Source organism: Lichenibacterium minor (assembly GCF_004137685.1).
GTDB lineage: Bacteria > Pseudomonadota > Alphaproteobacteria > Rhizobiales > Beijerinckiaceae > Lichenihabitans > Lichenihabitans minor.
Genome location: NZ_QYBB01000028.1, coordinates 1 through 56,436 on the forward strand (window position 1 = coordinate 1; position 56,436 = coordinate 56,436).

The 56,436-nt window shown below is 65.1% G+C and carries 43 protein-coding genes and 2 pseudogenes; 19 read left to right on the forward strand and 26 right to left on the reverse strand.

All coding sequences use genetic code 11. The features are described 5' to 3' along the window. Positions 1–311: 311 nt before the first annotated feature. The 4 genes from D3273_RS19510 to D3273_RS19525 all read right to left on the reverse strand — a co-directional run bounded on the left by D3273_RS19510 (position 312) and on the right by D3273_RS19525 (position 4,754). On the reverse strand, positions 312–1,262 hold the full coding sequence (locus tag D3273_RS19510; protein ID WP_129228606.1) for an ABC transporter permease: 951 nt from the start codon (positions 1,260–1,262) through the stop codon (positions 312–314). Further along, on the reverse strand, positions 1,259–2,230 hold the full coding sequence (locus tag D3273_RS19515; protein ID WP_129228571.1) for an ABC transporter permease: 972 nt from the start codon (positions 2,228–2,230) through the stop codon (positions 1,259–1,261). Before D3273_RS19515 ends, D3273_RS19510 begins: the two co-directional genes overlap by 4 nt. Continuing rightward, a complete protein-coding gene (locus D3273_RS19520; RefSeq protein ID WP_129228572.1) occupies positions 2,227–3,696 on the reverse strand; it encodes a sugar ABC transporter ATP-binding protein in 1,470 nt (489 codons plus the stop codon). Before D3273_RS19520 ends, D3273_RS19515 begins: the two co-directional genes overlap by 4 nt. A gap of 80 nt (positions 3,697–3,776) precedes the next feature. Further along, entirely contained in the window at positions 3,777–4,754 is a 978-nt protein-coding gene (locus D3273_RS19525; protein WP_245501286.1) for an ABC transporter substrate-binding protein, read from the reverse strand. A 273-nt stretch (positions 4,755–5,027) separates the two neighbouring features. Here D3273_RS19525 and D3273_RS19530 point away from each other — a divergent pair, with 273 nt between their 5' ends. Then, positions 5,028–5,786, forward strand: coding sequence for an SDR family NAD(P)-dependent oxidoreductase (locus tag D3273_RS19530; protein ID WP_129228574.1), 759 nt, complete (start codon positions 5,028–5,030; stop codon positions 5,784–5,786). 206 nt (positions 5,787–5,992) lie between these two features. Here the strand turns inward: D3273_RS19530 and D3273_RS19535 are convergent, their stop codons facing one another. Next, the gene (locus tag D3273_RS19535; protein ID WP_129228575.1) at positions 5,993–6,322 is read right to left on the reverse strand and encodes a transposase; all 330 of its coding nucleotides are present in this window, start codon (positions 6,320–6,322) and stop codon (positions 5,993–5,995) included. Positions 6,323–6,823: 501 nt separating this feature from the next. Here D3273_RS19535 and D3273_RS19540 point away from each other — a divergent pair. The 3 genes from D3273_RS19540 (at position 6,824) to D3273_RS19550 (ending at position 10,937) form a co-directional block, all read left to right on the forward strand. Further along, positions 6,824–9,109 (forward strand): putative bifunctional diguanylate cyclase/phosphodiesterase, encoded by a 2,286-nt coding sequence (locus tag D3273_RS19540; RefSeq protein WP_129228576.1) that lies wholly within the window; start codon positions 6,824–6,826, stop codon positions 9,107–9,109. 158 nt (positions 9,110–9,267) lie between these two features. Further along, entirely contained in the window at positions 9,268–9,936 is a 669-nt protein-coding gene (locus D3273_RS19545) for an N-acyl amino acid synthase FeeM domain-containing protein (protein ID WP_129228577.1), read from the forward strand. Between the two features lie 248 nt (positions 9,937–10,184). Next, positions 10,185–10,937, forward strand: a complete 753-nt coding sequence (locus tag D3273_RS19550) for an alpha/beta fold hydrolase (protein WP_165359572.1) — start codon at positions 10,185–10,187, stop codon at positions 10,935–10,937. Between the two features lie 376 nt (positions 10,938–11,313). Here the strand turns inward: D3273_RS19550 and D3273_RS19555 are convergent, their stop codons facing one another. From D3273_RS19555 to D3273_RS19590, 8 genes are read right to left on the reverse strand one after another with little or no spacing between them, the layout of a single operon-like run. Continuing rightward, complete coding sequence (locus D3273_RS19555) at positions 11,314–12,618, reverse strand: MFS transporter (protein ID WP_129228579.1); 1,305 nt, start codon at positions 12,616–12,618, stop codon at positions 11,314–11,316. Continuing rightward, positions 12,615–13,517: an amidohydrolase family protein gene (locus D3273_RS19560; protein WP_129228580.1), complete on the reverse strand. Its 903-nt coding sequence runs from the start codon at positions 13,515–13,517 to the stop codon at positions 12,615–12,617. The genes D3273_RS19555 and D3273_RS19560 overlap by 4 nt, the downstream gene beginning before the upstream one ends. Further along, the gene (locus tag D3273_RS19565) at positions 13,517–14,317 is read right to left on the reverse strand and encodes an SDR family NAD(P)-dependent oxidoreductase (RefSeq protein WP_129228581.1); all 801 of its coding nucleotides are present in this window, start codon (positions 14,315–14,317) and stop codon (positions 13,517–13,519) included. The genes D3273_RS19560 and D3273_RS19565 overlap by 1 nt, the downstream gene beginning before the upstream one ends. A 5-nt stretch (positions 14,318–14,322) precedes the next feature. Next, positions 14,323–15,177, reverse strand: coding sequence for an alpha/beta fold hydrolase (locus D3273_RS19570; protein WP_207210841.1), 855 nt, complete (start codon positions 15,175–15,177; stop codon positions 14,323–14,325). After that, the gene (locus tag D3273_RS19575; RefSeq protein WP_129228582.1) at positions 15,174–15,722 is read right to left on the reverse strand and encodes a carboxymuconolactone decarboxylase family protein; all 549 of its coding nucleotides are present in this window, start codon (positions 15,720–15,722) and stop codon (positions 15,174–15,176) included. The genes D3273_RS19570 and D3273_RS19575 overlap by 4 nt, the downstream gene beginning before the upstream one ends. Then, complete coding sequence (locus tag D3273_RS19580) at positions 15,722–16,546, reverse strand: alpha/beta fold hydrolase (protein ID WP_129228583.1); 825 nt, start codon at positions 16,544–16,546, stop codon at positions 15,722–15,724. Before D3273_RS19580 ends, D3273_RS19575 begins: the two co-directional genes overlap by 1 nt. Continuing rightward, a complete protein-coding gene (locus D3273_RS19585) occupies positions 16,543–17,148 on the reverse strand; it encodes a DUF4286 family protein (protein WP_129228584.1) in 606 nt (201 codons plus the stop codon). Before D3273_RS19585 ends, D3273_RS19580 begins: the two co-directional genes overlap by 4 nt. Beyond that, positions 17,148–17,963: an alpha/beta fold hydrolase gene (locus D3273_RS19590; RefSeq protein WP_129228585.1), complete on the reverse strand. Its 816-nt coding sequence runs from the start codon at positions 17,961–17,963 to the stop codon at positions 17,148–17,150. Before D3273_RS19590 ends, D3273_RS19585 begins: the two co-directional genes overlap by 1 nt. Before the next feature lie 20 nt (positions 17,964–17,983). Here D3273_RS19590 and D3273_RS19595 point away from each other — a divergent pair, with 20 nt between their 5' ends. Then, complete coding sequence (locus D3273_RS19595; protein ID WP_245501288.1) at positions 17,984–18,979, forward strand: LysR family transcriptional regulator; 996 nt, start codon at positions 17,984–17,986, stop codon at positions 18,977–18,979. 5 nt (positions 18,980–18,984) lie between these two features. On the opposite strand, the gene D3273_RS19600 is transcribed toward D3273_RS19595, so the two are convergent. Beyond that, positions 18,985–20,319, reverse strand: coding sequence for a cation:dicarboxylate symporter family transporter (locus tag D3273_RS19600; protein WP_129228586.1), 1,335 nt, complete (start codon positions 20,317–20,319; stop codon positions 18,985–18,987). A 404-nt stretch (positions 20,320–20,723) separates the two neighbouring features. Here D3273_RS19600 and D3273_RS19605 point away from each other — a divergent pair, with 404 nt between their 5' ends. The 6 genes and pseudogenes from D3273_RS19605 to D3273_RS19630 all read left to right on the forward strand — a co-directional run bounded on the left by D3273_RS19605 (position 20,724) and on the right by D3273_RS19630 (position 25,823). After that, on the forward strand, positions 20,724–21,005 hold the full coding sequence (locus D3273_RS19605; RefSeq protein WP_129228587.1) for a hypothetical protein: 282 nt from the start codon (positions 20,724–20,726) through the stop codon (positions 21,003–21,005). Beyond that, the gene (gene mobF, locus D3273_RS19610) at positions 21,002–23,872 is read left to right on the forward strand and encodes a MobF family relaxase (protein WP_129228588.1); all 2,871 of its coding nucleotides are present in this window, start codon (positions 21,002–21,004) and stop codon (positions 23,870–23,872) included. Before D3273_RS19605 ends, mobF begins: the two co-directional genes overlap by 4 nt. 232 nt (positions 23,873–24,104) lie before the next feature. Then, the gene (locus D3273_RS29825) at positions 24,105–24,422 is read left to right on the forward strand and encodes a hypothetical protein (protein ID WP_342634278.1); all 318 of its coding nucleotides are present in this window, start codon (positions 24,105–24,107) and stop codon (positions 24,420–24,422) included. Beyond that, positions 24,410–25,009: pseudogene (tnpC, locus tag D3273_RS19620) on the forward strand (IS66 family transposase); the annotation flags it as partial. The gene D3273_RS29825 and the pseudogene tnpC (D3273_RS19620), both read left to right, overlap by 13 nt. 351 nt (positions 25,010–25,360) lie before the next feature. After that, positions 25,361–25,498 (forward strand): IS66 family insertion sequence element accessory protein TnpB, encoded by a 138-nt coding sequence (gene tnpB, locus D3273_RS29695; protein WP_207210843.1) that lies wholly within the window; start codon positions 25,361–25,363, stop codon positions 25,496–25,498. A gap of 43 nt (positions 25,499–25,541) precedes the next feature. Continuing rightward, entirely contained in the window at positions 25,542–25,823 is a 282-nt protein-coding gene (locus D3273_RS19630; protein WP_129228589.1) for an IS66 family transposase, read from the forward strand. Positions 25,824–26,012: 189 nt separating this feature from the next. Here D3273_RS19630 and D3273_RS29310 read toward each other — a convergent pair whose 3' ends face one another. Together D3273_RS29310 and D3273_RS29315 are read right to left on the reverse strand one after the other, a co-directional pair. Then, the gene (locus D3273_RS29310) at positions 26,013–26,279 is read right to left on the reverse strand and encodes a hypothetical protein (RefSeq protein ID WP_487343517.1); all 267 of its coding nucleotides are present in this window, start codon (positions 26,277–26,279) and stop codon (positions 26,013–26,015) included. Positions 26,280–26,350: 71 nt separating this feature from the next. Beyond that, a complete protein-coding gene (locus D3273_RS29315; protein WP_245501290.1) occupies positions 26,351–26,950 on the reverse strand; it encodes a toll/interleukin-1 receptor domain-containing protein in 600 nt (199 codons plus the stop codon). A gap of 208 nt (positions 26,951–27,158) precedes the next feature. Between D3273_RS29315 and tnpA the strand changes: the two genes are divergently transcribed. The 3 genes from tnpA (at position 27,159) to tnpC (D3273_RS19650) (ending at position 29,691) form a co-directional block, all read left to right on the forward strand. Continuing rightward, complete coding sequence (gene tnpA / locus D3273_RS19640) at positions 27,159–27,575, forward strand: IS66-like element accessory protein TnpA (RefSeq protein WP_129228590.1); 417 nt, start codon at positions 27,159–27,161, stop codon at positions 27,573–27,575. Continuing rightward, a complete protein-coding gene (gene tnpB / locus D3273_RS19645; RefSeq protein ID WP_129228591.1) occupies positions 27,572–27,919 on the forward strand; it encodes an IS66 family insertion sequence element accessory protein TnpB in 348 nt (115 codons plus the stop codon). The genes tnpA and tnpB (D3273_RS19645) overlap by 4 nt, the downstream gene beginning before the upstream one ends. Positions 27,920–27,993: 74 nt before the next feature. Next, positions 27,994–29,691: an IS66 family transposase gene (gene tnpC, locus D3273_RS19650; protein ID WP_129228592.1), complete on the forward strand. Its 1,698-nt coding sequence runs from the start codon at positions 27,994–27,996 to the stop codon at positions 29,689–29,691. Between the two features lie 402 nt (positions 29,692–30,093). Here the strand turns inward: tnpC (D3273_RS19650) and D3273_RS19655 are convergent, their stop codons facing one another. The 9 genes from D3273_RS19655 to D3273_RS19695 form a co-directional block, all read right to left on the reverse strand. Further along, positions 30,094–30,654 carry a very short patch repair endonuclease gene (locus tag D3273_RS19655; protein ID WP_129228593.1) on the reverse strand — a complete coding sequence of 187 codons (561 nt, stop codon included), beginning with the start codon at positions 30,652–30,654 and terminating at the stop codon, positions 30,094–30,096. Continuing rightward, the gene (locus tag D3273_RS19660; RefSeq protein ID WP_129228594.1) at positions 30,647–32,332 is read right to left on the reverse strand and encodes a DUF2357 domain-containing protein; all 1,686 of its coding nucleotides are present in this window, start codon (positions 32,330–32,332) and stop codon (positions 30,647–30,649) included. Before D3273_RS19660 ends, D3273_RS19655 begins: the two co-directional genes overlap by 8 nt. A gap of 9 nt (positions 32,333–32,341) precedes the next feature. Beyond that, positions 32,342–34,021 carry an McrB family protein gene (locus tag D3273_RS19665; RefSeq protein ID WP_129228595.1) on the reverse strand — a complete coding sequence of 560 codons (1,680 nt, stop codon included), beginning with the start codon at positions 34,019–34,021 and terminating at the stop codon, positions 32,342–32,344. After that, a complete protein-coding gene (locus D3273_RS19670; protein ID WP_129228596.1) occupies positions 33,990–35,489 on the reverse strand; it encodes a DNA cytosine methyltransferase in 1,500 nt (499 codons plus the stop codon). The genes D3273_RS19665 and D3273_RS19670 overlap by 32 nt, the downstream gene beginning before the upstream one ends. Further along, positions 35,486–35,707 carry a ribbon-helix-helix domain-containing protein gene (locus D3273_RS19675; protein ID WP_207210842.1) on the reverse strand — a complete coding sequence of 74 codons (222 nt, stop codon included), beginning with the start codon at positions 35,705–35,707 and terminating at the stop codon, positions 35,486–35,488. Before D3273_RS19675 ends, D3273_RS19670 begins: the two co-directional genes overlap by 4 nt. Before the next feature lie 99 nt (positions 35,708–35,806). Next, a complete protein-coding gene (locus tag D3273_RS19680) occupies positions 35,807–37,426 on the reverse strand; it encodes an NERD domain-containing protein (protein WP_129228597.1) in 1,620 nt (539 codons plus the stop codon). Continuing rightward, the gene (gene drmB / locus D3273_RS19685; protein ID WP_129228598.1) at positions 37,423–39,258 is read right to left on the reverse strand and encodes a DUF1998 domain-containing protein; all 1,836 of its coding nucleotides are present in this window, start codon (positions 39,256–39,258) and stop codon (positions 37,423–37,425) included. Before drmB ends, D3273_RS19680 begins: the two co-directional genes overlap by 4 nt. Continuing rightward, positions 39,248–42,370, reverse strand: a complete 3,123-nt coding sequence (locus D3273_RS19690; protein WP_129228599.1) for a helicase-related protein — start codon at positions 42,368–42,370, stop codon at positions 39,248–39,250. Before D3273_RS19690 ends, drmB begins: the two co-directional genes overlap by 11 nt. Further along, the gene (locus D3273_RS19695) at positions 42,363–44,363 is read right to left on the reverse strand and encodes a UvrD-helicase domain-containing protein (RefSeq protein WP_165359574.1); all 2,001 of its coding nucleotides are present in this window, start codon (positions 44,361–44,363) and stop codon (positions 42,363–42,365) included. The genes D3273_RS19690 and D3273_RS19695 overlap by 8 nt, the downstream gene beginning before the upstream one ends. Between D3273_RS19695 and D3273_RS19700 the strand changes: the two genes are divergently transcribed. The 3 genes from D3273_RS19700 (at position 44,353) to tnpC (D3273_RS19710) (ending at position 50,823) form a co-directional block, all read left to right on the forward strand. After that, the gene (locus D3273_RS19700) at positions 44,353–49,221 is read left to right on the forward strand and encodes a DEAD/DEAH box helicase (RefSeq protein ID WP_245501292.1); all 4,869 of its coding nucleotides are present in this window, start codon (positions 44,353–44,355) and stop codon (positions 49,219–49,221) included. The two genes, D3273_RS19695 and D3273_RS19700, sit on opposite strands and share 11 nt — an antisense overlap. Before the next feature lie 363 nt (positions 49,222–49,584). Beyond that, complete coding sequence (locus tag D3273_RS19705; protein ID WP_129228602.1) at positions 49,585–49,743, forward strand: ArdC-like ssDNA-binding domain-containing protein; 159 nt, start codon at positions 49,585–49,587, stop codon at positions 49,741–49,743. 30 nt (positions 49,744–49,773) lie between these two features. Next, a complete protein-coding gene (tnpC, locus tag D3273_RS19710) occupies positions 49,774–50,823 on the forward strand; it encodes an IS66 family transposase (protein WP_129228603.1) in 1,050 nt (349 codons plus the stop codon). A 362-nt stretch (positions 50,824–51,185) separates the two neighbouring features. On the opposite strand, the gene D3273_RS19715 is transcribed toward tnpC (D3273_RS19710), so the two are convergent. Then, positions 51,186–53,099: a site-specific integrase gene (locus D3273_RS19715; RefSeq protein ID WP_165359577.1), complete on the reverse strand. Its 1,914-nt coding sequence runs from the start codon at positions 53,097–53,099 to the stop codon at positions 51,186–51,188. Positions 53,100–53,342: 243 nt separating this feature from the next. Here D3273_RS19715 and D3273_RS19720 point away from each other — a divergent pair, with 243 nt between their 5' ends. Both D3273_RS19720 and D3273_RS29320 read left to right on the forward strand, forming a co-directional pair. Beyond that, positions 53,343–55,313 (forward strand): DUF6538 domain-containing protein, encoded by a 1,971-nt coding sequence (locus D3273_RS19720; RefSeq protein WP_129228605.1) that lies wholly within the window; start codon positions 53,343–53,345, stop codon positions 55,311–55,313. A gap of 715 nt (positions 55,314–56,028) precedes the next feature. Further along, positions 56,029–56,244, forward strand: a pseudogene (locus tag D3273_RS29320) (site-specific integrase); the annotation flags it as partial. Between the last annotated feature and the right edge of the window lie 192 nt (positions 56,245–56,436).

Consider the following 56,436-nt stretch of genomic DNA (forward strand, 5'->3'; position numbering starts at 1 on the left):
CCCTCATGCTCGGAGGCTGGCGGAACCCGCTCAAGCGCTCGCGCTGATCTTCAGTTGTGCCCTACCTCTCCGGAAGCACTCCCGCGAGAGCGGGTTCGTCCCTGGGTCGAATCCGGCCATCCCTGGGCATGGCTGCTATCGACCCAGAAAAGCCGGAGGAGGCCTCAGGTACGGTTCTCAACTGCGGACGTTCCGGTCAACGAGCAACCGAGAGCGCCAAGCCCACCCGGGATCGCCGCGTAGCAGCAAGGCTTCGGGCCGCGCCGCCTGAAGGTAACGGGCCGCCCCTGAGCGAGATCTGAAGTTCGGGCTCACCGTGCGACACGGGGGCCGCCTGCGATGACGATCACGCCGATGATCACCAGGCCGGTGGTCAGGAGGCGGATGCCGGCGCTGACGCCGTAGGTGTTGAGCATAGTGAGCAGCATGACGAGAAAGAGCGACGCGCCCCACAGGCCTGTGACATTGGCTTTGCCGCCCGCGACGGAGGTCCCACCGATCACCACCACGGCGATGGATGTCAGGAGGTATTCGTTGCCGATGTCGAGCGATGAACCTTCAAAGTAGCCTGCGAGCAGTGCGCCGCTCAGCCCGCCCAAGGCACCGCTGAGGACGTAGGTCGCGAGGCGGATGCGTTCGACCGGCACATTGGCGAGGCGTGCCGCCCGAGCATTCTGGCCGATCGCCGCGACGGATCGCCCGAAGACCGTGCGATGGAGGAGCAGCGCGATCAGCACGCTGAAGCCGGCCGCGGTGAGCGCGAGCAGCGACACGCCTGCGACCTGCGCGCTTGTGGCGGCCGCAAAGCCCGGCGGTGGCTTGATCTGCAGCCCGCGGCCGTAACTGATGCCGATCGATTGGATGACGAAGCTCGCCGACAGCGTGGCGATGATGGGCGGTATCCGCAGCGACCGGATCAGCACGTAGTTGGCGAACCCGATCGCCATGCCCACAGCCACAGCGGACGCGAGACCCCCCAAAATCCAGGCGTTGCTGCCGCCCATCACCTTCATGGCGACGGCACTGGCGAGCCCGATGTTGGCGGGCAGCGACAGGTCGACGTTGCCGGGCCCGAGCGTCACCACGAACATCTGCGCCGTGCCGACGATCGCCGCAAAGGCCGCGAGGGCTATCCCTGCCGACACCATGCCGCCGGCACCACGGCCACCCGTGTAGGCGACGGCCGCGATCCAGACCGCAAAAGCGCCGAGGAAGGAGAAGAGCCAGGGTTGGGCCAGGAGGCCGCCTATGCGTGCTCTCATGAGGTCGCCCCGCCGCGATTGATAAGCACTCGCGCGGCCAGAACCGCGATCAGGATGCCGCCCTGCGCAGCGACCTGCCAATCGGGCGAGATGTGCATGAAGTTGAGCAGCGACCCCGCCAGAGTCAGCGTGAAAGCCCCGATGACGGATCCGATCGGCGACACCCGGCCGCCCACGAACTCGCCGCCGCCGAGGATCGCGCCTGCGATCGACAGCAGCGTGTAGCCGTTGCCGAGGTTGGCGTCCGCGGAGGTGGTCAGCCCGATCAGTGCCAATCCGGCGAGCACGCCGCAGAAGCCGGTGAGCCCGTAGAGCAACATCTTGACCTTGAGCAACGACCAGCCGGCTCGCTTGACCGCCTGCGCGTTGCCGCCAGCGCCTCGAAGGATCGCGCCATAGGAGGTCTGCATCAGACCCACATAGGCCACCGCCGCAATAACCACCGCGGCGACGATGGGAAAGGGTACGTAGGGGGTCTTGCTGTTCATCAAAGCCTTGAGCCAATCCGGCGCATGGCCACCGGGCTTGGGCAGCAGCAGGATCGCGAGGCCCTGCCAGACGAAGAACATGCCAAGCGTCATGACGATCGAGGGCAGGTTCCGCAGGTAGATCACCGCTCCGAGGAGGACGTAGACGCCGATGCATCCGGCGAGGATTGCGGTGCCGAGCACGGGATCATCGTGCAGAACGGTCGCGGTCACGCAGCCGACGAAGCCCACGAATGTGCCGATCGACAGGTCGAGATCGTTGGTCGCCATGACAAACATCTGGCCGATCGTCGCCAGCGTCACCGGCACGGCCAGGTTCAGCATCAGGGTCAGGCCGAAATAGCTGATGGCGCGCGGGTTCAGCCACGCGATGCCGAGCACGATGATCGCCAAGGACAACGCCGGAAGCGCCGCCCGGAGGATGCGTCTGGCCTGTCGCAACTGCCGGCGCTCCGGCAGGGCCGCGATGGACTGCGTCACGCCGCGGCCGACTCGAGGAACGAGGCGCCGATGATGGCCTCCTCGCTCACGTCTGCCCGCGCGAACTCCGCCACGATGGCGCCGTTGCGGAACACGTAGACGCGGTCGCAATGGTAGAGCTCGTCCATCTCTGTGGTATACCACAGGAAGGTGCGACCGGCCGCTGCCTCCTCCCGCACGAGGTCGTAGACGTCGAGCTTGGTGGCGACGTCGACGCCGCGCATCGGATCGTCCATCAGCACGATCGTCGCGTCCGATCCGAGAGCCCGCGCGAAGAGCGCCTTCTGCTGGTTGCCGCCCGAGAGCGACAGGATCGGATCGCGCATGTCGGGCGTGCGGATCTTGATGCGTTGCCGCCAGCGCTCGGCCAGCGAGGTTTCAGCCTGGCTCGACAGCAATGGCCCTCTGCGGAAGCTTTTGAGCGAGCGAACGCCGATGTTTTGGGCGATCGACCAGAGCGGAAAGATGCCGTCGGTCTGCCGGTCTCCGGCGACCAGCGCCACGCGGCCCGAGACTGCGGCCTTTCGGCTGCGGTGGCCGGCTCCATCGAAAACCGACAAGAGAAGATCGGTCTGGCCATGCCCGGCCAGGCCAGCGAGGCCGACGATCTCGCCCTTTTGAGCCACGAGGTCCCGCCCGTCCGGTTGGCGTTCAGGCCGGATGCGCACGATGACCGGTGCCGAAGACGGCAGCCTCACAGGTGCCGCCGCCGCCGCATGCGTCTCCGCCCCACCCATGGCGAGCACGAGCTTCTCGCGGTCGAACGTCGCTGTCGGCCCGCCGATCACGACCGCGCCGTCCCGCATCACGACGACGCGATCCGACGTCGAAAGGATCTCCCCCAACATGTGCGAGATCAGGACGCAGCTCAACCCGCCCGCGACGGCCTGCCTGATGTAGGAGAAGAGCTGGCCCGCCGTGTGGCCGTCCAGCGACGAGGTCGGCTCGTCCAAGATCACGAGACGGACGGGCGCGGTCGTCACCGTGAAAGCTCTCGCGATTTCGATCATCTGGCGCTTGCCGATCGAAAGATCGCCGACTGCGGCATCCTCCGGGATGCCGTGATCGGGAAAGATCTCATCGAGCTTGGCCCTGATGAGCGCGCCGGCTCGACTCCGCCACCCAAATCCCCGAAGAGCCGGATGCAAAACCCGGGCGTTCTCCGCCACCGTCAGGTTCGGGCAGAGCGACAGTTCCTGGAACACGCAGCGGATGCCGAGCCGATGCGCCGACGCCACGCCGTAGCCGTCCTGTGGTTCACCGCCGACCGAGATGTCCGCTTCGTCAGGCGTCAGAGTTCCAGCAAGGACATGCATCAGGGTCGATTTCCCGGCGCCGTTGTGGCCGATGAGGCCGACGCATTCGTGCGGCGCGATCGCCAGGTCGACGCCGGCCAGCGCCTTTACGGCGCCGAAGGCTTTCCGGGCCCCTCTCAAGGAGATCACGCTCGAGGATCTGGCATCCATCGCTTCAGACAACTCCACCCCTGCCCCGTCAGGCCGAAAGACCGTCCCGGCACCGCGGCATCGGGACGGTCGGCGAACCGTCACTTCTTCACACTGTCCGCGATGATCTTCTTTGAATCGTCGAGACTGTACTCGATCGTGGCGACACCTCCCACCGGTATTTTGGGGAGGGCGGCTTCGACGGTCTCTTGCGTGAAGGCCAGGTAGGGATCGACGATGTCGTGGGGGATGTCCTTGCGACCATCCAGAACCTGCTGGGCCACCCAGAACGCGAGGGTAGCGACGCCTGGCGCACTCGAAGCCGACCAGGTCTCATAGCCATTCGCCTTCTTCTGATCGACCCACCAAGCCAACTCGTCCTGCCGGTTGCCCATGATGATGATGGGGAACGGCCGCCCGGCCGTTTTGAACGCCTGCGCGGCCCCGTAGCCGTCGCCCCCCTGGTCGACGACGCCGACCACGGGGGGCAGCGATGGCAGCACCGTCGCGACGGCCTTCTGAGCGGTAGTTTCGTCCCAGTCGCCTTCGACCGAATTGACGACCTTAAAGTCGGGGTGCTTCTTCAGGCCGTCCTGGATGCCGTTGTGGAAGTCGTCGTCGATCGAGGTCCCTGCAACGCCGCGGATCTCGAGGAGGCTACCGCCTTTCGGCAGGCGAGTCGCGAGGTAGTCGATTTCGGCGGCCGCGAGGGCGCGGTAGTCGACCGTCACGCGGTAGGCGCAAGGCTCGGTAACTATGCCGTCGAACGACACCACGACAATGCCTGCGTCGCAGGCCTGTTTGACGGCACCGTTGAGCGCATTCGGCGACGCCGCGTTTATCACGATCGCGTTGTAGCCCTGCAGGATGAGGTTCTGGATCTGAGCCGCCTGAGTCGGGACCTCCTTGTCGGCCGTTGTGAAGACATCGGAACCGGCGATAATCTTGTCATCCACTGCCTTTTGCGCGACGGCACCGTAACTTTTGAGCATGGCCTGCCGCCAAGAATTACCGGCGTAGTTGTTGGAGAAGGCGATCCTCATATCCTTGGTTTCGGCTCGAACCGCCGCGGTCGACATCAATATGGCTGTCAGAGCCAACGCTGAAGTGCCGTTCCGACGCATAGGCATCCTCCCCTTTGATCCCACTTTGTCGTCCTCTCAGCACGAGAATGCTGGAAGATCTAGGAGCATAAGACGGCAGCCGCCGACAAAGATCCAGGCCGTGAGACCATGATTCGTACCGCGCCTGAGGCCCCGGATGCGGCTGACAGGCGTCGTCATTGGGGGCAGGATGACACTCCGGAAGTCGTGCACGGTCCCTCGGGGGTCGAAACAGGGGGGGGAAGTAGAATGGTATCCGGTTTGCGGGACAGGAAAGCGCTCGTCACGGGCGGAGGCACGGGGATCGGGGCGGAGCTCTCGATGGCGTTGGCGCGGGAAGGCGTCCGCCTCGCGCTCACTTATCGGACGCATGCGCCGAGCGACGCCGCCATCGAGGCGATCACGGCTTGCGGTCATTCTCCGCTGGTCGTGAAGCTCGACGCCACCCTCGAAAACAGCGTCGTGGATCTGATCCGGCAGGTGACAGAACAGTTGGGCACGATCGACATTCTGGTCAACAACGTCGGTGGCCTCGTCCAGCGCGCGACGATCGAGGATATGCCCTTCGCGCTCTGGCGCGACGTCATGAGCGTCAATCTCGACAGCACCTTCCTGGTGACGCACTACGCCCTGCCGCACTTGGCACAGGGGCACGGCAGGATCATCAACGTCGCGTCGCTGGCGGCCCGTAACGGGGGACATGCCGGAGCGACCGCTTACGCGGCCTCCAAGGCCGCGCTCTTCGGTTTCACCCGCGGTCTCGCGAAGGAGGTCGCGCCCCGCGGCATCACGGTCAATGCGCTGGCACCGGGCTTCATCGAAGCGACGCCCTTCCACGACACGTTCACGAGCGAGGCTTCGAAGACGGCCACGATTGCAACCATCCCGGTCGGGCGTGCCGGCCGACCGTCGGACATCGTCGGAGCGGCGCTCTGGCTCGCCTCCGACACGGCAGCATTCATCACCGGTACGGTGATTGACATCAACGGCGGCCAACACTTCGGCTGAAGCGGCCTCGGACGGGAAAACGACGGCTCGGGTTGGAACTGACGACCGCGCGCGGCGGAAACGCGAGGTCTGGGCGGACTTCGCTATTGATCCGAGGCACCTCGATGGTCGTGGTCCGAAACATCTTGGTGACAGTGGGCGAGGCTCCGGCGCTTCGCGGACGGTCCACACTGCCGCGCTCATGAAGTGCTACCATTTCCGCGAGATCAGCTCGGGGCACGATTTTTGGGCCACCAGGCGGAGTTGGTGCGCGAGCTGATGTCGATCTGGCGTTCGGTGAGATCGCAACATCGCGCCCCGATGGTGTTTGCGGGCTCGTCCAGCGTGGGGATGAGCCTATTGACGAGGGGCTCATCCACCAAGGTCCATAGCGTTTCGGCGGGCTGCAGTTCGGGGCTGTAAGGCAGCAGGTAGACCAGCCTGAGGCCGTCGGGGATGGCGAGGCCCGGCCGGGTGTGGAAGCCGGCGTTGTCGAGCAGCAGCACGACGCGCTTGAAGTGGCCCGCCCCGACTTCGCGCGCAAAGGCGGCGAGCAGGCCGGCAAGGAGTGGCTTGGATACGTGTGCGTGCGTCCGCTTCGGAGTAAGCCACCCTTACCCTCCTATGCACAGCTTGGGTCGACTCCGGCCGGATAACGGAAGTGGGTGGAGAGCGGTCCATCTGCTTAAGGCTGATCAGGAATGAAAGCGGACCTTCGAGTAACGTGGTCTCGCTCAAAAGTCGCGAACGGGCTCGAAATGCCGTGGCCTAAGCGCTTCATCGATCATATCTGGGCTCTACTATGCAACAATGGAATCAGCCGTGCTCCGCTCTTGGCTTGAGCCTGTGCCCTCTTATGCTGACCGACGGGCGAGCACGTTTAGCCGACCACCGCATCACCATTGAATGGCTCGATCTCGCTAGCGAGGCGCTCCCCCGGATCGGTCACCCATCTCCGCCGTCGGGGGAGGTCACATCTCGTTCAAGACTCATGGATCGTTGATAACTCGCGCCTATCCCTGGTCTCGTCGGCACATAAGGAGGTCGCGTAGCGGACCATGTCCTCGAACGATGGCCAAACCGGCCGATATGATCCGCAGCTTCCACCGGCCGCGTACGCCTCGAACGTCGAGGCTCTGTTCAGCGACAAAACCTCGCTGCTCATCGGCGCCGCCGCCGCCACTTGCATGACGGCGGTGACAGCGGTCGAAACTGGGCGATTGAGCATCCTCGCCATATCACTGGCGCTTTGCATGGTCGGCTTCGTTCGCCTGAGGTCGATGGTCAGGTTCGCATCGCTCAAGGATCGGCTCGACGAGCCTGGTCTCAGACGTTGGGAGCGCTGGTACGTCGTCGGCGGCACGGCCCACGTCGGCCTCCTTGGCTGCTTCTGCCTTGCGGCGTTCGCCGAGGGCGATCCGTTCGCCCGCCTAGCGAGCGTGGCCGGGGTAATGGCCTACCTAGTGGGGATCCCAGGCCGGAGCTTCGCCAGCACTCTGCTCGTCAACACTCAGATCGCGGCCGCCGCGGTGCCGTTGCTGCTGGCCGTGCTCCTGGCCGACCACCAGTACCTTTGGATCTGGTTCCTCGTCTTCCTCCCGTTCCTGGTGGCGTTGAAGACGATCTCGAGCCGGCTGCGCGGGATCTTCCTTTCTGCGGTGGTCCGTGCGCACGAACTGAGCCGCCTCGCCGATCGGTTCGACACCGCTCTCAACAACATGCCGCATGGTCTGGCGATGTTCGCGGACGACGGGACGATAACCGTCACGAACCAACGCTTGGCGGAGTTGATGGGGATGTCGTCGCAGGACCTGGCCACTCGCACGTCGCTCGATCAACTGTGGGCGACCTGCACGAGTGGCGCGGCTGACCGGAGACTCACCCCCGAGGCGCTCAGGGCCGACTTCGACTCCAGCGCCGACCGGTCGACCGAGTTGGTGCTCCCCATGTCTGACGGAAGAACGATCGCGTTCAGACGGCAGAGGATCGGGGCGGGCGGGGGAGTCCTGATCGCCGAGGACGTCACTGAGCGCGTCCAGGCCCTCGAGGAGGTCGCCTACCTGGCCCGGCACGACGTTTTGACGGGGCTCTGCAACCGGCGCTCGTTCATGGACTGCGTCGGCGAGACGCTCGCGATCCAGCCGCCCGCACATTCGGCCTTGCTCTTCGTGGATCTCGACCACTTCAAGTCGGTCAACGACAGCCTGGGGCATGCCGTGGGCGACCGGCTCATCGTCGAGGTCGCGCGCCGCCTCGAAGCCGTCGTAGGTGAGACGAGCGTCCTCGCGCGCCTGGGTGGGGACGAGTTCGTAGTGTTCGGCACGTTCGCGGATGACCGCGACGGCCCCGCGTCGATGGCGTCCGCCGTGATCGCCCGCCTTTCGGAGCCCTTCGAGCTCGATGGTCACGAGGTGGTCATCGGCGCCAGCGTGGGGATCGCACCTGTCCAGGGACGGGCGGACGTCGACACGCTCCTCACCGACGCCGACCTCGCACTCTACAGCGCGAAGGTTGGGGGGCGCGGCTCGGTCCAATTTTTTCAACCCGCGATGCAGGCCGAGGCCCATGCTCGCCGTGAGTTGGAGGATGACCTTCGACCGGCCCTGGGCCGCGGCGAGTTCGAGGTGCACTATCAGCCGATCCGCAGCCTGAGGGAGGACGCGTTCGTCGTGTGCGAGGCGCTGGTTCGCTGGCGCCATCCTCGGCGAGGACTGGTCCCTCCCTCCGACTTCATCCCCATCGCGGAGGAGATCGGTCTCATCCATGAACTCGGGGCGTGGGTCCTCTCGACCGCCTGCAGGGAGTGCGCCTTGTGGCCGTCGAACATCGGGGTTGCTGTCAACGTATCCGCCGTGCAGTTCCGACATGGCGATGTCCTCGCCCAGGTCACCCAGGCCCTGCGCACGTCGGGCCTCGCGGCCGCTCGGCTGGAGGTCGAGGTCACCGAGTCGGCTCTCGTCGACGACGTCCAGGCGACCGGCAGCCTATTGCGCCTGCTGCGAGGCGCGGGGGTGGGCGTGTCGCTCGACGACTTCGGGACTGGCTACTCGAGCCTGAGCTACCTGAGAGCACTGCCCTTCAGCAAAGTGAAGATCGATCGGTCCTTTCTCGACGGGGCAGAGGTTGGGAACCGGGCCATGCTCCTTTTGGAAGGCATCGCGCGGCTGAGCGACGCTCTCGGGATGACTGTTGTCGTCGAAGGCGTGGAGACGCCGGAGCAGCTGAAACTCATCGCCTCCCTTGGCTGCATCGAGCAGGTACAGGGCTTTCTTTTCAGCCGCCCCATGACGGCAGACCTGATTCAGGCGGTGCTGAGTCCCATCACGCCCGCCAAGGTGGCCTGAGCCGCTCGACCGCCGACCAAATGCACCTCGTTGGCGGGCCCGCCCTCGTCGCTGGACGTTCGACGGGCCCCTAACAATCTGTTAAGCTTAAGACAGCCTTAACAGATCGATCGGTCCGCGACATGATCGCCGCTTCACCTCCCCTTTCGCAATTCGACATGGCGATCACGGACCTGGTGCGCAGGACGCAGTGTCGCCCGGTTGAGGGCCAGGAGTTCGAAGACGTCTGTCGCCTCCGCTACGATTCCTACCGGCGCGAGGGTGCCTTGCTTCAGGACGCGCCCAAGCGCTTCTCCGATCGGTTCGACGACGAGCCGAACACCCGGATCTTCGGCCTCTTCCTCGACGGTCGCCTCGCCAGTTCAATTAGGATTCACCACGTCAGTCGGGAGACACCCGACCATCCCAGCCTCCACGTCTTCCCAGAGTATCTCCGGCCTCTCCTCGACGAGGGACGCGTGCTGATCGACAACACGCGGTTCGTCGTGGACTTCGACGCCTCGCGATCCCATCCCAAGCTCCCATACGTGACCGTGAGACTGGTCTACATGGCGGGGGCCTGGTTCCAGGCCGACATCGTGCTGGCGGCGGTGCGGACCGAGCACCAAGCCTTCTACCGCCGCCTGAGCGGACACCGGGAGGTCTGCCCGGCGCGGCCCTACCCGATGCTCGCGAAGCCGATCAGTCTCATGGCCCTGAACTACAAGGAGGAGCGGGCGCGCCTCGAGCGGCGTCATGGCTTCATTGCTTCGAGCCACGAGGAACGCCGGGCCTTCTTCCAGGGTATGATTTCTCGGAACCCGATCGACGCGGGAATGGTCGCCTGACGGCGCATCGCGGCGACCTGCCGCGACAGCCGTGGGACACCCACGACCTCTCGGGAACGGTTAACCCTCCGATGATAGCGTGATGCCACGCGCCAGTAGGCGGGCAGCGTGGAGTAGGGAACATGGCGTGGCCAGCTTCGCGCCTCTCGGATGGGAGCCCATGGGAGACGGGGGCCGACTGGCGGGGCGGAGCCCATGCGCACGGCGGTGACGTAGCCGTCCGATCGATCCGGACCAGCCACGGCCGCATGGCCTTCTCAGCGACCGCGGGGATCGGCACGCCCCTGGTACTCCTGCACGGTCGCGCCCGTTGCAAGGCCGAGTTCCGACACCTGATGGCGTCCTCAATCGGCGAGGAACGGACGGTGATCGCGATCGACCTGCCCGGACACGGCGGGTCGGGCGCGGCGAGCGACCCGGATCACACCTATACGATCGAAGGATACTCAGACGCGGTGATCGAGGTGCTCGAACACCTCGGCATCGAGCGTGCGGGCGTGTTAGGCCGTTCGATCGGTGCGCACGTCGGACTTCAGATGGCGCGCGCCTTTCCCGGTTTCGCCGGGCTCTTCGTCGAGTCTGATGACGGCGCGGCCGACCCTTCCCACTTCGGCGCTCGTGTTGCCCCGACCCGCAACCTGCCAGGAGGGCGTAGAGGGTCGCGGCGTGCCCATCGTCGGAGGGATCGTCTCCCGACCAAGGACGAGGCGCTTGGGCCCGCGCTGCACCTCGTGTCCACGTCCGACGACCGCTACCGCCGACTCTCGCCGACCGATTCCGCACCGACGATGGCCGATCTCGCCGCGGTGCGCCACGCGATCGGCGCAGACAGACCGTTCATGCGGTCGTGCCGCACGCACACCTCCCTGCTAGCCGGCACTCGCGACGCAGGGAACGAAGCGCCGTTCGAAGTCTCGGGCGAGCCGCTGCTCTGTTTCCTGAGCCAAGTCGACCGCGTATCGCTGGACGTTTCGCTTCTCGGATTGTGCCTCTCCGGTTGACGGCCCTCGCACATGCCCGACGTGGATCGGCCCCGTCGAACCCGCGCGGCTCAAAGACCGAACATCTTCCCGATCGCGCAGTTTGTTCAGCGCTTTAGTCGGCACGCCGTGGCTGCCCGCGAGCCCGAGCCATCGTGTATCACCTTGGAGCGTCGCTCGACGCGGACTGATTGGACAGCCCTTGGCTTCAATTTGCGGCCATCATGGCGCACTGCTGCCGGACCAGCAGTCGAATGTAAGTCCGCTTTCGGAAGTCTCGAAGCCGCGGCTGTACGGCTTGGTTGGGTCGACTCAGGCCGTTCCGCGCCAGCGACGAGCCGAGGGCGAGAAGCGAAGGCGCTGCCCTGGGGCGGTCTGTGATGTCGAGGGCGGATGTTCAGGCGCTGCGTGTCAGCGCCCGAAGCGCCAGCGTCAGGGCTGCCGAGACGACCAGCATGCCGGCAAGGCCCAGCAGCCCGGCGTCGAACGAGCCCGTGGCATCCTTCAGCCGGCCGATGATCCAGGGCGAAACGTAGCCGCTGAGGCTTCCGACCGCGTTGATGAAGGCCATTCCGCCTGCCGCGGCCGCACCGGACAGATAGCGCGACGGTAGGGCATAGAATGCGGGTCGGGCGGAGCTGAGCCCGATGATGGCGAGCGTGATGCCGACCATGGCGGGCGCCAGCGAGCCCCAGAGGACCGAGACCACGAACCCCGCGGCGGCCAGTAGGCAGGTAGTGGCGAGATTGGCGAGATGCTGGCCCGTGCGGTTCATGTGCCGGGCCCAGGCGATCATGGCCACGGACGCAGCGAGGTAGGGCACCGCGGACAGCCACCCAACCGCCGTATCGCCGAGCCCATGGCCCTTCAGGATCAGCGGAAGCCAGATGCCTATGCCGTTGATGCCGAGCCAGTAGGAGAACAGGATGGCGGTGAGCAGCCAGACCCGCCAATCCTTCAGGGCGCCCCGCACGTCCTTGCGCGGCCGGCTCGTCCGCTCCAGCGTCAGCGCCTCGTCGAGCACCTCTGCCTCGGCGGGAGTGAGCCATGTGGCGTCGCGTGGGTCGTCGCGCAGGAACAGGAGCGTCAGCACGCCCATGACGCAGGCCGGCAGGCCTTCGGTCAGGAAGAGCCATTGCCAGCCGTGAAGGCCGAGCAGGCCGTCGAGCCCGAGCAGCGACACCGAAACCGGGCCGCCTACCACCGATGACAGCGGGATCGCCACCAGGAACCACGACAGCACGCGGACGCGTTGCTGAGCCGGAAACCAGGTCGAGAGGTAGTAGAGGACCCCGGGGAAGAAGCCGGCCTCGGCCGCGCCGGTCAGGATGCGCAGGGCGTAGAAGCCGTTCGGGCCCGTCACGAAGGCGGTGGCTGCCGACAGGATGCCCCAGGAGATCATGATCCGGGCGAGCCAACGACGTGCGCCGACCCGATACAGCACCATGTTGCTGGGCACCTCCAGCAGGCAGTAGCCGACGAAGAACATCCCTGCGGCGGCGCCGAACTCGGTGTTGCTGAGCCCGAGGTCGCGATTCATGTGGAGCGCCGCGAAGCCAACGTTGGTGCGGTCGATGTAGTTGAAGAAGTACGCGACCGCCACGATGGGCACGAGGCGGACGAGGTTCTTGCGCGTGGCGGAGGCCAGCAGGGCCTCCCGCGCTGAAACCCTTGCAGCCTGCGCGTCGACGGCGGCGGTCACAACGCCTCCTCCGGGGCGGATGGAACGTCGAAGCCAAAGAAGGCCTCGGGGTTGTCGACCAGCAGGCGGCGGCGCAGCGCCTCGGTGGGGGCGATCTCCGCCACGAGGTCGACGAGATCGCCGTCGTCCGGCATGGGGCCATGGATGTTCACGTGCGGCCAGTCGCTGCCCCATAGGACGCGCTCGGGCGCGTACCGGGCGAGGCCGGCGCCGAGGGGCACGACGTCCCGGTACGGCGCGCCGGCCTTCGACAGCCGGTCCGCACCGCTGAGCTTCACCCACACGTTCCCCGTGTCGAGGAGACGCTTCAGGGTGGCGGCCACGGGGCCGTCGGAACCTTCTTCGAGATCCGGGCGCGCCATGTGGTCGATCACGACGGGCGCCTCGATGCCCCGGACGAAGGGTTCGACGTCGACGAGTTGCGCGCCCCCGACGTGGATCGCGACGTGCCAGCCGTGCGGCCGGACGAGGAGCATGACGTCGCGCATGCTGTCGGGCTTGAGCCGCGCCGACAGGTGCGTCATGAAGTTGAAGCGGACGCCGCAGACCCCGGCGGCGGCGAAGCGAGCCACCTCGCCGGTCGACGTGTCGGGCCGCACCAGCGCCACGCCGCGATAGCGGCCCGCACCCGTCCGAAGCGCGTCCAGCAGCGGGCGATGGTCGAAGCCGTGCCCCTGGCTTTGCACGATGACGGCACGGTCGAATCCCATGCGATCGTGCAAGCGGCGAAGCGCCGTCTCGGGCGCCTCGTGGGGCGTGAAGCTGCGGTCGGGCGGCAGCGGGAAGCGGTCGAACGGCCCGTAGATGTGGCAATGGGCGTCGCAGGCGCCTGCGGGCGGAGTCCAGCGCGGCGCGTGCGGCGCCGGGTGCGGCGGGGGACCGGCGGGGGTTGGGGCCATCAGTCGCACCGCGCCGTCATGCCGCCGTCGACCACGATCTCGGTGCCGGTGACGAAGCGGGACTCATCGGAGGCGAGGAATAGGGCTGCGTTCGCCGTGTCGCGGCCGTCGCCCATGAAGCCGAGCGGGATGCGGGCGACGCGGGCCTTGAGCAGCGCCTCGACGTCGCCGCCGGCCCGCTGGCCGGCGAGCCTGGCTTCCACCATCGGGGTGTGCATCTGGCCCGGCACCACGGTGTTCACGCGGATGTTCTTTTTGGCGTACTCGACCGCCGTGACGCGCGAGAACTGGACGATGGCGGCCTTGGACGACGCGTAGGCGACCTGCGCGGCCCCGGTCCAGCGCAGGCCGGAGGTCGAGGCCGTGTTGACGATGGTGCCCCCGCCCTGACGCTCCATGACGGGGATGACGTGCTTGCAGGCGAGGAACACGCTCTTCAGGTTGATGTCCAGCTGCCGGTCCCAGCTTTCCTCGCTCAGCGCCACGGCGCCGCCCGGCGCCGAGCCGCCGACGTTGTTGACCAGGACGTCGATCCGCCCATAGGCGGCGACGCAGGCCGCCACCATTCCCGCCACGGCGTCGGCATCGGTCACGTCGCAGGCGTGGGTGCGGATCTCGCCCCCCGCCGCCTCGGCGCGCTCCACCGTCTCGGCCATGCTGTCCGGCCTGAGATCGGCGGCGAAGACGCGGGCGCCCTCGCCGGCGAAGATCACACAGGCGGCGCGACCGTTGCCCCAGCCCGGCCCCACGCAGCCCGCGCCCGTGATCAGCGCCACCTTGCCCTCGAGACGCTTGCCCATCCCGCTCACTCCTTCACCGTCTCAAGCCAGCCGACGATGGCCGCGGCCACCGCTCGCGGCTGCTCGGGCACGAGAGCGTGGCCGGCGTCCGGGATCAACGCAACAGCGACCCGGTCGCCGAACTCGGCTCTCAGCTCGCCCCGCTGGTCGGGCGTCTTGAAGGGGTCTTCGGCCGCCTGGATCTCCAGCAGCGGCGCCCGCCCCGCCGCCCACCAGTCAGACTGCTTCGTGCGTAGGGTCGCGGCGCGCTGGTAGGCGTCGACCGCCGGATACCAGCCGCCGAGCCACACGGCGGGATCGTGGCCGGGCGCGAAGAAGGTGCGCTGCAGGTCGGGCAGGCGCTCGGCATCGGGCCGGGACGTGTCGCTGCTGGCCGTCACGGCGGCGGCGAGCGCGTCCGGATAATGCCGGCCGGCCGCGGCCGCGATGACGACGCCGCGCACGAGGTCGGGCCGATCGCTCGCCACCGTGCGGGCGACGAAGTTGCCGAAAGCGTGGCCGACCACCACGGCCGGCCCGTCGTGGGCGGCCTCGATCACGGCTTCTACGTCGCCCCCGAGGTCGTGCAGGTTTAGGCCGGCGGTCGGCCCCGTGCTGCCGCCGACCCCACGCGGCTCGGGGCGCAGCACGCGATAGCCCGCCGCGGCGATCGGGCCCGCGATGGGGTTGAAGTCCTCGGCCGCGCGGCCGCGCGACGGCAGCAGCACGACAAGCGGGCCGGCCCCCTGCGCGAGCACATCGATCGAAGCGCCTCCGGGCGCTGGGACGGTGAGGTGTTCGACCGTTTCAGCAGCCTGAACGGTGCCGGCGGCGCCGAAGACGGCCGCCAGCGCCAGGGCGAGCGGGAAGGCGGCCTTCACGGCCGGAGTTCCGTCGTCTCGCCGTCCGGCAGGCCGATGCCGAAGGCGTTCAGCGTCATGGCGACGAGCGTGTAGTAGCCGAGCAGCCCCACCAGCTCGACCGTGCCGGCCTCGCCCAGCGCCGCCACGGCGGCGGCGTGGACCTGGTCCGAGACGCCGTGGTCGCGGTGCAGCATGATCGCATAGTCGTAGACGGCGCGCGACGCCGCGTCGGAGAGGTCCGGCGGGCGGCGTTCCGCGATGGCGGCGATGACGGCGGGGTCGATGCCGGCTTTCAGCGCCTCGCGCTTGTGGGCGAACCACTCGTAATGGGAGGTCCACGCCCGCGCGGTGACGAGGATCGCCAGCTCGGACAGCCGGGGCCCGAGGCTCGTGTCGTAGCGGAGGAACTCGCCGAGGCGCTGGGCGCGGTCGCCGAGTTCCGGGCTGTGCAGCCAGGCGCGCAGCGGGGCCGGCACGCGACCGCGCTTGCCCGAAGCGGCAGCCTCGGCGACGCGGCGCTGAGCCTCGCTCATCTCGTCGGGTAAAAGATCGCGGATGCGCATCAGGGGGCTCCCTCGGGGTAGGCGCGGGCGAGCAGGGCGGCCAGCGCCGCGTCGAAGGCTGCGGGCCTTTCCACGTTGGGCAGGTGGCCGGCGTCCGGCACGGCGGTGAAGACGGCGTCGGGCGCCGCCCCGGCCATGGCGCGCAGCGCGTCCGGCAGCGCGCCGTCCTCGGCACCCGCCAGGAACAGCGCCGGGCAGCGCAGCGCCGCGGGACGGTCGCGGAAATCGTAGTCCTGGAGGGCGCGGGCGCCCCGCACGAAGCCGTCCAGCGGCGTCGCACCGATCATCCGGCGCACGGCGTCGATGTCCGCGCCGCCGGCCGCGACCGAGGCGGGCGTGAACCAGCGCCGTATCGTGGGCTCGACCAACGCCGCCATGCCGCCGGCGCGGGCCACGGCGATGCGCTCGTTCCAGGCGCCGCCGCCCGCCGCGCTGGAGCCGCCCTGGCAATCGCAGACCGCCACGCCGGCGACCCGCTGCGGATAGCGCGCCGCGAAGCCGAGCGCCGTCACGCCGCCCATCGACACGCCGCACACGGCGGCGCGGGCAATGCCGAAGTGATCGAACAGCGCTTCGAGGTCGTCGACGAGGCACGCGAAACGGCAGTCCGCGTCGGGGACGGCCGAGCCGCCGTGGCCGCGCTGATCGTAGCGCAGCACGCGATACCGCTCGGACAAGGATGCTGCTTGGCACTCCCACAAGGACAGGTCGGTCATCAGCGAGTTCGAGAAGGCAATCCAGGGGGCGCCCTCCGGCCCCTGGACGCGGCAGCGCAGCGCGATGCCGCTGACCATCACGGTCGTGTCGTGGGGCGAGGCCCTCATGCGGCTGGGCCCCTGCGATAGCGGGCGTAGAGGTTGAGCGTCGTAGCGCCGCTGTCGCCCAGCGCCGCGAAGGCCTCGACGGCGCGGTCCTGCGGCAGGGCCCGCGCATATTCGGCCAGCACCCAGGTCTCGAGCGCCCCGAGCGTCGCGAAGGCGCGGAGCTGGAGCAACCCCGGCAGCGCCCCGGCCCGCTCCGCCAGAGCCGTGACGGCACCGGGGCCGGGCTGCCCCGGGTAGCGCGCCGCCACGAGACGCGCCACCTCGGACGCCGGGCGCGCGATGGCGGAGCCGGGAGCGAGTTGGCGCGCCACCACCCGCTCCCGCCCCACCGTGCGCGGCAGGATACGGCGGCTCCAGGGCGTGCCGTTGGGGCCCGACACGGCGGCGTATTCCGGCGTCTCGACGGCGGCAGGCGAGCTCATGTCGTAGAGCGCCAGCCAGCGGGGCCAGCCGGCGAGGCACACCCAGCGGGACGCGCTCTCGAAGCCAGGCAGCGCGCGGCGCTGGGGCGCGTGCTCGGTATCGTACCAGTCGTTGAACTCGTCCTCCAGCGAGGCGGGCGGCTCCATGGTGACGAGGAGCAGGCCTTTGGGATCGGGCATCAGGTCCTGGCCTCCGCGGCCGGGGACAGGCGACGCGCCCCGGCGATGTGGTCGAGCAGGGCCGCCGCCATCGCGTCGGGGGCCTGCACGGGCATGATGTGGCCGCTGTCGAGCACGGCAAAGCGGGCGCCCGGGATGCGATCGGCCACGGTCTCCACCTCGGACGGCGGCCGCAGGAGGTCGTGCCGGCCTGCCAGCACGAGGCAGGGGTGGGCGATGGCGCCGAGCCTCTCGACCACGCGGGATCCGGCGAGCGCCAGGTTGGCGTGGGCGTAGGTCACGGGGTCGTTGGCGAGGAACCGCGCCCGGTAGGGCGAGAAAGTTTCCGCTCTGAGGTGCTCAGGGAACGACCGGGCCAGCGTGGCTTCGGCGATGCTCCGCATGCCGTCCCGCACCGCGCGTTCGGAGCGCTCGACCAAGTAGGCACGCCGATCCGGCGGCACCGAGAGCGCCGGCGCGCAGAGCGCGAGCGTCGCCACGCGCGCTGGCCGGCGCAGCGCGAAGAGGGCGGCCACGGCCGCCCCCGCGGCGACGCCGACGAGGTGGACCGGCGCAGCGATAGCCAGCGTGTCGAGCAGAGCCGCGAGGTCGTCCGCCTCGTCGTCGAGCGAAAAGGGCCGTCGCGGCTTCTCGGACAGGCCGGCGCCACGCGCGTCGTAGCGCAGCACCGCGAGCCCCGTCACTGCCAGGATCGGTGCGACTGCGTCGAAGCTGTCGAGCGCGCCGCCGAGTTCGTGGAGCAGCACCGCCGTCACGTCACCCAGGCCCTCGCGGGCGAAGCGCAGGCTCACCCCGTCGCAGTCCGCGAACTTCATGGCATGCATCCCGCGGCGGCTTGACAGCTTGTCCGGCGCGTCCCGAGGGTGGCGTCCACAGGGAGGATAGGCCGATCGACATCCGCGAGCTTCGCACCTTCGTCACGGTGGTGCGCGGCGGCAGCGTGAGCCGCGCCGCCGACGAACTGAACGTCGCCCAGCCGGCGCTGAGCCGGCAGTTGAAGAAGCTCGAGGAGGAGCTCGGCGTGACGCTGCTCGAACGGCATGGCCGCGGCGTGACGATGACGCGCGCCGGCTCCCTGCTGCTGGCCCGTGCCGAAGCCCTGCTGGCCGAGTTCGCCGGGATCGGGCCGGCCGTGCGGGCTTCCGAGGAGGTCGTCGCGGGCCACGTCACGCTGGGTGTGCCGCCGGCCGCGGGCTTGCTGGTGGCTCCGGCGGTGTTCCGCACCTTTCGCGCGCGATGGCCGGCCGCGACGCTGCAGATCCGCGAGGGGATCAGCTCGCTGCTCGAGGAATGGCTGCTCGATGGCCGACTCGACGTCGCGGTACTGCACAACCCGCCGCCGCTCGACGGCATCGCGCTTCGGCCGGTCCTGCAGGAGCGCATGGTGCTGGTGCGGGCGCACGGGGCTGTCGAGACCGGGCCGGTGCGCTTCCGCGACATCGCCGCGGTGCCGCTGATCCTGCCCAGCATGCCCCACAGCAATCGCCGCCTCGTCGAGCGCGCGGCGCTGCAGCACGGGGTGCGGCTCGGCGTGTCGATCGAGGTGGACTCGATCCCGCTCACCAAGGCCATGGTGGCGGGCGGCTTCGGCGCCACGATCCTGACCCACGCCGGCGTGGCGCGCGAACTCGCCAGCGGCGAGCTGTCGGCGCAGCCGATCGACAATCCGCCCCTGCTGTCCTCCGCGGTCATCGGCAGCGTTTCGGCCGAAAGCCCGCGCTGGCTCGTCGGCGCCCTGGCCGGGCTGGTCGGCGAGGAGATCGCATCCCTGGTCCGGTCGGGCGCCTGGGCGGGTGCCCGCCTCGTCGCGGGCGAGGCCCGCCCGGCTTGACGCCCTCATACCCGCCCTGCCGGCTCGGGGGCGACGGGCGGAAGAGCGGCGGAGCCGCGATCCTCCGCGCCGGACGGGCGGATCCGCCCGGCCGCCTGCTCGACCATGTAGCGGTCGAACTTGGCGCGGTCGAAACTACCCTCCCAGCGTGCCACCACGAAGACCGCCACCGTGTTGCCGACGACGTTGGTCAGCGCCGTGCAGGTCGCCATCAGCCGGTCGATGCCGAACAGCAGGCCGAGGCCGCTGAGCGGCAGGGCCCGCACGGTCTGCAGCGTCGCGGCGAGCTTGATGAAGGCGCCGCCCGCCACCGTGGTCCCGCCCTTCGAGGTGAGCAGCAGGATGCCCAGCACGCCCAACTGCTGGCCCAGCGAGAAAGGCGTGTCGGTCGCTTGGGCAATGAACGCGACGGCGATCGCCATGTAGATGGATGTGCCGTCGAGGTTGAAGCTGTAGCCGCCGGGCAGCACGAAGCCGACCACCGCGCCGTCGCAGCCCGCTTCCTCAAGCTTCAGCATCAGGCGCGGCAACGCCACCTCGCCCGACGCCGTGCCGAGCACGAGCAGCAGCTCCTCCCGGATCAGTCGCAGGATCGACAGGATGGATAGGCCGGCCATCGCCGCCACGGCGCCCAGCACCACGAGTACGAAGGCGAGCGAGGTAACCCAGTACAGGACCACCACTTTGGCCAGATAATAGAGGGTGCCGACCCCGAACGATCCCACGGCCGCCGCCATGGCGCCGAAGGCGCCGAACGGGGCCAGCCGCATGATGAAGCCGAGCACGCGGAAAAGGATGTGCTGGCCCTCGGCGATGACCTTGAGGATTGTCGAATCCTTCCCCGCTCCGCCGACGCTCAGCGCCGCGCCGGTGAGGATCGACACCAGCAGCACCTGCAGGATCTCGCCCTTGGCGAAGGCGTCGACCAGCGTGTTGGGGATGATCGACAGGAAGAAGCCGACGGCGGTGAACTGGCTCGCCGCCGCCGTGGCCTTGGTCAGCCCCTCGCTCATCACGAGATCGGCGGCGTGCAGCCCGACGCCCGGCTGTACGACGTTGACCACCACGAAGGCGAGCGCCATGGCGACCGTGGTCATCACCTCGAAATACAGCAGTGCCTTGAAGGCAAGCCGCCCGAGCTGGCCCATGTCCCTGACGTGGGTGAGCCCGAGCACGACCGAGCAGAAGATGATGGGGGCGAGCAGCATGCGCAGCAGGGCGATGAAGGCGTCGCCGAGCGGCTTCATGTCGACGGCCAGTACCGGCGAAGCGATCCCCAGCAGGATCGCCAGAGCGATGCCGATCAGCACCTGGACGTAGAGCTGTCGTAAGAGGGCCACCTCTGCGTTTCTCCCCGTTCGGCGTCTTGCAGCGCCTCGTTTCGGGCAGTGAACCAGCCGCCGCGGGCCGAAGCAAAGGCCGATGGGTCATAGGCGTCCATGCCGGCTCGGCATGGCTCGAACGATAGCGTGTCCTTGACGGGGCGCATCGAACAGGTTGGCGACCCCGGCATGCGCTTGGGTCAGAAACTCCGACACACCGGTGGATTAAGGCATGCGGGATGTCGATGATCGTCCGCTTCGGAGCACGCCCCAGCGGAAGCCTCTACGCCCGGCTTGGGTCGACAGCAGCCGGTCGGGAGGTTGGTAGGAACGGCTTCGGAGCGGTAGGATCGAGCGCCCGTGAGGGGCAGGCATATCGGCGTTTCGATGCCGCTTGCAGTCATCGTGCTCAGGATCCGACCGTGCCAAACGTCAAGCTCATCGTGGAACTCGACGGCGATCTTGCGGACGCGCTTCGGCGGGCCTCGGTAGCGGCGGGCAGCACGCCCGAGGCGCTCGCGGCCCAAGCCATAGCGCAGGCCTACGAGGTCGGGCTCCGGCACAGGGTCATCATCGAGCGCATGGAGGTCGTCGACGCCCAGATTGCAGCTATCGCGCGCTTCGTCGAACAGGCGACTGCCGAAGGCGGCGGCGAGGGAATCGACCTCGACCGGCTTTGCCGCTACCCGCGCAAGCCGAAGTGACCGCTTCGCTGCATCGCCTCGCCTCCGGTTCGGAGGCGGGCGCTTATTACACCAATGATGCCGCCCGCGAGGCCAAGCCGCGGAACCGGGACGAGTACTACTCTCGCGATGGCGGCGGCACGTGGTGGTCGACGGGCGAGACCATCGTCCGGCACGGGGCGCCCATCGACCGGGGCTCCTTTCGCGCGCTCTGCGCCGGGCAGCACCCAGGGACGGGGGCGTCGCTCGTGCGCGGCGCCGGGCCGGGCCACTGGGCCGGGCTCGACGTCACTTTCACGCCCGGCAAGTCGGTGTCGCTGCTCTGGGCGTCGGGCACGCCCGAGCTGCGTGCGGCCGTCGAGGAGGCGCACCGCTCGGCCGTGGAGCAGGCGCTGCGCTTCGTCGAGCGGGAAGGCCTCGTCCTCGTCCGCTCGGGGGCGGGCGGGGTGGTCAAGAGCCGCCCGTCTGACCTGATCGTCGCCCGCTACGACCACTTCACGACCCGCGAGGGCGACCCGAATGTCCACACGCACGCGGTGATCATGAACGTAGCGGGAGCCGCCACGAGTTCCGGACGCTACAAGGCGAGCCACCTCACGATCGAGCCCGCCGAGGTGTTCCGTTGGCAGCACGCGATCGGTGCGGGCTACCGCGCGGCCCTGGCGGAGACGCTGGGTGGGGCCGGCTTCAGCTTCGTCCCGGCCGGCCGCGGCCAGTATGAGATCGCGGGCGTCCCGCAGGATCTGATCGAGGCCTTCTCCAAGCGCTCGCGGCAGATCGAGGAGCGCGTCGGCCGCGGGGCCAGCGGTGCCCAGAAGGAGATTGCCGCCCTGGCGACGCGCAGCGCCAAGGAGCTCGTACCGACCGGCGAGGAGCTGGAAGCGCGCTGGATGTCCGAGCTGGCCGCGTCGGGCGTCGACGTCTGGGCTGCCGCCTTGGGGCGGCACCAGGACCGATTTGTGGAGCGGGATCGCTCGCCCGAGCGCCTTCCTGACCTTGACCCGCCCGAGATCGAGGGCGACACGCCGGTGGCAGTCGCGGCCTCGGCGCTGCTTCGCCACCAGAGCGTGGTCGCCCGGTCCGACCTGCTCCGCGCCGCCTTGGTCGAGGCAGGGCTGAAGGGCATCGGCATCGCGCCTGTCTACGCCGAGCTGGACCGTTTGGAGCGGGACGGCACGTTGCTGCGCCTCGGCCCGGAGCGGGACGACGGGCGACGCTGGACGACGCCGTCCATCGCCAGGGTCGAGGCCGCCATGCTGCGCAGCGTCAACCGACCGGCCGAACGGTCCTGGATCACGGAGCCTGCGGTCGCCCTCGCTCTGGAGCGGGCGCGCCACCTGTCCGACGAGCAGCGCGACGCCGTCCGCCGGGCAGCCAGCCTCGACGGCGTCAGCATCATCGAGGCAGGGGCCGGGACCGGCAAGACCACGGCGGCCCGCGCAATCGCCGATGCCGCCCAGGCGTCCGGCCTGAAGGTCGTCGGCCTGGCCCCGAGCTGGGTGGCGGCCGACGAGCTGGCGAAGTCGGTGGGCATCGAGGCCCAGGCCATCGCCAAGTGGCGCCACGACCGGGAGCACGGCCGCGCCGCGCCCCTCGACGCCGATACACTGCTCATCGTCGACGAGGCCGGCATGGCGTCGATGCGCGACATGGCGGCCATCGCGGTCGCGGCGAAGGAGGCCGGAGCCAAGCTCGTGCTGCTCGGCGACTCGCGCCAGCTCGAATCCGTGCCGGGCGGCAGCGCACTCCGGGCCGTCACCGAGGTCGTTCGGCAGAACGCCGTGATGGAGGCGGTGCGGCGCCAGGAGGTCGACTGGCAGCGCGCCGCCTCGGTCGTCATGGCGCGCGGCGGCGCGGAGGCCGGGCTGCGCGCCTATGCCGAGCGAGGACGGATGGAGACCGTCCCCGGCACGGAGGCGGCGATGCGGCAGGCCGTCGAGCGCTGGCGCGAGCTACGCGCCACGCACGGCGGCGACGTGCTGGTCATCACCCGCCGCAACGCCGACGCCTCGCGGCTCAACGCGGCGATGCGCGAGGTGCTGCGGGCGGAGGGGCGCCTCGCCGCGGCCGACGTCTCGCTCCCCTCCATCGACCGCGAGGGCGACGCCGTCGCGCTGTCGCTGGCGCCAGGCGACCTGGTGCGGTTCGGCGACACGCTGCCCGACCTCGGGATCCGCAACGGGACGCGGGGCACCGTCGAGGCCGTCACGGCCGACGCCGCGGGCGGGGCCACGCTGCGGGTCCGGCTGGAAGGCGGCCGCATCGTCGAGCAGCCCTGGACGGCATTCGCCCGGCCGGGGCCGACGCGGTTGCCGCGGCCGCCCCGCGTCGTGCACGCCTATGCGGGTACGGCCTATTCAGTCCAGGGCCGCACGGCGGCGGCAAGCGTGCACTACATCGGCGCGGCGCCGGACGCGCGGGAGATCTACGTCGGCCTGACGCGCCATCGGCAGGACGTGCGCATCGTCGTCGAGCGCGACCGGCTCGACGCCGCCTGCCGCCAGCGCCAAGCCGATCCCCGCATGGCGCCGACCGCGACCGCCGTCGCGGAGCGGCTCTTCGCCGAGGCGAGCCAGTACGGCGAAAAGGCCAACGTGGTCGACTACGTGGCCGACCGCCAGCACTTCACCGCGACCGGCGTCGTCACGAACCCGGAGGACCGCGTCGAGCGGCGCGTCCCGAAGCTGCTTGAGGCTGCGCGGGGCCTGCGCGAGGCGCTGTCGGCATTGCGGTCGCACGAGACCGTCGTGCCGCTGTGGCGGCTGCTCGACCGGGGTCGCCGTCTCGTGCCGCCGCTGCCGAGCCGCCTCGGCGAAACGATCCGGCAAATGCAGCCGGGGCGGGATCGCCCGCGCTCGCCCGATCGCGAGCCGACCATCGATCGCTGACGGTCGAGTGTCTGCCACCGCTCGGGGGCCTGTCGAAGGCCGATGGCGGTCGACCACCCCGCTCGGACCCGCTCGGGGCGGCTGGCCCGCCGGGGAGGGACGGTGGCGCTCGTGCCTGTTCGGTCCGGGCCGGCGGCGCGGGGTCGAGAGGGAGAGGGCTGGGGAGGGAAGGCCGTGACGGAGACGAGGTCGGAGAGAGTGGCTCCCCAGCGTCCCGTCAGGGAGCCTTCCCATGTCCCAGATCCTGTCCCCGGCCGCCGCCCGTCCTGCGCCGGCCTCCTCCGGCTATCGCGTCGACCCCGGCCGCGGCTCCCGCGACGGCCGCGTGTCGTCCGAGTGGTTCTCGCGCCCCACCGACGAGCGCTTCCTGTCCCTGTCGGACCTGCAGCGCTCCGTGGACCCCGACCCGCGCCCGCTGCCCGAGCCCGAGGCGGCGGAACTGGCCCTCGGCGCCATGATCGACGCCCTGTCGGGCCTGCTCATCGGCACGCGGCTGGAGGACGAGGTCCCCGACCTGCTCTGGTCGCTGGTCAACCTCCTGCGCCGGTGATCGAGGCCGCATGCTGGGCGCACGGCCGCCGCAAGCTGTTCGACATCGCCAAGCTGACGAAGGCGCCGATCGCCGTCGAAGCGGTGCGCCGCATCGACGAGATCTTCGCCGTCGAGCGCACCATCAACGGCCGAAGCCCGGCCGAGCGCGTCGCGGTCCGACAGCAGCAGTCGAAGCCCCTCGTCCTCGATCTGGAGATCTACCTTCGGGAATAACGAATGCTGCTCTCGGCCAAGAGCGATACGGCCAAGGCCATCACCTATATCCTGAGCCGTTGGGTGGCCTTCACCCGCTTCCTCGACGACGGCAGGATCTGCATGAGCAACAACGCGGCGGAGCGCGCGTTGCGGGGGATCGCCATCAGCAGACGGAACTGGACGTTCTGCGGCTCGGACGCCGGCGGCCATCGCGCCGCTGCCATCTACACGCTGATCGAGACCGCCAAGCTCAACGACGTCGATCCGCAGGCCTGGCTCGCCGACGTCCTCGCCCGCCTGCCAGACCACCCCGCCAAGCGCCTCGATGAGCTGCTGCCCTGGAACTGGAAGGCCAGCCGACCCGGCGCAGCCCTGGCTCAGGCGGCCTGACGGGGCACCGACGCCCTCGGCAAGGCCGACATCACGCGGCAGCCCTGACCTGCGGTGCTGGCCGGATGCTTACTGCGGGTCGCCGAGGTGGCCCGGCGCAACGCGGTGAGTGCCAGCTTGGTTTTCGCTTGGCGTCGTCTCGCGCGCGACGGTCTGCTGGGCCGGGGTGTGCCGGCTCTGATGCCGGTCGAGATCGTGGCTCCGTCTCCCGCATTGCCGGCGCCCTCGTCCTCGGTGGCACCGCGCCCGAAGCGATCGGCCGGGCTGATCGAGATCGAGCTATCGCAGGGGCGGCGCCTGCGGGTGGGCCGCGACGTCGACGGCCAGGGCGGGTGCTTGTTCATGTAGCGGCTGGACCGGGGCCGCTTCACTTGGCCGTCTGCGAGCGACGGGGCGGTCGCGATCACGCCGGCGCAGCTCGCCTACCTGACGGAGGGCATCGACTGGAGAAACCCACAGCAGACGTGGCGGCCGAGCCAGGCGGGGTAGCGGAAAAGCTTGCAGTGGTGGGAGGGTGTGATCTGATCGGCGTGTGACGATATCCTCCGATCAGCTCCCGTCCGACCTCGCCGACGCCCACGCCTTGATCGTGGCGCTGCGCAGCGAAGCCCTGGTCCGCCGGCTCGAAACCGAGAAGCTGAAGTTCCTGATCGCCAATCTGCGCCGCGAGCAGTTCGGACCGTCGTCCGAGCGCGGCAGGCTGCTCGTCGAGCAGCTCGAGCTGGCCATCGCCGATGTGGAAGAGAGCCAGGGCGCGGCCGAGGCCGAGGCCGACATCGCGGCACCGGCCGCGGAGCGGCAGAAGCGCCTGTAAGGCATTGATGTTTGGCACAAATTTCACTGATTTCAAACAGTTTTTTCAACGACCATCGAGACGGGCGTTGGACCATCTGCGGGACAGTTGTTGGACGCTCCAAGATTGGAAGCGGACGTTGCTCGAAGTTTGGCAGACAAAACCGTAAACGCCAGTTCGCGAAGGCAGAGTTCTTTGGTTGGCCAAGGATCACCGGCCTTGCAGTGGACGGATCAGCATATCCCAATAGAGTTCTGCCGCTCCTTCAAAAGTCAGCTTCTTGCTGTCACGCCGGCCCAGGCTGGCCATACCAAGCGGTTGAAGGAAGAGCCCCTGGTCATCATGAGCCACAGACAAGCTCTCATTAAAGGAACTGCCGTCACTCCGGTCGCTCATCGAGTAGGTGATCCCGTGCCCTAGCACATTGCCGAGCACGATGCTGCACCGTGATACAGCTTGCCCCGCGCGGTACACCACCGCCGTAAACCGGTTAGCATCGATACGCTTGTAACTGGTCTCGATGTCAGGATTGCGCGTCTGGATTTCGGTCAGTGAGCCTCAGAATACTTAGCCATGAATGAGAAATCCTCGTCGAGAAAGCGGTCATGATCAGCATCCGTAAATTCTTTTTTCAGCCGAAGATTGCTGGAGCGCGGCAGCGTAGCAGCGGGTGGTGCGGACACTGGCGCTCTATCTGCGGGCCGTGGTCCCGGAGCCGATGGCAATGCTGACCGGATCATCTGGACGACATCGAGAAAGGCTTCATCGAGATCCGGCCAGGACTTTGTTGGCTTGCCGTCCCTCGGTGCGGCTAGCAGTTTGCCAAACGGCGTCGGATGCCAATCGCAGGCGCGCAAAATTACCGGGATCACCCGGGCATCGCCGCGCTCCTGACGCTCCAGCGCCCGGGCCACCTCGACATCGTGGCAGTAGTCCGATGCGATGAAATCAGGCGAAACCAGCAGAAGAATCACGTCTGCTGATTCAAGCTCTGCGCGCACACCCTTGTCGAAATCATCCCCGGCCCGCAGGCGCCGGTCGTGCCACGCCTCGATCAGGCCCTGGCGCTTCATCGTGGCCAAAGCCGTTTCAAGCCGGTCGCGCAGCTCCTCGTCCTTATGGGAGTACGAAAAGAAGATAGTTGCCATGATGCTCCTCGACTACCCAATGTATGGAGCATAGCTTCAATGCGCCAGCTCGAGTTCCTTGCATCGCGAGGGCTTTCGTGAGCGTCATAGATGACCAAGGTTCACCTAGGTGACTTCCCCTTACTTTCGTGCAGGAGGCAATATGGAACGTATGCTTCCGGCGAGGGCCGCCTTGTGAGAGGGGTCTTCGACGATCGAGACTGCGCGTATGGACAGCCATACGCACAGTCTCCTGCCCGAACGCCTCGAAGTCATCGAGGTCGGGCGCCGCCGTCGCTGGTCGGAGGAGGAGAAGCTCCGGATCGTGACGGAGTGCCTGGAGGCGCCGCGGCTGGTGTCGGCCACGGCGCGTCGTCACGGCATCACGCGGTCGCAGTTGATGGCATGGCGCCGGGCGTTGAAGGTCGAGCGTGTCGCTCCTGAGCCGGCTCCAGCCTTTGTGCCCGCCGTCCTGGTGCCTGAGCCGGCGGCAAAGCGCGAGCTGGCGCCACGGCGGACGAGGCCGCGGCAGGCCTTGCAGGGCCGCATGGTGATCGAGGTGGGGCGGGGCCGTCGCGTGGTGGTGGACGGCGCCGTGGACGCGGAAGCGCTCGCCCGCGTGCTCGACGTGCTGGACCGGCGATGATCCCGGTTCCGTCCGGCGTCCGGGTGTGGATCGCGGCCGGCCACACCGACATGCGTCGCGGCATGAACGGCTTGTCGCTGCTGGTGCAGGAAGGCCTCAAGCGCGATCCCTTCGCGGGCGACCTGTACGTGTTCCGGGGCCGGCGCGGCGACCTGATCAAGTGCCTGTGGCACGACGGGCTGGGCCTGTCGCTGTATGCCAAGCGCCTGGAACGGGGCCGGTTCGTGTGGCCCGCGACGGCGGGCGAGAGCGTGGCCATCACGCCCGCGCAGATGGGCTATCTACTCGAAGGCATAGACTGGCGCCATCCGCAGCAGACCTGGCGGCCGAGCCGGGCGGGATGAGACCCGAACTGTTATCAACAGTACTGACGCACGCCACTCTGGCTTTGCTTGAAAATATGTGATCGGCTGTACTCATGGCGAAGCGGCCCAAATCCGAAAAGATCGACGTCGAGGCGCTGCGGGCAGCCCTGGCGGCCGCCGAGGCCCGGGCCGATCAGGCCACAGAGCGCGCCGATGAGGCCCGGGCAGCAGCCGACCGCGCCGAGGCCGAAGCCGCCGCCGTGAAGGCCCAGCTGTCGGGCGACGCGGCGCTGATCGCCCACCTGCGGCTGGAGATCGCCAAGCTCAACCGGACCCTCTACGGCCAGCGCTCGGAGCGCACGCAGCGCCTCATCGACCAGTACGAGCTGCAGCTCGAGGAGCTCGAAGCCTCGGCGGCCGCCGACGCGCTCGCGGCCGAGAAGGCCGCCGCCAAGGCCGCGATACCGGCGCCGACGGAGCGGCGCAGGCCCTCGCGCCAGCCCTTCCCGGCCCACCTGCCGCGCGTGCGCGTCGTGGTGCCGGGCCCGGGCGCCTGCCCGTGCTGCGGGGGCACGCGCCTGTCGAAGCTGGGCGAGGACGTCACCGAGACGCTGGAGGTGGTGCCGCGCCAGTGGACCGTGATCCAGACCGTGCGCGAGCGCTTCGCTTGCCGGGCCTGCGAGGGCGTCAGCCAAGCGCCGGCGCCCTTCCACGCCGTGCCGCGGGGCTGGGCGGGGCCGAGCCTGCTCGCCATGGTGCTGTTCGAGAAGTACGGCCAGCACCAGCCGCTGAACCGCCAAGCCGAGCGCTACGCTCGGGAAGGCGTGCCGCTCAGCCTGTCGACCCTGGCCGACCAGGTGGGCGCCTGCGCGGCGGCTCTCGATCCCCTGTTCCGGCTCATCGCGGCGCACGTCATGGCGGCGGGCCGCCTGCACGGCGACGATACCACCGTTCCGGTGCTGGCCAAGGGCAAGACCAGCACGGGGCGCGTGTGGGTCTACGTGCGCGACGACCGGCCCTTCGGCGGCGCCGATCCCCCAGCGGCCCTGTTCCACTTCTCGCCCGACCGCCGGGGCGAGCACCCGCAGGCGCACCTCGCCGGTTGGACCGGGGTGCTGCAGGCCGACGCTTACGGGGGCTATGGCCAGCTGTACGGGGGCGAGCGCAAGCCGGCGCCGATCGTCGAGGCCGCGTGCTGGGCCCACGCGCGGCGCAAGTTCTTCGAGCTGGCCGACATCGAGGGCGCGGCGCGCCAAAGGGCTCGGAAGAAGGTGGCGGTGATCGCGCCCTTGGCGCTTGAAGCCGTGCGGCGCATGGACGAGCTGTTCGCCATCGAGCGCGAGGTGAACCGCCATTCCGCGGCCGAGCGGCTGGCGGTGAGGGGTGAGCGCTCCACGCCCATCGTGACGGCTCTGGAGGGCTGGATGCGAACCGAGCGCGCCCGCCTGCCGCGTGGATCCGAGGTGGCCCGGGCCATGGACTACATGCTGGACCGCTGGCCGTCCTTCGCCCGCTTCCTCGATGACGGGTGCGTGTGCCTCAGCAACAACGCGGCCGAGAAGGCCCTGCGCGGCCTGGCCCTGGGGCGCAAAGCGTGGCTCTTCGCCGGCTCGGACCGCGGCGGCCAGCGGGCCGCGTTCTTCAACAGCCTGATCGTGACCGCCAAGCTGAACGACGTCGACCCGCAAGCCTGGCTGGCCGACGTGCTCAGCCGCATCGCGGCCCACCCGGCCCAGCGCCTGGGCGAGCTGCTGCCGTGGAACTGGAAGCCGACCTCGGCCGCTCCGACGAGCCTCGACGCCGCAGCCTGACCCGACCACCCTGGCTTCAGCCTTGCCGACCCGCGATCACGCCGCCGCGAAACCCACAAGCGCCATTTCCGCGGCCCTCGCCGTAGGCGTACTATGGAACCGGGGCAGGTAAAAGAAAAGATCCAGTCGGCCTTCCGGGCTGCAATCTCCAACACTTCCACTCAATGGAGTCACGACGACGGTGTCGGACATATTTTCCGTGATGTCAGGCTGTATGGGCGGGAAGCCGGAGTCGACTTTGTCACACCCCATCTGAATGCAATCGTTGACGCGGCCGTGAAGCGTGCGGAATGCAAAGATGTGTCTTTACAGATTACACTCTATGGTTTTGGGCATGCTGCCGTTGAAGGGGTTGAGGAAACTTTGCAGTCGCTTACCGGGCTACCGGCACACCGAACCGGCTCAAATGTCATCCTTACTTGGGCCAGCACTGCTCCGCAGCTGATCTGAACGCCTTACGGTGCTGCCGGCCAGTGAAGGTCCGGCCAAAGCCTCATAGGGACGCTGTGACCAGACACCTTCGATCCCGGCGGTGGCAGTGTCGCTTCGCAAGAAGCCGGCACAGTGAGCGAAGACCTCAGGGCGTGGTAGCCGGGCCGGACCTTTGAGGCTGCATTCCCAGACCGTCAGTACCCGCCAGCTAGCGGTCGCGAGCCTCATCAATGCCTGCTCATCCCGCTGCTGGTTGCCGGCGATCTTCGCGACCCAGAACTCCCGGCGTGTCGTTGGCAACTTGAACATCGGGCAGCTGTGCCCGTGCCAGAAGCAGCCATGGACCATGATCACGGCCCGAAAACGGGTGAACACCATATCAGGTCGTCCCGGAAGGTCCTTGGCGTGTAAACGGTACCGGAAGCCTGCCGCGTGCAGCCCTTTGCGCAAGATAAGTTCCGGCTTTGTATCCTTGCCTCGGATTCGGCTCATGTTCAGCCGGCGCTGTTCCGGAGTGAGGACGTCAGCCATCGTAGGCAGGCATTGGAGCAGTCGCGGCGTCTGCTATGATCGTTTGCAGTGCCTCGGAAATTTCGGTCACCGTCATGCCAGGCCTGAGTGCCACGGCGCCGAAGCGGAAAGTCCCGCGGTACGCCGGATGGAAAAGCCGGCCGGGCATTTTGACATCGCGGTATGCCCGTTCAGATGCGATATCGCCATGCCAGGGTGCCATCAGATAGGCGGCTGAGACAAAGCCCGTGATCTTTCCCGCATCACTCTCCTGCACCAGCGCGTCGCGATAGGCGTGGATCGAATTCAGGGCATCGTTGAGGCTCCCATCGATCCGGTATTTCGCATCCAGGACGATCAGGCGTCCAGGAGTGCCGTCCGGAGTGACCGGCGCCACCGCAACCACATCCGGGACCATGATCCGGCTGTACGAGCCGCGCCCGTCTGTCTCTTCCCAGAACTCCTCATATTTTTTCTGAAAACAGAGGAGCCACCCACCGCCGACACTGACCATGACAGACCCGACTGCCAGCGTCATGCCGCCCGCCGCGTCGGTCGTGAACAGATTGCCCGTTTCGACGCTCTCCGGACCAAACGTCTCAACGCCCGCCCGGACGAGACGCAGGAAACACCAGAGTTCGTAAAGCTCGTAGGTTCGCGCCAGCGGCAGGTTGAGGAAGTCGCCAAACACGGCAGCGATGCCGAGATTCATATCCTGCCAAAGCCGGTAAAAGCGCCGGTACACGGGATCGTTGCGGAACAATGAGGACAGTGCGAGTTGCGCCGGTGCCTCTCCCGCTTCCGCAAACGGTGCTGCCCTTGCCAGAACACTGACCCGCGTGGACAAGCGCCGGCAGCGTGCTGACCAAGCGATGGCTGTCTCGCGCAGTCCGGTATCAGTGCCGGGTGCTTTCCGATCCAGAAGCCCCGCCGCCGCGCTCAGCCAGCCCGACCATGACCGCAGACAGGCTGCCATTTGCCGGTGCTCGGGCAAGTCCAGCGTGCTCCGCCGTTGTCGGACCCGGATTTGCTCCGGCAGTCTGCCTTGCAGCGATGGCGGCAACCGTGACGGCGTAGCTGTCTCGCGGCCGATCTTGCCGGTGCGAAATGAGCGCAGAATTTCTGGCCCGGTGGCACGACTTGCCCTGTGGTAAGGCACCGCCAGCTCTTCAGCCATGAGACGTCGCCGGGGCTGCCGCGTGATCAGTTCGACAACTTCTGTCAGTTCTGCAATCCGGGACCGCAAGAACTCCAGACGAGCGATGGCAGGTGGGCGGCTTCCGCTCCCGCGGGCGACTGACGTTCGGAAGCTGCTCAGTGAAAACAGCGAAAAAGTATCTTCAAGGATCTCCCGCACCATCGTGTCGAAATCATCCCGGGTCAGCTTGCGGCGATCCGGATCGGTAATAATTTCGAAACGACGCGGCGGAGCGCCGGGCACCCGTAATTCGGCTTTAACGGTGCCGGCATGAAATCCGGGCTGCCAGCGCCAACGTGCCCCATCGGAGGTCGAAGAGCGCAGCGCCTCCAGTCTGCTGTCGTCGATCAACAGGTCGGCTGCGCCGGCATCTGCGCAGCTTTCCAGCTCGAACAGGTAAGTGCCGGTCTCCTCGACAGCCCCCGGCTCTGGTGTCTCCGCATCCGGCCACACGCGCCAGCGCCCTGGTTGTCCTTCCCTAGTGATAAAAAGGCCGGTCAATGCTGCACTCTACCGGCTGGCCTGAAACGAGCTGAACTCGTCGAGATCACTGAGCAGCTTGTCGAGCTGCTTCCGGGCCTTCGGGAGTGGCAGTGCCTTGTGCAGGCCGGTCAGCAGCTGTCGCTGCCGGTCGGTACCCCGCAGTTTGACGAGCACCTTCTGCACCATCAGCTGATCAGTCGTGTCGTCAGCATTCTGCCCGAGATGCTCACGGGCAAAGGCATGATAGCGAACGACTTCCTCTGCTACCCGGTAGCCGAAACCAAGCCCGTGGGGCTCCATTAGGTTGTAAGCCGCAAGCAGGTGCGGCTCGCAGGCCGCCCGGGCGTCTTTCAAGGCGGGTTCGCGCATCTCCAGTTTTTCAAGAAAACCGGGCAGGTCGACCGCCGACATGTCGATCACCATCGCGCGGTCGAGCACCTTGTCGCTGACCGAATTTGTCGTCTCGTCGATATTGATGGTGCCGATAATGAACAGATTGTTCGGGAGCGGCAGCTGAGCCGGTATGGCGGTGCCGGTCGAGCCTTCAAGCGGCACCCCTTCAGTGTGCAGCTGCAAAGGCTCGCCGGTCTCAACCGCCGAAAGCACGTCTGAAAAGTAGTATTCCACCCGCGCGAGGTTCATTTCATCGAGGATCACGAACACAGGGGAATCCCGGTGCGCAGTGGCGAGTAGGACCGCCTGCAAAAATGAAGGCGCGCTGTAGCGGTTCGATAGGACGTCGAAATATCCTGTCAGGCCGGTGGGATCGGTCCACTCCGGTCGGACCGGGCAGACCACCAGGAACGGATCGTCGGCCTCCATTGTCAGGCCATGAACGGCCCGGGCGTATTTGACGGCAAGCTGGGTTTTTCCGGTCCCGGAGAGACCTGCCAGAATTACAAAATGCTTGTGCTGTAGGAAATTCAGGGCAGCGTGAAAGCGTCGCACCTCACCGCCTGGATAGTGGCCGCCAAGCGCCTGCACGGCCGTCTCGAGCTGGCCGATGGGGATCGAAGAAGGGAGCCGGCGCATTCCCGGACTGACGGACCCCGCATCGTCCCAGACCCGCAGCTCATGCACTTTCTCGCGGCCGATCAGGTTACCCAGGTAGCCGACGAACTGCCGGGCCAGCAGGCTGCGACGTGCCGAGGCTGCCGGCGGCCAGATGCTGAACGTCACCTGATCAATTCTAATGGGCTTGCTGATCGTGCTGAGATCCTCCGGCATGCTGTCCCAGTAACTTTTGTTTCTGAGATAGAGCCGGCCGTCCTGGGCGATGTAGCCCTTCACGTTCTTGTTGTTATTCGTGTAACTCAGACCATCGGGTGAACCAGAACCCGGTTCCGTCGCCCCAGCGTCTTCGGCTTCGCTCTCTTCATCGTCGTCCCTGGCGGCACCGCGCGGGCGCGACGTGCCCGAGGCACGCATCTCTTCCAGCCGCTCACGTAATTTCGGCAGCTCGGTTTTGATGAAAAGCGAGAAGTAGATTTCGTCGTCTGGCGGGAAGCGCAGCAGGCAGTGAGCCACGAGTTGATCGGCGTCCGCAGAGAATGCGTTGAAGTTGACATTGAAGGCAAAGAGACCTCGCTCAATGACCTTGGCACTGTTCGATACGCCAAACGCATCAGCCGACCGCGTTTTTGCTGTCATCGCCGCATTGGCGGCCACTGCGGTTTTATAGGACTGCTGTCGTTCGCGTATGTTCATCATTCCTCGCTTCGTTATAGCCGCACAGAGTTTGCAGGATCTCCGCCGCCAGAGCTTTAGCCATAAGTGGCGGCACAGCGTTGCCGATCTGCCGGAAGGCCGGATTCATCGTGCCGCAGAACACAAAACCGTCTGGGAACGACTGCAAACGGGCTGCTTCCCGGACGGAGATTGTCCGCGCCTGCTCACTGTCGTAGTGGATATGGCTGTAACTGTCCTTGCCCAGATGGGCGAGCAGGGTGCGGGCTGGCTGATCACGCCACATCTTCCGCCATTTGTTGGGGAATTTGCTTGCGTCGTATGGTGGCACGATTGCAGCGAGGAGGTTCTGCCATTCCGGTGATCCCTCGCGGATCCGAACACCTTGCTGACGGAGCTGCTCGACGCGTTCGGCCAGCATGGTCATCGCGAGCTGGTGGGCTTCGGGATACTGGTCACCGGGCTTCAGCCGGGCGAAGATCTCGTAGTCGCGAGGCAGGTAGCGGATCACGTGATCGCGGATTCCGCCTTCCGGATGCTCGAAACCCGGCCAGCTGCGCATCAGCCGTGCGTAGTCGGAGATTCTGCGTCGGGCATCCGGCAGCATGCTCTGATCGAAGCGCCTGGCACCACGCTTCAGTTTACCCTCAGCCATCTGGCGCCGCGCATTGATCGGCGTCAGGTCACCGATGGCTTTGTCAGCCGTGACCGCAGGCGGAAGGTGCCGCCGCGATGCGGGTGGATCGATATAATCGTGCGCATCACCCTGGGCCTTGCTCAGAAACTTCAATGCGACCGAGCGCGAACCTTCATAGCCGGGGGGCAGATCCATCCAATGCGTCGGCACCGGGAAGCTGATCTGACCACCAGCTTCGCGGTGGTAGGCAATCAGAAACATGCGCTCGCGCATCTGGGGTACGCCGTAGAAGGACGCATTGAGCAGCGTGTATCCGCAAAGATAGCCTTTGCTTTCCAGTACCTCGCAGATTTCTTCTGCGATATTCTGCCCTCCGTGGTTCAGAACGTCCGGGACGTTCTCGATCAACACGGCAACTGGCTGGAACGCTTCGACGTAGCGAAGATATTCCTGGTACAGCCGCGCCCGGGGATCATGCTCGAAAGCGCGCGGGTGTGCATCAATCTCGCGCAGTTTCGGCCGACCAACTCTGGCGAAGGCCTGACAGGGCGGGCCGCCAATCAGCACGTCGAATGCGTCATCCACCGGCCCGAGCCCGAGCTCGGACACGAGATCCTCCGGATGGGTAACGATGATATCCCGCGCTTGGCTATGGCGGGGATCGTCGGGATGAAAGTTGAGCCCATGCGACCGTGCCGCATCAGGGTCGAATTCGACCGCTGCGCCTATCCGGAATCCGGCGGCCAGGAAACCAAGCGAAAGGCCGCCGCACCCTGAGAACAAATCCAGCACCCGCGGCTTGCCGCCGGCCCGCAGTCTCGCGAGTTTCCGCCGTGCCACCTCAGGCTTCATGCGGCCACCTTGCCTGTCTTTGGCAGTCGCAGTGGCAGCTCACTCTGGTCGCTGTGCTGGTCGAGGAACCGCATGATGGCCGCCCGCATCACCCAGGCGGCCGAAACATGATTGGATTCAGCCATTGCCTGCACGCGGGCATAGGCCTCTTCGGACAGCATCACCGACGTGCGGACCTGCCGCTTTTCCCGTGACGCCATGGAATCACCCTCTGTCATGCACTTCCATAGCACCAAAATGGTGCATTTTGCACCTTCGGAATTCTGTTTCCACAGTCCAGAAACAGCAGCGACCGGCTCGCGGGGGAACGATCAATTTCAACCTGTTCCACGGTCAGCAGCGGCGGCACTGGCTGGTAGAAGCCAGTCCAAAACGACAGACTCCCCGACAATTATGAGGTGGGTACGAGCGCGCGATAACGCGACGTAAGCCAGTTCACTTACATCGGCTATAGCACGAGTAGCCGCCACTATAACTACAGCACGTTCCAACCCTTTAAAGTCCGTGATAGTGCTGCAAAGGACAGCAGCAGAGATCTGCTTGCGAAGCATGTCTCTTGTGCGGACGTCGGGAGCAAGCACAACGATGTCCGACGAACTGACGCATTCCACCCCGGTCAGCAGCTGCACCTGAGCCGTTATCTTCACTACTACTTCTTTGTCTGTGACCCGATGCAGCGCGATTGATACGCCGGGGGGACCATCCGCAATAATGGTATGCCCTTTGTAATGGTGAGTGGCTACAGCATGAATCGACTTTGTATTGCGCAAGTTCCTTGTGAGACGGATTGGGACCATTGACAACCCTTGGATCTGCGCGCTCAGCACTCCATACAGCTGCTGGTTGGTGTCGAAATACGCATGCAAACAAGCCTCGGGGTCCGGGAGCAGCAGCTCTTCGAGCGCGATCCACCAATGGTTTTTAAAATCCTGAGCCTCATCAACGATAATAGCTTTGAAACGAAGCCCTGGGTCCGCTTCGACGGCCTGCATTAACAGCTCCGCCGGATCAGCCCCAGAACGATCGGACGGTACGAATTTGCGCACGAGCTCATCGAAGGACAACACGGTAACAGCGCTATCTTGCATCCGCTGACGCAGATCCGCAGCAAGCGGCAGGCTGCGACATGTCAGAAGAGTACGCTTCCCGGCTTCGGTGAGCCTGCGAGCATCCTCACAAGCCACGATCGTCTTACCTGTCCCGGCTCCGCCGCCAACTGCCGCACGCGTGACCTCCGCAATGCTGTCGAGGATATAATACTGTTCTGGCGTCAGCGCCGCGATGGCCGCGTCGTCATCCTCGAGCCGGTAGGCCAGAGGTGTTCGCAGCATAAACGGCTTCGCTAGGACATTTTGCAGTGCTTGAAGCCCGGATAGCCCAGGTCCGTGCTCATCGTTACCCCCGGCTAGTCGCTCCTCGACCCAGGCGCGAAGCCTTGTCAAATCCGGACGGCAACAGAACAGCTCGCGCGGACGGTCCGCTCCCAGATCGCCAGGAGGAGATGCCACGTCAGGGAACACCACGCCGTGGCGGAAGCGCACGAATTGACGGGGCCAGTTGCGCTGCTCCCCGGCTTTGGCGAGGATCGCGTGCTTGGCCCTCATCGCCTGCGCAACAGGATTTTTTATGTTGTGAATCCTGCGATTTGCGTCCTCGCTGGTCCATCGGTCGGATCGGGGATCAAAGGTAATCCCGCCACCCTTAACCTCGATCGTCAGCACGCCGCGATCGGGATGAACTAAAACGAAGTCGCATTCACCGTCGCGCTCTCCGCCCGTCCGCGTCAGTCCAAGCCATGGCCGGCTGTAGAAAACCTGCCAGCCAGCTGGCAGTGCCCCCTCGAGCGCATCGAACACCCTCACCTCGGCACGGCGTAAGGGATCTGCTCGCAGCTGGTGTGACAGCTCGCGCGGCCACATTGTTGCGCCGGCCATCATGCGCTCCGCGTTACGAGATCGCAGAAGAACCCGACAGAGGGCTCATCCGGCAGTCCGACCAGCATGGCCCGGTCGAGGAAGCGATTAAAATGTTCACACGCTGTCTCCGGCGCCAGCACACAGGCGTGGCATGCCGCATGCGACATTGCTTCAGGGTTGGTCAACCGGCTGTCAATACAGAGAGGGTCTGACGAACACCAAGCCTGCGCCTGTACGGCTGCGATCACTGTTCTTCCAATCCGTTCCGAGTCTCCTTGCCGCTGAAGTCCGCCAAGTGTCCCGTCATCATCGCCGGTAGCGGTGTAGATGAGGACACCGGCCATCTCGTATTCACCTGTTTCTATATACAGTCGCTCACGCAAGGCGGTAGACGAATACCCACAATCCAGGGTCAGCTGACGCATCACGCTATGGGCGAAAGTATGAAGCAGGAGAAACCGAGGCGTGACTATCAAAGGTGGTGGAGTTTCTGCTTCCTGCCGACCGCGCCACTCCTGGAGAAAGCGCTCATTGAGCAGGCCTGCACGCGCTCTCACAGAGTCTAGCTTCTCCCATTTTTGCAGCCGCTCCTCGTCGAAGGCGAGAAAAATGCCTTCTCCCCGCACCTCGATCGCCGGCAGCCAGCTCAGTGGTGCCAGCGAAAGCCTAGCTATATTCGGCGCTGCCGTATCTCCCGCTGGATGAATGCGGGTAAAGCCGGTCATGGCACGCACCTCCCGCAGGCGTACGGCCTTCACGACGCGGGATATCCACTTTCGGATCTCGTCGGGAACCTGGCGAGGCCGTACTTCAAATTCCCGGTCGGGGCCACTGGTGGCTACTGCTACGTTTAGCTGCCGGTACTCTTCTCGCCGCAAATCGTCGAGTTCGATCGCGTTATGTGCCTGTAATCGCTGCTCGACTTCGATACTCAGCTGCTCGGGCGTGAGATCGAGTTCCGTCAGCACGTCCGAAAGGTGGGTTTCAAGAAGCCGGATGGTGTTCGCGCGTTGCTCGAAGGGCGAAGTGGCCACAATATCCCACATGACCCCCATTGCCTCCTGCAGTCTGTCTGACCACGGTGGAATGCTAAGCGCCGACTCGATGACAGGAAAATAGAGATTGGACGCGCCACGTTGCATGGTGCGAATGCTGTCAGGCGCCCCGCAGGTCTCGTCTCCATCCGCTAGCCAGGGTCGCTTACCCCGGCAGGCCGGCAAAATCCGTTGCCGTGTGCTGAAAACACCGTCCAGCGATCGGCGAGCCTTGCATTCGTCACAGCTTACAAAGATCCCTGAAAGTCCAGGCTCTTCGGAGCGCAAACGTAAGAAGCCGTTTCTGTTATTGCACTCCTCCCTGTGCTGCACCCAGAAATGCCATGGAAAATCATCCAAATGGCCGTGCTCACAGGCGGTGATGAAGCGCACCGGAACGACATATTGTTTGCCCAGCGCGGCACTTCGCTTACGCGAGCACTCAGTACACCAGCATGCCGCTTCGCCGGGATCGCCATTCCACTGGTTGACGTCGCCAATCCTGTCGCACCCGGGACATTGCAGCCAGCGCGGAAACCGCACGGCTACGAGTGATCGCTCCTTGTCCTGCTTATTGAGAGGATCCCGGACTGGCGGAAGTCGGAAGCCTTTCACATTAAGCTTTTTTTGTAGCCGCACCTCGAAGACGGTTTGCGGGTTGAGCATGCCAGCTGGTTTGAAATTGCGATCCCATTCTTCAAGGCTGCTTATGACCGCGGAAACGGCAGCTTCTTCAGTCCGAAAATCAACGACCGCGCCGGGACCAAACGTGCCGATAACCGCGCTGCGACGAAGCTCACCAATATCTTTAGCGGGCATTCTGGACTCCCTTGAGACCTTCCGTCAGACGGTAAGGCGTGACGGGCTCGACGTTGCGCATGCTGTTCGGTGTGGGCCACGCCTGTCCTGGACTGCGTCCGGCAGCCCGTTTCGCGGCGGCTTCCTCTGCGCCCTGAAGCAGCGAACCTTTACTGTGGGTCTTCCAATAGAACTCTGGTGCGAGGCGGATCCAACGATTCAACCGATCCAGGAGATCCTTCTTCACTTCTGTTTCAAGCGGATCGATGTCGCGAGCGCGCTGAGCCACCAGCTCGATCAGAGCCTCGGCCTGAATCCGGACCGCGTCATCAATAGCTGGCGCCGCAAGCATGCCCGGGATCCGGTGACGGATTATCGCAACGAGAACTGCGTGGAGCGCCCGATCCCGGGCACGTGAGGCAAAGGGCGTTACGCTGGTCGCTTCCACATCGCGATACAGCGTTGCGTGCCATGTCCGGAATGTCTCAAAATGTGACCGATCGCGCGGCTTTGCTGCGTTGAGTACAGGAACAACTAGGCCTGCGACCTTCCCGCGCCCAACGCGGCTTGTCGACTGGATGTACTCAGCCATTGTCTTCGGCTGACCGTTCACCAGCATCAGTCCGAGGCGCGGAATATCCACCCCGACGCTGAGCATGTTGGTCGCAAGCACCGCATCCAGGGCCATGCCGCTTGCTGCATCATAGTCGAGCTCCTTGAGAAGTTCTTTGATCTCATTTTGGGATCGCCGCGAGGTCAGCTCTTCGATCACCTCAGGTTCGCGGATTGTCTCCCCTCGTGCTCGGGAGACCTGATCCAGCGTGTCATGGACGTCATCCTGGAAGAGGACCAGAGCTCCTCCCAGTTCCCGTAGTGAGTTGAAGTAAGTAACAAGCGTCCAGTATGGATCTCGCTCCTTGTCCGGCAGGGCTGCAGCGGTCTGCAACAGAGAGGCCGCTACCGCCTGGAGCGTGAACTTGGCCGAACGTCCGGATGTGGTGACACCCACATAAAGGCGTCCCGGCTGGTCCTGGTCGATAACAGCAAACCCAGAGTCAGAACTGTTCAGGCCGGGCGGCGGAAACTGACAGATTTCTCGCGAAAATAGAGCTTTGACCTGCTCTGAGGCACGCCGGATTGTTGCGGTCGAGCCTATAATCTTCGGCTGCGTTCCGTCAGTCGAGAGAATGATATCGATGGCGCTCTCATAAAGGCCGGCGAGTGTGCCAAGTGGCCCTGCGATGAGATGCAGCTCGTCCTGTAAGATCAATTGCGGCTGCGCCCGGGTTCCGACACCGAACAGCTGGGCTGTACTTGGGCTGCGCACAATCTGCGCAAATTTGTCCACTGTGCCGATAATAAGCGTTGGCCGTTCGATGTAGATATCTTCATCGACGGTCCAGACAGGCAGTTGCGCTCCGAACAACAAGCAAGACTGATTCGAGCATTTAACGGTCACAGGATCGGCAGCAGCTTCCTGAGCGTACTGCAATCGCTTATGGCAGCAGGGACAGTCTGTCAGCTGATCGGGCCTTGACAGCATCGGGTCGGTTTTGCTGGCGAAAGCCAGTCTACGGTCGTTTGGCGTGGCATCGCCACCCACCCAGAGACCGATGGAGAACGGCACTGTTCCCAATTTGACCGGTTGCGGCGTCGCAACTTTCCCACGCCGGATCGCCTCGCAGGCAGCAATCATCGCACTTGCGCGGATAAACTGCTGTGTTGTCAGAAGTCGAAGGGTGTAGCGCATGATGGCAGCGACACCGGCCCCATCGTCGGGGTTCTTTCGCGAGACACGCCGGTGAAAGGCCACCAAAGCGATGAGGCCAAGATACGCCTCAGTTTTGCCGCCGCCTGTTGGGAACCATAGCAGGTCCATCACGTTGCGGTCGGGATGCTCGCCATCAATCGCTGATTCAAGGCTGAGTAAAAGAAAGCCGAGCTGAAAGGGACGCCATTGCAAAGCATTCCCCTTCCAGGTGCTTTGCGTGTGCATAGCGAGATTGGCCAGCCGGAACGAGAGCGCAGCATCAGGGTCAGTAGCTAACCGGGTTGCCCCCTTCTTCATCCGGACAAGTACATTGCCAGCCTGCCGTAAATGATTGTGTGCAGCTTTTCGATGCTCAGCATCGAGCCGGGTCGCAGCGGCGGTCTGTATTTCGATCCATTTTTGATACGCGTCACACAGCTCGCCGAGCGCTCCCAACAAAGCCACCGCCGGGGCCGATGCGAGCCATGACGCTGAAAGAGGTTTCACTCCATTCCTGCCGATGTCTTGGAACACAGGGTGTCCGGCGCTGCTTACAGCAGGCGTTTCCTGAGCCGGAAGCCAGGAAATCCGCAGCGCTTCGACCACGCAATCATCACCCGCACCGCGAAGGGTCCAGTCAGCGGAGCAGGTGTGGCCGGCGGCGTATTCACGGGCATGCCGGTAAAGCAATGCAGCAGAGGCGTCGTCATCGTCGACGACAGCACGCCGCGAGGGACGGGCTATAAAAATCGTCTTGCCTCCAGGTACCAGCTCCATGGTGACCTGGAACATGGTCAGCATTTCAGCGCGATTGCGATCCGGTTCCTCCATCTGACACGCGTTTACCAGTGTGATCGTCGCAAGCCGCCCGCCGCTGTAGTTCGCAGCACGCACGTTCAAGGCAAGACCGGGAAGCTCTGGAACATCGTCCAGCGACAGATATTTGAAGCCGGCTTCGAGCGTTGCGCGGACAGCCTTGGGCGTCTTCGGCACACGACGCCAGTGCCGGTCCTTTGGATCAGACTCGTCGCGCTGATACAGCGCAAAGCTGATCCGGACTTCGACTTCCGGCTCTGCACCATCCTCTGCCCTGACCGCGAACGAGAGGCCGGCGGTCGAGGGCCGCCGCATAGTTACCGCAGCGGGACGAGCCTGATCGTCCGTGTCCTCTCCCGTGCTTTCTCCGTCCCCGGCGACAGCGAGCCGCTCATCTTCCTCCGGCGCGAGCTCCGTGTTCGAAGGCCATAGAATTCCCGTCAGCCAGACATCGGACGGTCGCGCTTTCAGTTTTTCTTCCGGCTCCCTGGGACCGATCAAATCCTCGGTCAGACGCTGAACAACGAGCTCGCGTGCCGTGCCCGTCAAACTTACTGTTTCAACCATTACCGCCGAACCTTCCGCTGGAATACCCGATAAGCAGCGGCGCTATCACAAAGCCGCTGCTCCGCCATGGATCATGTAATGTTTCAAGTTCAACCTGATCAGTTGGAAGAACGATGCTGCGAAGGCCTAGCGACCGAATGTAAGGGAAGGTCCGTGCGGGAGGCCACCTCTTGGCAAACTGTGCAACCTCTTCGACCCCTCTCTTGAATTGAGGACTCATGACAGCAAGTCGCACATCATCTCCGTCGGTTAATTCGTATTCATAGTCGAGCGTTTGCTGCTGGCGCGCAATGAGCTGCTGCCGCAAGGGTTGCTGGCACCAAGAGTCTTGAGCTGCCTGCGCTGCCTCAACAGAAGCAAACGTTCGTTGGCCGACCAAGCCAGCTGCCTGCAGGTCCTTCGTGCGACCAATTTCAACCTGAAGATTTCCCTTCCGGGTGAAGCGGAACACACGCCCGCTGGCAGCGCTGCTGCTGAAATTAGGCGCGCTCTCGCCGACGCACAGGCGTTGCCGCGCACGCGTAGCGCCGACGAAAGCCACACGCGCCTCCTCGCCCGGGCTGTCGCACTCAGGATCTGGGGCGGGCATAAAAAGATGAACCTCATCCGCCTCGCGCCCCTTGCTGGCGTGCACAGTGCCGATAATGGGCCCGGCGTCGCCGAATTCTGCCGAGCAAAACAACATTGGAGGCGTGGATCGCCCTAATACATTGCGCAGCACACGCAGATCGATAGTTCTCGGATTAATCCCAGCAATTTCCTGGAGATGAGACCAAGCTTCCATTGCCGTAGAGGCATGAACCGCGATTGCGCCTTGTACTCTCGAATGCCAGCGTTGTTCAAATAAACTCCAGGAAATCTTAGTTCCCTCTGTGTAGTCCCAGAAAACAGCAGCAAGCCAGGGCAGGAGTCGGACTGGAAGTCCCGACATCCGCAGCCGGTGTTGCACGCCACCGTTGCGTGACGAACGGTCCAGCACCTCTGCCCTCCGACGCATCAGAACCAGAGTACGATCACTCATGCTTGTCAGATCCAAGTCGTTGAGGGACCCGGCCGGGGCATGAGCAAGACGGCTGATAGCTTGCCGGACATTTTCATACTGCTTTTGCGGGTGAGGATGGTTAGTCAGAAGACTTCTACGCACGTCGGTGAAAATCTGCCGAAGTCGCGGATCTCTGGTGCGATGCACACGCTTGAGCTCCCTTTCCTGAAAGCTTTTTGCCTTAAGCAATGCGAGGAGACTTGCCCCTGGAGACTGGTTGTTCTCGTCTTCGGTGAAAGAAAATATCGATTGGGCAGCATCAGCGAACACAGTGACACCGGCTCCAGGGGATAACTGATCGATGATATGACCGATGAATTCAGCCCGGATACCCAGCACATCCTGCGCTTCGTCGACGATCAGATGCTGTAAGGTCCCCAGGTACTCCGCCGCGTCTTCATCAGACAGCACGCGCTCCATGGCTGAGCGGATGTTGTCATTGTAATCCCCGGTCAAAGCCGCGGTCGGGGAAAAACCAGATTGTATTGCCCAGGCATGCGAGTCGAGAGTTGCGATACGGACAGATGCCGCATCCGCTGCCTCAGACAGACCCGCGGCAATCCGGTTCCTGAATTCCACAATGGCTGTGCGCGTAAAGCTCACAACCCAAATCCGGTTCGCGGGCACTCCGCCGTTGATCAGAGCTGCGATGCGCTGGCAGGCAGCGTGCGTCTTACCGGAACCTGGACCGGCACCGACGAGCACCCGGGCACTCACAGGCAGTCGGATTATCTCCTCCTGCGCGAGGTCAGGACCATCCTCCATCAACGATTGAAGCTCCGTTTGGGGCTCGATCTCTTCATCCAGACAGGGACCGTCGAGATCGATTGAGTTGTTTTTCAACGTCCAGAGGCGGCGGCGATATCGGACTGCTGGACCGTGCACCGTCTCATGAAGAGGGCGGTCAACCGTATCTATGATGCGGCGGCCCTTGCGGACGGTGACGCTCACGCTTGTCAATTTCCACCCTTCGCGTTTTGCAGGGCATGATAACATCGACTCGGCTATCGGCAAGCTGCAAACGGCAGACGGCAGACGAGCAAGGGTGACTAAGGTGTCATTAGCACAGGTTGGGACATCGTATCCTGAGGAACTTGTCGTCTATGCGGAGGAGCTTTGTCAGCAACGCCTTGCTGCCTATCGTACAGCGCCACACGATGCTGAGGAGCATGCCAATATTGAAACTTCAGTACTCGCCGGAGGGTATGCTTACCGACAAGTAGCCGAACTGATCCAAAATGCAGCAGACGCGATCGCAGACATCGGCGTGTCAGACGCTGGAAATCGCATTGTCGTCGAAGCGGATGAGCGCGGGCTATGGTGCGCTAACACCGGGCTGCCGCTGGATGCGTCGGGTGTGCGGGCTCTGCTCAACTCACATGCGTCGGGGAAACGGGCGGGACAAATCGGCCGCTTCGGCCTCGGCTTCAAATCGTTATTGCGCCTCGGCGGAACGATCGACGTATTCAGCCGTACTGTATGCTTACATTTCGATCCGGCTCGCAGCCGTTCGGCGATAAGATCCCATCTGGGCCTGCGTCCTGGAGCGCCGGCGCCCGGCCTTCGGCTGGCGGAGCCGGGCACGTGGGACGAAGAGATCACTACGGCGCCAGGCGCTGATCGCTTCCGTTGGGCAAGCACGGTCGTGTTCGCAGAGCTCAGAGCTCCGGGCGCCCGCAGCGCGGTCACCGCGGAGATCCAGGCGTTCCCATCAGAGTTCCTGCTCTTTCTGCCCTGCGACGTAGAGCTGGAATTGCGGACACCCGATTCAGTTCGCCGTCTCCGCCGCCTGACCTCAGCGGATGATACGGTTGTCATCGAAGATCTGGCAAACGAGCGCCGGGCGCCGCAGCAGTGGCGCGTGTTTGAGACAACCGTCGAGATCACGAGCCAGGAGGCCAAAGAAGATGCGACCGCGGTTCACTCCCGGGACAGCGTTCCCCTTATTTGGGCGGCTCCGATCGGTGGCGTACGTGAAGCAGGCCGTTTCTTCGCATTTTTCCCGACAACGACCGAAACGCGCACGCTCGGGATCCTCAATGCACCGTGGAAGCTGAACAGCGATCGCACGTCAGTTATACCCGGTGCCTGGAATGCAGCTCTCATGCAAAGCGCTGCCGAGCTTATCGTCGCGAACGTCTCTAAGCTGGCGACGCCGGACGATCCAGGCGCCGTGCTGGATGCCTTTCCACGTGATCTTATCACCGCAAACGAGCCCGCCGCGCCTCTGGTAAATGCGCTTTGGGCGCTGCTGGCCGAAAGACCAATTCTCCCAAATTGTGATCAGGAAGCAGTTCACCCAGCCCGTCTCTGGCGCGCACCACTCGAAAACCCTGAGTTAATCGCAGCCTGGAGTCAGCTTGCTTCCCCGGAGGCTTGCGAGTCGTTTCTCCATCCGACCTGCACTGCCACGACGGCTCGCACTGGCCGCCTTCGCCAGCTGGCGGAGCGGCTGAGCCCGGGCGGGCAGTCTTCCGACGACTTCCCGAGGCTGCGCACTGCCGCGGCGCTCGAATGGCTGCAACAAATCGCCACTGCGGATCCGGGAAGTGCGCCTGACGCCCTGCGTTTTGCCGACCGTTATGCTGCAACCGTAACAGGCTGGTCCTGGGATCAAGTGCGCGACAGCATCCGTTTGATACTGACCGCCACCGGAAGCTTGGTCGCGGCGCCAGAGGCGACCCTGGCTGGAGAGGCCGATCCGCCCTTGCAGCCAGTCCACCCGGTTCTCCGGAGCCCTGCCGACCTGACGAACATCCTGCGACATCGCTTTCACCTGCAGAATGGAGAAGATACGGATTGGGAGCGGCTGCTGATCGCTTGGCTTGAACGTGCCAGCCATCATGAAGACGCCTGGGCTGAAGTCTGGAAAATCCTGCGGCGTATGACATGGGACGAATTCACCGTTCAGGCTGGGCGCCATACTATCTTCGTGCGCACACTAGCTGGCTGGCATCCAGCGGATGAGGTCATAGTTCCCGGTGCACTAATTACGATCGAAGACGTCAAGGATGTCGCCGACCAGGATAGGCGGGAGCAGCTCAAGAGGATGCTGCTGGATACAGACTTCCATGCAAGCGATACATCGTTCCTCGTAGAACTCGATATTACTGAGTTTCCCGCACTGCGTTGGTCGACTGCGTATCAGCCCGAAACCGGATCGCTCGCAGATCACTGGCTTCGTGATTGGGAGAAAGCCTCGGGATCAGCCTATCACGAATCCTTGAAGCGTCGTCCTGACCGGCAGCTTCTCGGCCCGGAGGATTATCGTCTTCCCGCATCGTGGCAGCTTCTACTGCTCTCCCCCGATCGATGCCGTCCACGCGTTACAGCCCGGTTTCTCCGAACGCTTGCGGAAAGTGCACTGTCTGACTTCGCACCCGTCCTCTTCCGGCACTGCAGTCGTCCCCAGACCTGGGCGACAATGGCCTTCTGTCATCCATTCATTGCTCTGTTGAAGAAAGGGGGAGTACTTACTAATTCACATGAGCGGATAGCGATCGCCGACGTGCTGAGTCCCGAGACAACCAGTATCTTCAGTCTTATTCCCTCCCTGTCGGAACATATGGTAGGTTTGACCGCTCTCTACACCGCCTTCTCCGTCTTTCCGCCTACAGAAATCAGAGCTCCGTGGTCTGCCTGCCTGAGATACGCAGGCGGGGAAGACATTGAACCGCAGACCCTGGCTGCTTTTTTCGAAGCTGCAGCAAAGGAAGACAGGGTCCCCCGCCACGTTTGTACGCCCGACGGACCTCTCCTGATTTCGGAGGTTCGTATGACCGGATCACATCACGAGATCGCGTTGGCCCGAAGCGCCGGTATCACTGCGCTATGTCTCTCGTCTGCAGCGTCCACTCTATGGATGGCAGCCGGAGCACGTTCCCTGGACAAAGAGGCAACGCTCGACTGGGTTTCTGAGTCAGATGAGAACCCTACTGTGCTGCTGTTGGATCTTGAACCGTCGCTGCGTGACGTTCTGAAACTTGGCGTAGCTGGCACAGCTTCTGCTGTGATGCCAGCGCTGATGGAGCGCGCAATTGGTGGCCATCGCAGCGCCGTAGACTGGACAGTCGAGAAAGGTCACTTGCTGATCGCTCAGAATGCGATGAGCGAAAATCCCTGGCCAGTGCGCGTGCGTATTCTGATCGAAGCGGCGAAGGCATGCGGCTGGATCGATGACGATAATGCGCTCGATAAGATTCTGACGTCGGGTGTCTCAGCCCGCCGCCGCTTAGTTGCAGCGGAGCCAAGCCTGCCGGCCCGACTGCTGAGAGCCACCGGCGGCAGCCAGGCGCTTCTGTCGCTTTATGAAGACGACGTTCGAGAAATGCTCAGGGCTGACCCTGACCGCATGGCCCGGGTGACGCTAACGCTGTATGGCCCTTCTCTTCTGACATTGCCTATGGTGAGGCACGCAATGCAGGAGCAGGGACTCGAGCCGCCAGAGAGGTGGGGAACTGACGCAGCTGCCGACTACATCGCAGCAATTGGCTTCCCACCAGAATACGCCATCTCACCGGCAGAGCGCCGGGAAGCTGAGCTGGCGATCTCCGGGCCTCTTCCGCTCAAACCGCTGCACGATTTTCAGGCGGAGGTCGTCGCCAGTCTCAAGCTGCTTATCGGAGACAGCGAGAGCCGCCGGCGCCGCGCGGTCATCAGTCTTCCGACAGGCGCCGGAAAGACGCGGGTTGCTGCCGAGACAGCAGTCCGGGAAATCCTCTCGCCACAGAGTGCTAACCGGCTTGTACTATGGATCGCGCAATCCGACGAATTATGCGAGCAGGCAGTTCAGTGTTTCAGGGAGCTCTGGTCCAATATCGGTGCTTCGGGTGAAACTCTGCGCCTGATCCGGTTCTGGGGCGGCCAGATCAACCCGAGTCCGGCATCCCGTGGTGAGCCCGCAGTCATTGTGGCCTCCATTCAGACGCTTACATCACGGATGAATGACCCCGCCCTCAGCTGGGCAAGCCGCCCAGGCCTCATTGTCATTGATGAGTGCCATCATGCACTGACCCCTGCGTACTCTGTGATGCTGCGCTGGCTCAGCCCGGATGCCATGCACGATGATCGGGAGCCCCCAATAGTAGGCCTCAGCGCGACGCCCTTCCGAGGCCGAAGCGAAGAAGAGACTAAACTACTCGCCAGTCGCTTTGATAACCGGCTGCTTCCGGGGCAGCAGGCTGAGCTTTTCGGATTACTGCAAAGCCGGGGAGTATTGGCGGAATTTTCTTATACTGCGCTGGTCATGAATGAACGTTTCCTACTTAGCAGTGAGGAGGAAAAACATCTCGAAAAGTTCAATCAGCTGAATGAGACTGCGCTCCGGCGCCTCGGAGAAAATGCGCAGCGGAATGATCGCATTCTTGACGCGATAGCCGCGTTGAAACGTAAATCTACACTGGCCTTTGCGACGTCTGTCGAGCACGCCCATCGCCTTGCGGCGCGTCTAAACGTCATGGGCATTTCAGCTGCGACAATAACCGGAGAAACAGACCGCGCTTCACGCCGCTGGTTCATCCAGGCCTTTCAGCGCGGAGAAGTCAGCGTGTTGTGTAACCATTCGGCGCTGACTACCGGCTTTGATGCTCCGGCGACGGATCTGATTGTTATTGCCCGACCGGTTTTCAGCCCTGCTCTTTACATGCAGATGGTCGGGCGTGGTCTCCGGGGTCCGGCGAACGGCGGAAAGGAAACCTGCCACATTATTACCGTGCAGGATAACCTTGATGCATACACGGGAAAGCTCGCCCACAACTACTTCGAGCAGTACTATGTTCCGCCGGGAGCAGTAAGTCGCGAGGCATCCTGATCATGCTATAGCCAGTCCGCAGCTTCCCGGTCGCTCCGCAGGCGTGCCCTGTGGGCCGGGCTCTTAGCGCAAGCGCCCGGAGCCGCCAGTGGCGTCTCCGCCCTGCCGGGTAACGATCCCTCACGCATCTTCGTGCCGGCCGCCGACGCGGCCGCGCTCCTAGGGGACGCCGCCCCTGGCGCGCGCAAGGCATCCAGACCCGCGCCGCCGCATCCACCCGTCTCCCGCAAGCGGGTCCCTCGGGCGGAGCCTCGGCGTCGTGCGTCGGGAGCCTCCTTGCGCTTGCCTCCCCGCTCTCGCCGAGGGGCAAGGGTTCAGGACGGGGCCTGAACCCGCCCTTCAACCCCACAGGGAGACGGGACCATGAGCAAGGATCGCTTCGACATCCATCAGCATATCACCGACCAGATCGTGGCGGCCATCGAGCGCGGCGCCGGCGACTTTCAAATGCCCTGGCATCGGTCCGCCGGGAGCATCATGCGACCGGTCAATGGTATCCGTGCGGCGAGGGCCGCCTTGTGAGAGAGGGGTCGGGCGAGGAAAAGTGACCGTATGGACAGCCATAAGGTCAGTGACTTGCCAGAGCGCCTCACCGTCGTCGAACTCGGCCGCCGCCGTCGCTGGTCGGAGGAAGAGAAGCTCCGGATCGTCCTGGAGAGCCTTGAAGCGCCGCGGCTGGTATCGGCTGTGGCGCGACGGCATGGGATGGCGGCGGGGCGCCTGCACGGGGACGACACCACCGTGCCGGTGCTGGCCAAGGGCAAAACGAGCACGGGCCGCGTGTGGGTCTACGTGCGCGACGACCGTCCCTTCGGCGGCGCCGATCCCCCGGCGGCCCTGTTCCACTTCTCACCGGACCGGCGCGGCGAGCACCCGCAGGTGCACCTCGCAGGCTGGGCCGGGGTGCTGCAGGCCGACGCCTACGGGGGATACGGCAAGCTGTACGGGGGCGAGCGCAAGCCGGCGCCGATCATCGAGGCCGCGTGCTGGGCCCACGCGCGGAGGAAGTTCTTCGAGCTGGCCGACATCGAGGGCGCGGCGCGTCAGAGAGCCCACAAGAAGGTGGCGATGATCGCGCCCTTGGCGCTCGAAGCCGTGCGGCGCATGGACGAGCTGTTCGCCATCGAGCGCGAGGTGAGCGGCCGTTCCGCGGCCGAGCGGCTGGCGGTGCGCAGCCTGCGCTCCGCGCCTATCATGACAGCCCTGGAAGACTGGATGCGCGCCGAGCGCGCCCGCCTTCCGGGCGCCGCCCCGGTAGCCAAGGCGATGAACTACATGCTCGACCGCTGGCCGTCCTTCGCCCGTTTCCTCGACGACGGGCGTGTGTGCATGACGAACAACGCGGCGGAACGGGCGCTGCGCGGCCTGGCCCTGGGCCGCAAGGCGTGGCTCTTCGCCGGCTCGAACCGGGGCGGCCAAAGAGCGGCGTTCTTCAACAGCCTGATCGTGACGGCGAAGCTGAACGACGTCGACCCTCAGGCTTGGCTGGCGGACGTGCTCGGCCGCATCGCGTCCCACCCGGCCCAGCGCCTCGGCGAGCTGCTGCCGTGGAACTGGCAACCCATCCCGGCCGAAACACCAAGCCTCGACGCCGCGGCCTGATCCGGGCGTTCGCAAGCCGGCCCGCCGATGGACTGGCCGCCATCATGCCTCGCAGGAAACCGCAAGAGCCGATCCCGCGTCCCTCGGCGTAGGGGTACCAGCATCCCACCCCGCGGCTTGCAGGAGCGGCACGACGAATCGTCGACAGGTGTCCGCTTCGTTCAACATGAGGATGTTGATAGCCGCGAACCACGGGTGGGGGAAGGTGGAGACGACCGCTCGGGTGCAAGGGAGCGACAAGGCGGACGAACGCCACCATTCTGTCTCCAGAAAGGTACCGAGGGCAGGTCCGAGGTGCTCGCCGGCGCATCGATCTTTCGAGACCTCCGCCGCGTGGCCCCGTTCTCGGTCTACTCCAGACGTCACATCTTCGAAGCCGGCTTTTCAGCTGCCGACTTCTGATGACGAATTCCACTGCTCGCCGACGCGCCGACCTGGTCGGGTATCTTGTACATCCCGTGCACGCGCTCGGAGTTGGTCCGCGCCAGCACCAAACCAGATGTGTCGATGGGGATGATCAGACGATCGATGGCGAGCTTCAGTATTCCGAGCAGCCGACCATGGTCGTACGCCGCAATTTCGGAGCGACGGCCGGCGCCCTCATGACCGCAGATCTCTTCCACGTGGTTCTCGGGGACGCCAGCGTCCAGAAGGCGCGAGATCACCGTGTGCCGGACCGAGTGGAAATCGAGCTTGGGATCGTCCACGCCGTGGAAGCGCCGGAACAGCAGGAACCACTTTCCGAACGGATCGCCATGCCGCGCGATCTCCGAGTGCGACACTGCCTCGGGAAACAGGGCGCTCTCGGGCCGGCGCCCCTCAACCCTAGCCTCGATGAACCCGAGTTCCAGTAGGGCTTTATGAATCGGAATGTGCCGAGGCGAGCCGACGTCCTTAAGGAGCGGCACGATTTCTTCGTCGAGCAGGTCGAAGTACCAGATACCGTCCTTCTGTTTGACGTGGCGCACCTTGAGCACGACAGGCTCCTCGCGCCGCATCCCATGCAGCAGCCCGATCAGCGTGATCCAGTAGCGGTGATCGGGGACGACGAGGGTGCCCCTCGTTTTCCAGTCACGCGCAGAGCGAGCGCCGAGGAAGGTGGGCGATGCCAGCAGGGTCGCGATCTCGTCCTCTTCGAACTTGCGGCGAAGCTCAAGCCGCAGACGTCGGCCGATGCGGTTTTTCTGGACCTTGATGAACGAGCCCGTGAAGATCGACGGGCTGCCGCTCGGCAGCGCGTCTCCCTTGCCAGCAGCCCACTTCCAGAACTCATTGAGGCGGCTCAGGTGCTTGTTGAACGTCTTCGGCGACATGCGTGCGCAGTCGGCCAGCTTGGCAAGCTCGAACAATGCGAGCGTGCCCTGGCTATCGAAAACGGATCGCCACTGTTTGTTATGATAGTAGTCGTCCGGCAATCCGCGAAGCACTCTGCGGAAATGCTCGACGTTCGTGGTGCGATAGGCGGAGATAGGCTGCTCGCCCTCGCTCTGAAGCCAAAGCTTCAGGGTCGAGCGGGCGGCAACCTTCTCGGCGTTTTTCCACTCGCCTCCGTCGATTTTGGAGTCGCAGAAGGCGTCCCATAGCTCCCGGATCGGCAGCCTGCTTTCCAGGGCCTTCTGTGGCTCCGATGAGGACGGGCCGAGCGCCTGTCGTGGCTGTACCGCGTCGAGGACCCGATCAGGCAAGGGCAAGCCCAGGTCCGCTGCATCGCGATGATCGAGGAGGTTCGGGAAATTGCGCAGGATCGCCCGTCGGACGAGCTTGGCGGCCGGCGAACCGGCCGCGACGTCGAAGCCCATGTCTCGAGCGAGCGCTTGGACGAGGCCGTCCAACTTGGGATCGGAGATCAATCCCGCCGCCGCGCGCACGGCCGCGGACTTCGCCGCGTCTCGACCCGTCATACCCACGAAGCGAAAAAGGCCGTCCATCTCGGCGGTGACCTCGGGTCCCATCGTACGGGCTTCGTCGGCGCTGAAGGCGCCGCTCAGACCGTCGTTGAGGGCAATCCTGGCCTCGTAGTCCAGGGCCGAGCGACTCATCCAGGCCCGGACGCGCCGCTCGATTTCGGCGTAGGATGCACCCTGGTCGGCCGCCTCCATAATGCTGTCGAGCCCTGTCCTGATGGTCCTGGCCGCTCGGATAGCGGAGTCGAAACGCCCGGTCCTGAGCGAGACCGTCATCTCGCTCTTCCCGACCGCCTTACGCAAGGGGTCGGGGATCCGGACGCGGAAGTGGTAGGTGCCGCCACGCAGGCGGAGGTAGCTGCCGAAGGACACGGAATGCTCCTGTGGACCAGTGTGTGGACCACAGCCAGGGCTCGGGTATCTCGCTTTCTGCCAACTTGTTGATTTCTCTGATGACTTGGTCATCTTGGCTTGGGGTCCAGGTCCCCCAGCCACTTCGATCTTCCTTTTTCCTAAGCCGCTGATTTTCCGATACGCTGGTCGCCATGCCGCTTGGCTGAGGGCGTCCAGGTCCACCGGCATGGTCCACCACCCGGGCGCGGGTTGCATCCCGCCATGCCATTCACCCATGCGCGCCGCCGTGGCGCGACCGTGCTGTTCCGTCGTAAGATCCCGGTCGATTTGCGCGATCGATTCGGTTCGCACGAGATCGTCCGTTCGATCGGGCGCGCCACGCCCGGTGAGGCGCGACGCATCGTGCACCGGCTATGGTCGCAGACGGAGTTGGTGTTCATGCGCGTCCGCAGCGAGCAGGCCCTGACCCGAGGCGAGATCGCGAAGGTCGTCGCCGCGGCGGTGGACGCCTTCCAGGACGACATCGAGATCGCCATCGCCGACGTGATCCCCGGAGTGCCCCTCTCCGGCTTGGACGAGCCGGTGGACCGGGCCGACCGACTGCGCGGCGAGGCGGCGCTCTATGGCAGCATGCTCGACCGCAACGATGTCGTCGTCCAGAGAGACAACGTGAGCGTGCTGGCGCAGGAGGTGGTCGGCAAGGACGTTCAGGCTGGCAGCAACGACGAGCGTCGCCTCTGCCGTGCGGTGACTGAAGGTCTGCAAGCAGCAGCAGGGCCAGTTGCCGCCGTGTTCGACCGCCTCGCGCGGTTTCGCCCTGCTACATCAGCCGTTCGGTTGATCGATGAGGCCGAATACGAGGCGACGCCCGAGGTGCTCACGGCGATGCGGGCCGCGAAGGTCGGAGACGACGTATCGGTGCTGATCGACCAGTTGAGGCCCGTGACTACCGACGTTCCGGTCGCGACGCCAACATCGTCCGTCGGTACAAGTCCTCTGTTGCGCAACGCCGATGAGCTGATGTCGGCGCTCTGGCCCAGGTTCGCCTCCCACAAGGTCTTGATGGAGGAATGGAAGCGGACCGAAGCGGACGCGACGAAGACGACGCTCAAGCACTGGCTTGAGTGCTGCGGGGACAAGAAGCCCGGCGACTACACGACCGAGGACGTTTCTGCGTTCCACGCGATAATAAAGGAATTGCCGAGCAACTACTATCACAATTCCGCGTACCGCAGCGTCTACGAGGCGAACGGAGTTCGCGCTGTCGTCGCGATGAGCAAGGGGCACGTTGTCGATCGCATGTCGAACAAGACCTGGAATAGTCACAATTCGACGCTGAACGGCTTCTTTCTCTGGTGCGCTGGCAAGGGCGCGGCTTTGCCGAAAGGCACCGAGTCTGTTTGCGCCGGTGAGTTCGTCTGCATACCCAAGAAGGCGGTTCGGCGCCAAGATGACCCCTCGCGCATCATCTACGAGGATCGCCAGATCCGGACTCTGTTCTCGGCTCCCAAATATACGGGTGCGAAGTCCGGCCACTACTGGAGGCAGACCGGGCCATTGGTCACCAGGGATCACCGTTACTGGCTGCCCCTGATCGGCGCTCTGCACGGTGCCCGGCGCGAGGAGCCGACGCTTCTCAAGGTCAAGCACGTTCGACTTACCGCTGGTGGAGTTGCCTATTTCAATTGGACGGCGCCGGAACTTTACAAGGGACTTAAGGATGTAGGCAGTCCGCGCGACGTGCCCCTCCATCGCGACCTGCTGCGGCTCGGCTTCATGGATGCGCGTGTACACGGACGAGATCCGGAAGCGCCACTGTTCCCGGATGCCGTTTCGTATGGGGCGATGGAGCGGAATGCCGAGCCGTTCGGCTCGTGGTTCGGCCTCTTCCGCAAGCACTGCGGCGTCGTCGACCCACGTCTGGATTTTCATTCGTGGAGGCATACCGCGGAGACACTCCTTCTACGAGCAGGCGTGCCGCAGAGCCACGTCGAAGAGATCGTCGGTCACGAGAGCGAAGGCAGGCGCTCCGCGATGAGTGCGGTTTACAACCACGGCATGTCCGTCGAGCTTCTGAAGATATCGATTGACAGGCTCAGTCTGCCGATTGATGTTGAGGCCCTGATCGAAGCCGTGAGGCGATCCGACGCCGTCGACCGGTCGGCCGCTTGGCCCGACCTGTCCGACCCGAAGATCAGGCCGAAGCCGAAGGCTTCGAGGCGAAGCGTCTGATACCAAACGTGAAAAGTCCTGACCCCTTTTCCGCCGGTTCACACAGTGAGCGGACGGGTCAGGACTTCCCTCGCTTGGTATGATACAGTAGAAGAGCGATATTGATTTATATGTTGGTCGATGCACAAAGTGCATCGACCGCGCGAGCTCCGATCCTGCTCCGATCAGTAGTGTCGTGACCTCCGCTGCTGTCTATCCTGCACGGACAGCATCGTTACTCTGAAGCAACGATAGAACTACGCTCGGCTGCGGCATATTTCGAGGCAGAGTCGTCGACCGACCCGGATGCTTGCAGGGGCGGGAGGGTCCCCAGCTAACACCCAGCACCCCCGCTCGCCCTCTGACACCCGCACGACGCGCACAGCGCCGCTCACACCGATGTGCTACACATAGCAGGTTGCCGCCGAGACGCGATGACATGACCGCGACGTCGGTCAGCAGGGCGAACGTTTCCACAGCCTCGTTCGAAGGTGGCGTTTTAGGTGAGGTTCTGACACCGCTCGTCGGCTTCGCCGCCCCGGCCGCTTGTCGACCCACGGACGAACCCGCTCTCGCGGGAGGGCTTCCTGAGAGGTTGGGCACAACTGGAGATCAGCGCGAGCGCTTGAACGGGTTCCGCCAGCCTCGGAGCATGAGGGTCCATCCCTCATCTCGCGAGGATCACGCGATGTCCCAGCAACAAGCCTCCACCCCGGTCAGCCCGCTCCGCCGCCGCATGCTCGACGACATGGCCATGCGCGGCCTGCACGAGGACACCCAGCGCAACTACATCATGTCCGTGCGGAACTTCGCGGCCTTCCTGGGCCGCTCGCCCGAGACCGCCACGCCCGAGGACGTCCGGCGCTTCCAGATCCACCAGGCCGACAGCGGGGTGCAGCCGTCCACGGTCAACAACGCAGTGTCGGGGTTACGCTTTCTGTTCAACGTCACGCTGGACCGGCCGGACCTGTCGCGACGCCGTACGCGTCCGGTCAGCACCGCAGGTCAGGGCTGCCGCGTGAGGGCGGTGCCGCCGAGCGCGTCAGGCCGCCTGGGCCAGGACTGCACCGGGTCGGCTGGCCTTCCAGTTCCAGGGCAGCAGCTCGTCGAGGCGCTTCGCGGGGTGGTCCGGCAGGCGGGCAAG

Bases quoted from the DNA above. Each gene is read 5' to 3' on its own strand.
- D3273_RS19575 (WP_129228582.1), bottom strand. From the start codon at position 15,722: ATGCGCATCCGCGATCTTTTACCCGACGAGATGAGCGAGGCTCAGCGC.
- D3273_RS19525 (WP_245501286.1), bottom strand. From the start codon at position 4,754: ATGTCGACCGCGGCGGTTCGAGCCGAAACCAAGGATATGAGGATCGCC.
- D3273_RS19590 (WP_129228585.1), bottom strand. From the start codon at position 17,963: ATGAAGTTCGCGGACTGCGACGGGGTGAGCCTGCGCTTCGCCCGCGAG.
- D3273_RS19530 (WP_129228574.1), top strand. From the start codon at position 5,028: ATGGTATCCGGTTTGCGGGACAGGAAAGCGCTCGTCACGGGCGGAGGC.
- D3273_RS19655 (WP_129228593.1), bottom strand. From the start codon at position 30,654: ATGGCTGACGTCCTCACTCCGGAACAGCGCCGGCTGAACATGAGCCGA.
- D3273_RS19680 (WP_129228597.1), bottom strand. From the start codon at position 37,426: ATGATGGCCGGCGCAACAATGTGGCCGCGCGAGCTGTCACACCAGCTG.
- tnpC (WP_129228603.1), top strand. From the start codon at position 49,774: ATGGACAGCCATAAGGTCAGTGACTTGCCAGAGCGCCTCACCGTCGTC.
- D3273_RS19520 (WP_129228572.1), bottom strand. From the start codon at position 3,696: ATGGATGCCAGATCCTCGAGCGTGATCTCCTTGAGAGGGGCCCGGAAA.
- D3273_RS19540 (WP_129228576.1), top strand. From the start codon at position 6,824: ATGTCCTCGAACGATGGCCAAACCGGCCGATATGATCCGCAGCTTCCA.
- D3273_RS19580 (WP_129228583.1), bottom strand. From the start codon at position 16,546: ATGAGGGCCTCGCCCCACGACACGACCGTGATGGTCAGCGGCATCGCG.
- drmB (WP_129228598.1), bottom strand. From the start codon at position 39,258: ATGCCCGCTAAAGATATTGGTGAGCTTCGTCGCAGCGCGGTTATCGGC.
- D3273_RS19675 (WP_207210842.1), bottom strand. From the start codon at position 35,707: ATGACAGAGGGTGATTCCATGGCGTCACGGGAAAAGCGGCAGGTCCGC.
- D3273_RS19585 (WP_129228584.1), bottom strand. From the start codon at position 17,148: ATGCCCGATCCCAAAGGCCTGCTCCTCGTCACCATGGAGCCGCCCGCC.
- D3273_RS29315 (WP_245501290.1), bottom strand. From the start codon at position 26,950: ATGGCAACTATCTTCTTTTCGTACTCCCATAAGGACGAGGAGCTGCGC.
- D3273_RS19670 (WP_129228596.1), bottom strand. From the start codon at position 35,489: ATGAAGCCTGAGGTGGCACGGCGGAAACTCGCGAGACTGCGGGCCGGC.
- D3273_RS29825 (WP_342634278.1), top strand. From the start codon at position 24,105: ATGTCCCAGATCCTGTCCCCGGCCGCCGCCCGTCCTGCGCCGGCCTCC.
- D3273_RS19545 (WP_129228577.1), top strand. From the start codon at position 9,268: ATGGCGATCACGGACCTGGTGCGCAGGACGCAGTGTCGCCCGGTTGAG.
- D3273_RS19510 (WP_129228606.1), bottom strand. From the start codon at position 1,262: ATGAGAGCACGCATAGGCGGCCTCCTGGCCCAACCCTGGCTCTTCTCC.
- D3273_RS19565 (WP_129228581.1), bottom strand. From the start codon at position 14,317: ATGGGCAAGCGTCTCGAGGGCAAGGTGGCGCTGATCACGGGCGCGGGC.
- D3273_RS19705 (WP_129228602.1), top strand. From the start codon at position 49,585: ATGAGCAAGGATCGCTTCGACATCCATCAGCATATCACCGACCAGATC.
- tnpB (WP_129228591.1), top strand. From the start codon at position 27,572: ATGATCCCGGTTCCGTCCGGCGTCCGGGTGTGGATCGCGGCCGGCCAC.
- tnpA (WP_129228590.1), top strand. From the start codon at position 27,159: ATGGACAGCCATACGCACAGTCTCCTGCCCGAACGCCTCGAAGTCATC.
- D3273_RS19550 (WP_165359572.1), top strand. From the start codon at position 10,185: ATGGCCTTCTCAGCGACCGCGGGGATCGGCACGCCCCTGGTACTCCTG.
- D3273_RS19665 (WP_129228595.1), bottom strand. From the start codon at position 34,021: ATGAACATACGCGAACGACAGCAGTCCTATAAAACCGCAGTGGCCGCC.
- D3273_RS19560 (WP_129228580.1), bottom strand. From the start codon at position 13,517: ATGGCCCCAACCCCCGCCGGTCCCCCGCCGCACCCGGCGCCGCACGCG.
- D3273_RS19720 (WP_129228605.1), top strand. From the start codon at position 53,343: ATGCCATTCACCCATGCGCGCCGCCGTGGCGCGACCGTGCTGTTCCGT.
- tnpC (WP_129228592.1), top strand. From the start codon at position 27,994: ATGGCGAAGCGGCCCAAATCCGAAAAGATCGACGTCGAGGCGCTGCGG.
- D3273_RS19690 (WP_129228599.1), bottom strand. From the start codon at position 42,370: ATGGTTGAAACAGTAAGTTTGACGGGCACGGCACGCGAGCTCGTTGTT.